The organism is Janthinobacterium sp. P210006 (assembly GCF_036231885.1).
In the GTDB taxonomy this organism is placed as follows: Bacteria; Pseudomonadota; Gammaproteobacteria; order Burkholderiales; family Burkholderiaceae_D; genus Janthinobacterium; species Janthinobacterium violaceinigrum.
The window spans coordinates 567,902-624,152 of record NZ_JAZARD010000002.1; the positions used below are offsets into that span (position 1 = coordinate 567,902).

Annotated in this window: 55 protein-coding genes (2 of these 55 cut by a window edge); 28 read left to right on the forward strand and 27 right to left on the reverse strand. The window is 63.3% G+C overall.

Going from position 1 to position 56,251, the window contains the following annotated elements; translation table 11 throughout:
• Nucleotides 1-1,514, reverse strand: the 5' portion of a protein-coding gene (locus VPH41_RS11005) for an ABC-F family ATPase (RefSeq protein ID WP_034756044.1). It extends 85 nt beyond the left edge of the window; 1,514 of the gene's 1,599 nt are visible here — the first part of the coding sequence; the start codon lies at nt 1,512-1,514; its stop codon lies beyond the left edge, outside the window.
• A gap of 247 nt (nt 1,515-1,761) precedes the next feature.
• Between VPH41_RS11005 and VPH41_RS11010 the strand changes: the two genes are divergently transcribed.
• From VPH41_RS11010 to VPH41_RS11020, 3 genes are all read left to right on the forward strand, one after another.
• Nucleotides 1,762-2,310: a DUF2939 domain-containing protein gene (locus VPH41_RS11010; RefSeq protein WP_328570015.1), complete on the forward strand. Its 549-nt coding sequence runs from the start codon at nt 1,762-1,764 to the stop codon at nt 2,308-2,310.
• A gap of 105 nt (nt 2,311-2,415) precedes the next feature.
• Nucleotides 2,416-3,084, forward strand: a complete 669-nt coding sequence (locus VPH41_RS11015; protein ID WP_328570016.1) for a hypothetical protein — start codon at nt 2,416-2,418, stop codon at nt 3,082-3,084.
• Between the two features lie 48 nt (nt 3,085-3,132).
• On the forward strand, nt 3,133-3,606 hold the full coding sequence (locus VPH41_RS11020) for a GNAT family N-acetyltransferase (RefSeq protein WP_328570017.1): 474 nt from the start codon (nt 3,133-3,135) through the stop codon (nt 3,604-3,606).
• Between the two features lie 59 nt (nt 3,607-3,665).
• On the opposite strand, the gene VPH41_RS11025 is transcribed toward VPH41_RS11020, so the two are convergent.
• On the reverse strand, nt 3,666-4,358 hold the full coding sequence (locus tag VPH41_RS11025) for a DUF3334 family protein (protein ID WP_034784631.1): 693 nt from the start codon (nt 4,356-4,358) through the stop codon (nt 3,666-3,668).
• Between the two features lie 433 nt (nt 4,359-4,791).
• Between VPH41_RS11025 and VPH41_RS11030 the strand changes: the two genes are divergently transcribed.
• The 5 genes from VPH41_RS11030 to VPH41_RS11050 all read left to right on the forward strand — a co-directional run bounded on the left by VPH41_RS11030 (nt 4,792) and on the right by VPH41_RS11050 (nt 9,306).
• Complete coding sequence (locus tag VPH41_RS11030) at nt 4,792-6,462, forward strand: DUF6138 family protein (protein ID WP_328570018.1); 1,671 nt, start codon at nt 4,792-4,794, stop codon at nt 6,460-6,462.
• 97 nt (nt 6,463-6,559) lie between these two features.
• A complete protein-coding gene (locus VPH41_RS11035; protein ID WP_328570019.1) occupies nt 6,560-7,252 on the forward strand; it encodes a hypothetical protein in 693 nt (230 codons plus the stop codon).
• A 25-nt stretch (nt 7,253-7,277) separates the two neighbouring features.
• Nucleotides 7,278-7,604, forward strand: coding sequence for a hypothetical protein (locus VPH41_RS11040; protein WP_328570020.1), 327 nt, complete (start codon nt 7,278-7,280; stop codon nt 7,602-7,604).
• A gap of 94 nt (nt 7,605-7,698) precedes the next feature.
• The gene (locus VPH41_RS11045; RefSeq protein WP_152280842.1) at nt 7,699-8,340 is read left to right on the forward strand and encodes a hypothetical protein; all 642 of its coding nucleotides are present in this window, start codon (nt 7,699-7,701) and stop codon (nt 8,338-8,340) included.
• Between the two features lie 87 nt (nt 8,341-8,427).
• Complete coding sequence (locus VPH41_RS11050; RefSeq protein WP_328570021.1) at nt 8,428-9,306, forward strand: alpha/beta hydrolase; 879 nt, start codon at nt 8,428-8,430, stop codon at nt 9,304-9,306.
• A gap of 9 nt (nt 9,307-9,315) precedes the next feature.
• On the opposite strand, the gene VPH41_RS11055 is transcribed toward VPH41_RS11050, so the two are convergent.
• Nucleotides 9,316-10,218, reverse strand: coding sequence for a LysR substrate-binding domain-containing protein (locus tag VPH41_RS11055; protein ID WP_328570022.1), 903 nt, complete (start codon nt 10,216-10,218; stop codon nt 9,316-9,318).
• A 171-nt stretch (nt 10,219-10,389) separates the two neighbouring features.
• Between VPH41_RS11055 and VPH41_RS11060 the strand changes: the two genes are divergently transcribed.
• From VPH41_RS11060 to VPH41_RS11085, 6 genes are all read left to right on the forward strand, one after another.
• Nucleotides 10,390-11,010, forward strand: coding sequence for a LysE family translocator (locus VPH41_RS11060; protein ID WP_328570023.1), 621 nt, complete (start codon nt 10,390-10,392; stop codon nt 11,008-11,010).
• A 111-nt stretch (nt 11,011-11,121) separates the two neighbouring features.
• Entirely contained in the window at nt 11,122-11,976 is an 855-nt protein-coding gene (locus tag VPH41_RS11065) for an undecaprenyl-diphosphate phosphatase (protein ID WP_152280838.1), read from the forward strand.
• A gap of 206 nt (nt 11,977-12,182) precedes the next feature.
• Nucleotides 12,183-12,752 (forward strand): manganese efflux pump MntP, encoded by a 570-nt coding sequence (gene mntP / locus VPH41_RS11070; protein WP_152255590.1) that lies wholly within the window; start codon nt 12,183-12,185, stop codon nt 12,750-12,752.
• A gap of 104 nt (nt 12,753-12,856) precedes the next feature.
• Complete coding sequence (locus VPH41_RS11075) at nt 12,857-13,063, forward strand: hypothetical protein (RefSeq protein ID WP_152255589.1); 207 nt, start codon at nt 12,857-12,859, stop codon at nt 13,061-13,063.
• 230 nt (nt 13,064-13,293) lie between these two features.
• A complete protein-coding gene (locus tag VPH41_RS11080) occupies nt 13,294-13,611 on the forward strand; it encodes a hypothetical protein (RefSeq protein ID WP_152280836.1) in 318 nt (105 codons plus the stop codon).
• Nucleotides 13,612-13,684: 73 nt separating this feature from the next.
• Nucleotides 13,685-13,930: a hypothetical protein gene (locus tag VPH41_RS11085; protein ID WP_328570024.1), complete on the forward strand. Its 246-nt coding sequence runs from the start codon at nt 13,685-13,687 to the stop codon at nt 13,928-13,930.
• A 13-nt stretch (nt 13,931-13,943) separates the two neighbouring features.
• Here VPH41_RS11085 and VPH41_RS11090 read toward each other — a convergent pair whose 3' ends face one another.
• Nucleotides 13,944-14,165 (reverse strand): hypothetical protein, encoded by a 222-nt coding sequence (locus tag VPH41_RS11090; protein ID WP_152280834.1) that lies wholly within the window; start codon nt 14,163-14,165, stop codon nt 13,944-13,946.
• A gap of 118 nt (nt 14,166-14,283) precedes the next feature.
• Between VPH41_RS11090 and VPH41_RS11095 the strand changes: the two genes are divergently transcribed.
• Complete coding sequence (locus tag VPH41_RS11095) at nt 14,284-15,000, forward strand: SOS response-associated peptidase (RefSeq protein WP_328570025.1); 717 nt, start codon at nt 14,284-14,286, stop codon at nt 14,998-15,000.
• Between the two features lie 3 nt (nt 15,001-15,003).
• Here VPH41_RS11095 and VPH41_RS11100 read toward each other — a convergent pair whose 3' ends face one another.
• From VPH41_RS11100 to queE, 8 genes are all read right to left on the reverse strand, one after another.
• Complete coding sequence (locus VPH41_RS11100; protein WP_328570026.1) at nt 15,004-16,182, reverse strand: DUF418 domain-containing protein; 1,179 nt, start codon at nt 16,180-16,182, stop codon at nt 15,004-15,006.
• 5 nt (nt 16,183-16,187) lie between these two features.
• A complete protein-coding gene (gene ldcA / locus VPH41_RS11105) occupies nt 16,188-17,105 on the reverse strand; it encodes a muramoyltetrapeptide carboxypeptidase (RefSeq protein WP_328570027.1) in 918 nt (305 codons plus the stop codon).
• Between the two features lie 35 nt (nt 17,106-17,140).
• Nucleotides 17,141-18,058 carry an alpha/beta fold hydrolase gene (locus tag VPH41_RS11110; RefSeq protein ID WP_152280829.1) on the reverse strand — a complete coding sequence of 306 codons (918 nt, stop codon included), beginning with the start codon at nt 18,056-18,058 and terminating at the stop codon, nt 17,141-17,143.
• A gap of 152 nt (nt 18,059-18,210) precedes the next feature.
• Entirely contained in the window at nt 18,211-19,365 is a 1,155-nt protein-coding gene (locus VPH41_RS11115; protein WP_328570028.1) for a hemin-degrading factor, read from the reverse strand.
• Nucleotides 19,366-19,426: 61 nt separating this feature from the next.
• Nucleotides 19,427-21,790, reverse strand: coding sequence for a TonB-dependent hemoglobin/transferrin/lactoferrin family receptor (locus VPH41_RS11120; protein ID WP_328570029.1), 2,364 nt, complete (start codon nt 21,788-21,790; stop codon nt 19,427-19,429).
• A gap of 244 nt (nt 21,791-22,034) precedes the next feature.
• The gene (gene tadA / locus VPH41_RS11125) at nt 22,035-22,544 is read right to left on the reverse strand and encodes a tRNA adenosine(34) deaminase TadA (RefSeq protein ID WP_287773368.1); all 510 of its coding nucleotides are present in this window, start codon (nt 22,542-22,544) and stop codon (nt 22,035-22,037) included.
• Nucleotides 22,537-22,983 (reverse strand): 6-carboxytetrahydropterin synthase QueD, encoded by a 447-nt coding sequence (gene queD, locus VPH41_RS11130; RefSeq protein WP_035819191.1) that lies wholly within the window; start codon nt 22,981-22,983, stop codon nt 22,537-22,539. Before queD ends, tadA begins: the two co-directional genes overlap by 8 nt.
• A 10-nt stretch (nt 22,984-22,993) precedes the next feature.
• Complete coding sequence (gene queE, locus VPH41_RS11135) at nt 22,994-23,629, reverse strand: 7-carboxy-7-deazaguanine synthase (RefSeq protein WP_287773372.1); 636 nt, start codon at nt 23,627-23,629, stop codon at nt 22,994-22,996.
• Between the two features lie 290 nt (nt 23,630-23,919).
• Here queE and VPH41_RS11140 point away from each other — a divergent pair, with 290 nt between their 5' ends.
• The 5 genes from VPH41_RS11140 to VPH41_RS11160 all read left to right on the forward strand — a co-directional run bounded on the left by VPH41_RS11140 (nt 23,920) and on the right by VPH41_RS11160 (nt 32,427).
• Nucleotides 23,920-24,819 (forward strand): sensor histidine kinase, encoded by a 900-nt coding sequence (locus VPH41_RS11140; protein WP_328570030.1) that lies wholly within the window; start codon nt 23,920-23,922, stop codon nt 24,817-24,819.
• A 102-nt stretch (nt 24,820-24,921) separates the two neighbouring features.
• On the forward strand, nt 24,922-25,908 hold the full coding sequence (locus tag VPH41_RS11145; RefSeq protein ID WP_152280822.1) for a sensor domain-containing diguanylate cyclase: 987 nt from the start codon (nt 24,922-24,924) through the stop codon (nt 25,906-25,908).
• A gap of 138 nt (nt 25,909-26,046) precedes the next feature.
• Nucleotides 26,047-28,923 carry a M16 family metallopeptidase gene (locus VPH41_RS11150; RefSeq protein WP_328570031.1) on the forward strand — a complete coding sequence of 959 codons (2,877 nt, stop codon included), beginning with the start codon at nt 26,047-26,049 and terminating at the stop codon, nt 28,921-28,923.
• A 28-nt stretch (nt 28,924-28,951) separates the two neighbouring features.
• The gene (locus tag VPH41_RS11155) at nt 28,952-29,170 is read left to right on the forward strand and encodes a hypothetical protein (RefSeq protein ID WP_328570032.1); all 219 of its coding nucleotides are present in this window, start codon (nt 28,952-28,954) and stop codon (nt 29,168-29,170) included.
• 377 nt (nt 29,171-29,547) lie between these two features.
• Nucleotides 29,548-32,427, forward strand: a complete 2,880-nt coding sequence (locus VPH41_RS11160) for a TonB-dependent receptor plug domain-containing protein (protein WP_193317328.1) — start codon at nt 29,548-29,550, stop codon at nt 32,425-32,427.
• Nucleotides 32,428-32,479: 52 nt separating this feature from the next.
• On the opposite strand, the gene VPH41_RS11165 is transcribed toward VPH41_RS11160, so the two are convergent.
• Nucleotides 32,480-32,734, reverse strand: coding sequence for a hypothetical protein (locus VPH41_RS11165; protein WP_328570033.1), 255 nt, complete (start codon nt 32,732-32,734; stop codon nt 32,480-32,482).
• A gap of 20 nt (nt 32,735-32,754) precedes the next feature.
• Nucleotides 32,755-33,540 (reverse strand): DNA/RNA non-specific endonuclease, encoded by a 786-nt coding sequence (locus VPH41_RS11170; RefSeq protein ID WP_328570034.1) that lies wholly within the window; start codon nt 33,538-33,540, stop codon nt 32,755-32,757.
• A gap of 214 nt (nt 33,541-33,754) precedes the next feature.
• Here VPH41_RS11170 and VPH41_RS11175 point away from each other — a divergent pair, with 214 nt between their 5' ends.
• Nucleotides 33,755-34,282, forward strand: a complete 528-nt coding sequence (locus VPH41_RS11175; RefSeq protein ID WP_328570035.1) for an SRPBCC family protein — start codon at nt 33,755-33,757, stop codon at nt 34,280-34,282.
• Between the two features lie 110 nt (nt 34,283-34,392).
• Here VPH41_RS11175 and VPH41_RS11180 read toward each other — a convergent pair whose 3' ends face one another.
• The 6 genes from VPH41_RS11180 to VPH41_RS11205 all read right to left on the reverse strand — a co-directional run bounded on the left by VPH41_RS11180 (nt 34,393) and on the right by VPH41_RS11205 (nt 41,425).
• Nucleotides 34,393-35,406, reverse strand: coding sequence for a response regulator (locus tag VPH41_RS11180; protein WP_328570036.1), 1,014 nt, complete (start codon nt 35,404-35,406; stop codon nt 34,393-34,395).
• On the reverse strand, nt 35,399-36,496 hold the full coding sequence (locus VPH41_RS11185; protein ID WP_328570037.1) for a hybrid sensor histidine kinase/response regulator: 1,098 nt from the start codon (nt 36,494-36,496) through the stop codon (nt 35,399-35,401). The genes VPH41_RS11180 and VPH41_RS11185 overlap by 8 nt, the downstream gene beginning before the upstream one ends.
• A 1-nt stretch (nt 36,497) precedes the next feature.
• On the reverse strand, nt 36,498-37,841 hold the full coding sequence (locus VPH41_RS11190; protein ID WP_152280814.1) for a sensor histidine kinase: 1,344 nt from the start codon (nt 37,839-37,841) through the stop codon (nt 36,498-36,500).
• A complete protein-coding gene (locus VPH41_RS11195) occupies nt 37,841-39,235 on the reverse strand; it encodes a class I SAM-dependent methyltransferase (RefSeq protein WP_328570038.1) in 1,395 nt (464 codons plus the stop codon). Before VPH41_RS11195 ends, VPH41_RS11190 begins: the two co-directional genes overlap by 1 nt.
• Before the next feature lie 262 nt (nt 39,236-39,497).
• Nucleotides 39,498-40,523 (reverse strand): AraC family transcriptional regulator, encoded by a 1,026-nt coding sequence (locus tag VPH41_RS11200; protein WP_328570039.1) that lies wholly within the window; start codon nt 40,521-40,523, stop codon nt 39,498-39,500.
• The gene (locus VPH41_RS11205; RefSeq protein WP_328570040.1) at nt 40,523-41,425 is read right to left on the reverse strand and encodes a GGDEF domain-containing protein; all 903 of its coding nucleotides are present in this window, start codon (nt 41,423-41,425) and stop codon (nt 40,523-40,525) included. Before VPH41_RS11205 ends, VPH41_RS11200 begins: the two co-directional genes overlap by 1 nt.
• A 306-nt stretch (nt 41,426-41,731) precedes the next feature.
• On the opposite strand from VPH41_RS11205, the gene VPH41_RS11210 reads away from it, so the two are divergent.
• Nucleotides 41,732-44,272, forward strand: coding sequence for a TonB-dependent receptor (locus tag VPH41_RS11210; RefSeq protein ID WP_328570041.1), 2,541 nt, complete (start codon nt 41,732-41,734; stop codon nt 44,270-44,272).
• Nucleotides 44,273-44,289: 17 nt separating this feature from the next.
• Nucleotides 44,290-46,149 carry a phytase gene (locus tag VPH41_RS11215; protein WP_328570042.1) on the forward strand — a complete coding sequence of 620 codons (1,860 nt, stop codon included), beginning with the start codon at nt 44,290-44,292 and terminating at the stop codon, nt 46,147-46,149.
• Between the two features lie 54 nt (nt 46,150-46,203).
• Here the strand turns inward: VPH41_RS11215 and VPH41_RS11220 are convergent, their stop codons facing one another.
• Both VPH41_RS11220 and VPH41_RS11225 read right to left on the reverse strand, forming a co-directional pair.
• The gene (locus VPH41_RS11220; protein WP_328570043.1) at nt 46,204-46,584 is read right to left on the reverse strand and encodes a hypothetical protein; all 381 of its coding nucleotides are present in this window, start codon (nt 46,582-46,584) and stop codon (nt 46,204-46,206) included.
• A 367-nt stretch (nt 46,585-46,951) separates the two neighbouring features.
• The gene (locus tag VPH41_RS11225) at nt 46,952-47,437 is read right to left on the reverse strand and encodes a hypothetical protein (protein ID WP_328570044.1); all 486 of its coding nucleotides are present in this window, start codon (nt 47,435-47,437) and stop codon (nt 46,952-46,954) included.
• 214 nt (nt 47,438-47,651) lie between these two features.
• Here VPH41_RS11225 and VPH41_RS11230 point away from each other — a divergent pair, with 214 nt between their 5' ends.
• Together VPH41_RS11230 and VPH41_RS11235 are read left to right on the forward strand one after the other, a co-directional pair.
• Nucleotides 47,652-48,530 (forward strand): EamA family transporter, encoded by an 879-nt coding sequence (locus tag VPH41_RS11230; RefSeq protein WP_328570045.1) that lies wholly within the window; start codon nt 47,652-47,654, stop codon nt 48,528-48,530.
• Nucleotides 48,531-48,731: 201 nt separating this feature from the next.
• Nucleotides 48,732-49,169: a c-type cytochrome gene (locus VPH41_RS11235; protein ID WP_442906258.1), complete on the forward strand. Its 438-nt coding sequence runs from the start codon at nt 48,732-48,734 to the stop codon at nt 49,167-49,169.
• 281 nt (nt 49,170-49,450) lie between these two features.
• Here the strand turns inward: VPH41_RS11235 and VPH41_RS11240 are convergent, their stop codons facing one another.
• Both VPH41_RS11240 and VPH41_RS11245 read right to left on the reverse strand, forming a co-directional pair.
• Nucleotides 49,451-49,693 (reverse strand): hypothetical protein, encoded by a 243-nt coding sequence (locus VPH41_RS11240; protein ID WP_328570046.1) that lies wholly within the window; start codon nt 49,691-49,693, stop codon nt 49,451-49,453.
• A 9-nt stretch (nt 49,694-49,702) separates the two neighbouring features.
• Entirely contained in the window at nt 49,703-49,966 is a 264-nt protein-coding gene (locus tag VPH41_RS11245) for a DUF378 domain-containing protein (RefSeq protein ID WP_226940949.1), read from the reverse strand.
• A gap of 398 nt (nt 49,967-50,364) precedes the next feature.
• Between VPH41_RS11245 and VPH41_RS11250 the strand changes: the two genes are divergently transcribed.
• Entirely contained in the window at nt 50,365-51,801 is a 1,437-nt protein-coding gene (locus VPH41_RS11250) for a methyl-accepting chemotaxis protein (protein WP_328570047.1), read from the forward strand.
• A 41-nt stretch (nt 51,802-51,842) separates the two neighbouring features.
• Here the strand turns inward: VPH41_RS11250 and VPH41_RS11255 are convergent, their stop codons facing one another.
• Both VPH41_RS11255 and VPH41_RS11260 read right to left on the reverse strand, forming a co-directional pair.
• Nucleotides 51,843-52,367 (reverse strand): GNAT family N-acetyltransferase, encoded by a 525-nt coding sequence (locus VPH41_RS11255; protein WP_328570048.1) that lies wholly within the window; start codon nt 52,365-52,367, stop codon nt 51,843-51,845.
• Between the two features lie 7 nt (nt 52,368-52,374).
• Complete coding sequence (locus VPH41_RS11260; protein ID WP_328570049.1) at nt 52,375-52,947, reverse strand: helix-turn-helix domain-containing protein; 573 nt, start codon at nt 52,945-52,947, stop codon at nt 52,375-52,377.
• A gap of 115 nt (nt 52,948-53,062) precedes the next feature.
• Here VPH41_RS11260 and VPH41_RS11265 point away from each other — a divergent pair, with 115 nt between their 5' ends.
• Nucleotides 53,063-54,151: a flavodoxin family protein gene (locus VPH41_RS11265; protein ID WP_328570050.1), complete on the forward strand. Its 1,089-nt coding sequence runs from the start codon at nt 53,063-53,065 to the stop codon at nt 54,149-54,151.
• A 73-nt stretch (nt 54,152-54,224) separates the two neighbouring features.
• On the opposite strand, the gene VPH41_RS11270 is transcribed toward VPH41_RS11265, so the two are convergent.
• Nucleotides 54,225-55,127, reverse strand: a complete 903-nt coding sequence (locus VPH41_RS11270) for a LysR family transcriptional regulator (RefSeq protein ID WP_152280799.1) — start codon at nt 55,125-55,127, stop codon at nt 54,225-54,227.
• A gap of 120 nt (nt 55,128-55,247) precedes the next feature.
• Here VPH41_RS11270 and VPH41_RS11275 point away from each other — a divergent pair, with 120 nt between their 5' ends.
• Nucleotides 55,248-56,251, forward strand: partial view of a YeiH family protein gene (locus VPH41_RS11275; protein ID WP_328570051.1) — the 5' portion only. The gene runs 73 nt beyond the window's last position; the window shows 1,004 of its 1,077 coding nt (coding positions 1-1,004); the start codon lies at nt 55,248-55,250; its stop codon lies beyond the right edge, outside the window.

Here is a 56,251-nt window from a genome sequence, read left to right on the forward strand (position 1 = left end):
TTCGCCAGCGACGAGACGAATTCGCGGTCATGCGACACGAAGATCAGGGTGCCCGCGTATTTTTCCAGCGCGATGTTCAACGATTCGATCGATTCCATGTCCATGTGGTTGGTCGGCTCATCGAGCATCAGCACGTTGTGGCGGCCCAGCATCAGCTTGCCGTACATCATGCGGCCCTTCTCGCCACCGGACAGTACCTTGACGGCCTTTTTCACATCGTCGCCGCCGAACAGCAAACGGCCCAGGATGGAACGCACGGCCTGGTCGTCGTCGCCCTCTTTCGTCCACTGGCCGATCCAGTCGGTCAGGTTCGTGTCCTTGGCGAAATCTTCCGTCGGATCTTGCGGCATGTAGCCCACGTTGGCGTTTTCCGCCCACTTCACGCGGCCCTGGTCAGGCTGCAGGCCGGCGATGTCGCCCGCGATGCAACGCAGCATGGTGGTCTTGCCGGCACCGTTGGCGCCGATGATGGCGATGCGCTCGCCCGCTTCGACCATGATGCTGAAGTTCTTGAACAGCTGGCGGTCGAAGCCTTTCGAGATGTTCTCGACTTCCACGGCCAGGCGGTGCAATTTCTTTTCGCCGTCGAAACGCACGAACGGGTAGGCGCGCGACGATGGCTTGATGTCGTCGACCTTGATCTTTTCGATCTGCTTGGCGCGCGACGTGGCCTGGCGGGCCTTGGATTTGTTCGCGGCAAAGCGGCGCACAAATTCCTGCAGCTCGGCAACCTTGTCTTTCGCTTTCGCGTTGTTGGCCAGCTGCTGGTTGCGCGCCTGGGTCGAGGCGAACATGTATTCGTCGTAGTTGCCCGGATAAATCTTCAGGGTGCCGTAGTCCATGTCGGCCACGTGGGTGCAGACCTGGTTCAGGAAGTGGCGATCATGGGAAATGATGATCATGGTGGAGTTGCGCTCGTTGAGCACGTCTTCCAGCCAGCGAATCGTGTTGATGTCCAGGTTATTCGTCGGCTCGTCGAGCAGCAGGATGTCCGGGTTCGAGAACAGCGCTTGCGCCAGCAGCACGCGCAGCTTCCAGCCTGGCGAGACATTGCTCATCGGGCCTTGGTGCAGGTCGATGGCGACACCGGCGCCCAGCAGCAGTTCGCCCGCGCGCGATTCGGCCGTGTAGCCGTCGTATTCGGACACTTTGCCTTCCAGCTCGGCCGCCTGCATGTAGTCGTCGTCCGTCGCTTCCGGGTTCGCGTAGATCGCGTCGCGCTGCTGGATGGCCGCCCACATTTCCGTGTGGCCCATCATGACGACGTCGAGCACGCGCATGTCTTCAAACGCGAACTGGTCCTGGCGCAGCTTGCCCAGGCGCTCGTTGGTATCGAGCATGACATTGCCGCCCGACGGGTCCAGGTCGCCGCCCAGGATCTTCATGAACGTCGATTTGCCGCAGCCGTTCGCGCCGATCAAACCATAGCGGTTGCCGTCGCCGAACTTGACGGAGATATTCTCAAACAATGGCTTGGCGCCAAACTGCATCGTAATATTTGCGGTTGAAAGCATTAGTGAGGTCTTTATCCAGTGAAAACAGGTAGTTAGGTACTTTTCTCCCATTATACAGCACCCACCCTCTTCCCTCTACAGCGGCAGGGGGAAGCGCATCGGGCGCGGCAACCGGCAGGACGCGGAAGATGGCAAGAAAATATGATTGCCGTATTTCCATTTAGCAGCTACGCTGCGGCTGCACCGCCGGACCTGCCGCGACGACAGGCAACTGGCATCGTTCCCCCTATCACCTGACAGGTTTCACTTGAAAAAAATCACCATCGCCGCCGCCGTGGCCGCCGTTGCCATCGCCGCCACCACCTACGCTTCGCCGTACTACGCCCTGCACCAGATCAAGACCGCCCTGGCCGAGCGCAATGCCGATGCCCTGGCCAGCCACGTGGACTTCCCTGCCCTGCGCGCCAGCGTAAAGACGCAACTGGAAGCGAGCATGGCCCGCAGCATCGAGGCGACGGCCGGCAGCGACAACCCGCTGGCAGCCCTGGGCCAGTCGATTGCCGGCGCCATGCTGGGCAAGATGGTCGACGCCATGGTCTCGCCTGCCGGCGTCGTCGCGCTGGTCAACAAGAGCGCCGTCAGCCCGCAAGCGGGAGCCGATGCCAGTGCGGATGCCCCGGCCGACGGCGCGCAGAACAAGGCCAGCTATTCGGCAGGCTATACAGGCGTCAACACCTTCGTCGTGCGGGCGAAAGATGGCAATGCGCAGGATGGCGCGCTGGTCCTGCAGCGCCATGGCGTGTGGGGCTGGAAACTGAGTTCGATCGAAATTGCGTCGGCGATGGCCGCGCGTTAATCGTGTTCATCGCATGAACATGCGACGCAGCGGCACCGCGTGCGCGCATATGCAGGCAATCCGGGACACAATGCGTGCCTTCTTTACCGGATTGCAGGAGATTTCATGCTGACACACTTATCGCTGGCCATGGCGCTCGGCCTGGCCAGCGTCGCGCCCTTCGCCCATGCCCAGGCGCTCGACGGGGCCACTGCCGCCGAACGCAGCCACTCCATTACCGCGCGCATGCGGGCGGAAACGTCCAAGGCCGCCGATCCCGACGCCCCTGCACCCTTGCCCGTGCCCAGCGATATTTCGCTGGCCGAGCTCGAGCGCCGCTGGGCGCTGGGCCAGGCGCAGGCCGAAGCAAGGCACTTTTCCAGCACACTCGATCCGGCCGCGTTGACGGCCCTGGCGCGGCAGATGGAGTGCCTCGATATCGTGGGCGTGCAACCGTTCGGCTTCCCGCTGGAGCAGGCGCAGCCTACCGTCCTGAGCGGCGCCCAGCTGCTGGCCCGCTGTCCGGAGCGGGCCTATGTGACGATCACGGCCATGTCGATGGCGGGCAAGACGGGCAAGCGCGTCACCATTTCTCCCCAGTCGTTCAATCAGACGGTGGCTGGCAAGCCCGCGCGGCGCCTGTATTACAAGGCGCCCAGCGGCCGCCAGAAGGAAACGCTGACCTTTGTCGACGGCGATTATGTCTATGCGCTCGAATACTGGTCGCTCGATGACAGCCAGCAAGCGGGCATGGTCGGCACTCGCCGGATGGAAACATTGACGTTGCCGCAATAAAATGGACGCAAGCAGTTGAAATACTGTATATTCATACAGTTATTTACTATGCTCTTGCCCGCCATGCCTGCCACGCCGCACTACGACTTACCCTACACCATCTGCATCAGCGACACGATCGATGCGGAGGTCGAGCAAACCATCCTCGAGGGCTTGAATGCCTACAACGATGCCATCACGGGATACCAGGACAGGCAGGTATTGAGCGTGGTCGTGCGCGACCGCGACAGCCAGCGGGTGCTGGGCGGCGCCATGGGCCGGACCTCGCTGGGCCTGCTGTTTCTCGATTTGTTTTATTTGCCCGCGGCCTTGCGGGGGCTGGGCCTGGGCAGCCGGATACTGCAACAGTTCGAGGAAGAAGGACGCCGGCGCGGCTGCGCTTCGGCGGTGCTGTACACCATCAGTTTCCAGGCGCCCGAATTTTACGAACGCCGGGGCTGGCGCCGTTTCGGCGAGATTGCCTGCAGTCCCGAAGGAACGAGCCGCGTATTCATGAACAAGACCTTGCAGGCCGCATCGTAGGCTGTAAACGACAGCGGCCGGCAGCACACATGCCGCCGGCCGCTATCAGCAACAGTTGCTTACATGCCCAGGGACTTGAGCAGGTCGGCGTTGTCGTCGTCTTCCGGTTCCGCGGCAGGCGCCGGGGCGGCATCGCGTTCGCGGTTCGCGAATTCGCCATCCATCAGCGAGTCGGCGTCGACTTCGCGCGAATCGAAATCGTGCAGCTTGATGAACTCGGTACGGTCGATCGCCAGTTCCAGGTAGAAAATATTGTTCTTTTCCGTGTAGAAGGTAACGCGGCGCATTTCCGGGCGGTCCAGCGGCGTGTCGACGCTGAGCATCACCTGCTTGTTCAGCACCAGCATCTTCGGCTGGCTCTGGGTAATATTCGTTTGCAGTTCGCGCCGCACCTTGCCCGTGAAATCGCCCACGATCTGGTTCATCAGCTCGCCCATGATGTTCGACACTTCGTCCGACGTGTAGAAGCTGGCCAGCTCCGACTTCGGCATGCCCATGTGCAGCATGTAGCGCTCGTAGATTTCCATCGCCGTATCGGCGGCAAAATTGAGCACGACCAGGCCCGTGAAACCGCCATCGAACATGACGAAACAGCCGATATCCGGCTTCAAGCCCGTCTTGGTGATGCGCTGCACCATGCCTGAATAATTGACTTTACTTTGCGTTGCAACGTTGAGCACCCGAACCACCGAGTTGCACAAACTCATCAACAAATCTTCTGTACCGTACACAACATCCTTTTCTGCATCCATGAGCAACCTCTCCAACTATTTTAAAGATGACAGCACTGTTCCCTGCCCGCTGCAAGCCCCGACACGATAAATCGCTGAGCAAGCGGACGACTTCACCTTTGCATGCCTGACCTTGCCTGGCGGCGCGCGCCCCGTTGCCGCAGCCGCTCGCCCCCCTCTTACCTTTTTCTGTATAGAAATAAGTATCAGATGCGCAGAATACCGAGATGTAACATTTCCGTCCAGCCATACCTGCATTTACTTGACGATCTGTGCGGAAATACAAAAACGGCGCCGCCATGCGCCGCACAGCGGCCAGGCATGCAACATTGCGCGAAAGATCACGCTCTTCGTCCGCCCCGGACACCGTAGTGCGCGGCGCGCCGTGGCCGCATGTTTTATACTGCCGCGCACTAATAGCGCAAACGCAACATGAATGGAGAGGCAACAGCCGATGAGCACACTGCAAGAGCAGGTAACAGCCGAAATCACCGCGGCGATCCATGCCTGGTTCGATGAGCGCCTGCAGCGCACGGACCTGGAGCAGGCCGTCAAGCGCACGACCTTGCAGGCAGGCATCTTCAATGAGCTCCTGCTCGATTACAAACCGGGCCGCACCACCGCCGACGAGTTCGACCTGGGCCTCGACGACGACGCGTGTCCCAGGACGCCGGCGCGGCTTGACGATGCGCAAGTGCGCGAGCTGATCGCGCCGCAACTGACGGCGCTGGTGCAAGCCCGTCTGGCGCCGCTGGTGGACACGCCGATGATCGACTACCGCTTCACCGTCCGCGGCAAGTTCCAGACGGCGCAGGGCAAGCTGCACCTGAGCTTGCTGGAATACGTCAACGAAAACAAGCGCCTGGCCTTGCTGGAAAACATACACGCGTACATCGGGAAAAAGCTCACGCACGGCAAGCATCCGACGAAGCCGCTGGAAACGTTCTTTCTGACGCGCCACCTGCTCGATCCCCACCTGTTCCCGCTGCCCGATATCGCGTGGACGATCGCCCAGTTCGAACGCATCGAACAGTTGAACAAGTCGCGGCCACAAGCGCTGGCCGAACACCGCGGCGATATCATCCAGGCTGTGTCGGCCTGGGCGGAAAAGCAGTTCCTGCCGCAGTTCTACGACGTACAGCGGTCGAGCTACCGCGGTACCGAATACGCGTTGAAGGCGGGCGCGGCGCACGATGCGCAAGCGCTGGCGCCCATCGACCTGCTGCTGTATGGCGCCGTCATGATATTGCGCCACGAACCGAGCTACGCCAAGTCGACCGGACTCAAATTCCTGGAAATCGCGCGCGAGCTGGGCAGCGAACGGGCCGGGCGCATGCTCAAGGAAGGCAGCGGCACCTTCCCCGCGGCCGACATCCATGTGAAAAATGCGTTGCTGGAATGCCGTGCCAACGATGTGTTTGCCACGATCACCATCGCCATTGCCCGGGAAGAAGCAGACGCGTATGCGCAGGCGCTGGCATTCATCACGCACCTGCTGAACAGCGGTTTCCCGAAAAGCTACCAGATCAAGCTCAAATCCAAGGTCAAGGCCTACCTGCCCGTCAAGGGGCTGGCGAAATCCGATACGCACCGCTTCTTTGCCAACGCCCTCGCCCATGCGTCCCTGCAGCCGCAGCTGGAAGCGTATGCGCGCGCCGCCATCGAGCAATTCGAATTCTATGCCGACACGGAAGGCGAAAAGAATTGCATGCCGGGCAGCTATGCCGTGTTCGGCCTGGGCTTGCTCGACGCCCGCTATTTCCCCCTGGTGCAGCACTACATGGCAAACGTCGACGAGGAACACCAGTCCGTGCAGGACCAGTTCACGACGGCCTTCGTCGCCACCTTCGGCGTCACGACGGCCACCATTCCCGTGCTGACGGCGTGTTTGCGCGTCTGCACGGATAACGTGAAACTGAAAATCCAGGCGGACTTCGAGGATGTGGAAAAACTCGACTGCCTGTACCGGCAGTTGCAGGGGCTGGAAGGCTACATGGTGGAACACATGCTGTATCCCATCTGGGGCAAACTGGAAAAACTCGCGGCCCTGGCGCGCAAGGCGCAAGGCCCCCGCAAGGAGCTACTGCAGGCCTTGCTTGAAGCGGCGAGCAAGAAGGACGCCTAATGTGTGCAACGTTATGACTTTCACCATATATAATGCGCGCGCCAGAATTGCTGCAAAGCATCTTTTGGCGCCTGACATCGAATCGTGGAGAAAATACATGCATCAAGCACAACAAACATCGCGCGCCTCCCTGCTGGCAGCGGCCTTGACGGCTGCCGTGGCGCTGGCCCAGCCCGCCATCGCCGCCGAGGCGCCAGCCGTGGAGCTGCCCCCCATCGACGTGGCCGACCTGTACATCAAGACCATCATCAACCAGGATGAAGCGAGCGTCGCCAAGCTCAACGCCTACCTGCGCCCTACCCGCCTGGCCGGCCACCAGAGCGCCGAATACGCGTCGTACACTGACTTGAAGGCAGCGGACGCCAAGTTCCCAACGGAAACCGGCAAGCTGATCGCCGACCTGTTCCCCGCCGCCATGCGCGCCGCCGTGACGCCGGCCGCCGAGCTGCTGGCCGCCAATGTCATCGCCGCCAAGAATGGCGCCGCCTGCAAGGCCACCAAGGCGGACCCCGTGACGGTGGAAAACGGCATGCAGACGGCCGCCGTCAGCTTCGAATGCCAGGTCGTCAAGGTGCCCGTGGCATGGGCGACGGCCTCCCAGCAACTGGCCAAGAGCGGCTGCAAGGTCGAGCAATGCAAGGCGGGCCTGCAAAAGATCGCCGCAACCTATACCAGCGCGCCAAAACAGACGTGGCGCGCCGTGTTTGCCGTCAGCCGCGAAAAGAACGCGGAAGCCTGGCGCAACGATTTCGCCCGCGAAACCTTCGATGAAATCTGGGATTACCTGTAATCCACGCCTCGTTTAGAATGGCTGGATGAACACAATGACCCCGGTACCGCAGCCCGCAGGCCTGGCCTTGCTGCGCCTGCTCGACCCCGACCATGCAGAAGGCGCGGTGGTCCAGCAAGCGCTGTCGCAAGACTTGCCTGCCCTGCACGGCAGGCAATTGCTGGCGCTGCTGCGCCGGCTGCGTGCCGCCCAGTCCAACCAGCTGCACTATGCGGGCGCCAGCGTCTGGCAAGCCGAACAGCTGTTCGGCGCCGCCATCGCCGCCGTCAAGGCCGAGCTGGCCACGCGCCCGCACTTGCCCAACAAGCAGGAAGCCAAGGCCTTGCGCCAGGCGGCCGCAAAAAAGCGTTAATCGGGGCGCAAGCTGGCCAGCCGTGCGCGCAGGTGCGCGGACGCCCTCCTATAATCGGAGGCTCTCCCGTTTCCGCTCTTGAAAGGCGTCATCCATGTCCACACGATTTTCCCGCCGCTTGTTCGGCTGCGCCGTATTGGCTCTTTCCGGTTTGGCCGCCATGCAGGCAGCCCATGCCGAAGAGACGGGGCCCATCGATGCGCGTGCCGTCTGGCAGGAACGCTCGCTGTCGGCCTGCCGCAGCGGGCAATCGCACTCCGCGCCCGACGTCTGCCTGCTGCGCACCATGAAGCGTACCGGTGCGCCCCCGCAAGCCATCGCCGCCGCCAGGATGCTGGTCGGGGCAAACATGCCAGGCTATATCTCTGCCTGGCGCCCGCTGGGCAAGGTGGCGCTGGCCACCGTCACCTATCCATTTCGCGCCAACACGAATGAAAGCACCTTGCTGATCGGCAGCGATGGCGCGGCCATCGATGTCGACGAGCACTCCGTGCGCGAGGAAGACCGCGCCACGCCTGCCTGGCAAGCGTTTACCGCCGCCCACCCGGACGCCATGCCGTTTGCGCCCGCCGAGTTCGTCGGCAGCACGGCCACCAGCGATGGCGGCCAGAGCGTGCTGTTTTCCACGCCCATGATCACTTGCCACGCCTGCGCGGAAGATGGCGCGCTGCTGGTCGCCTACACGATCGACAAGGATGGTATCGTGCTCGAGCGAAAACTCTTGACGATCAAGTAAGGCTGCATCAAAGATAAGATAAAATTGCTAGACGGCATGTCTATACAAATCGCACGCCGTCCATCCCTTTATTTTTGACAGGACACCATGCACCGTTTCAGCCCTACCCGCCTTAGCCTGCACCTCGCCACCGCCTTGCTGCTGTCCGGCAGCGCCGCCTTCCAGCTTGCCAGCGCAGCAACCCCGGCGCCAGCCGCCGCCAGCGCGGCCACCCCGCTGGTCATCGGCGAAAGCTTTGTCATCGATTCGAAGGCGCTGAAGGAAAAGCGCCACATCAATGTGTATATGGCGCGCGCCTGGGATACCCCGCCCGACGCGCCGCTGCCCGTGCTGTACATGCCGGACGGTGGCGTGGCGGAAGATTTCCTGCACGTGGCCGGCTTGCTGCAAGTATCGGTAGCCAATGGCACGATGCGTCCCTTCATGCTGGTCGGCATGCAAAACACGCAGCGCCGGCGCGATCTGACGGGGCCGACGGAGAATGCGGAAGACCGCAAGATCGCCCCCGTGGTGGGCGGCGCATCCGCCTACCGCGATTTCATCCGCGATGAACTGATGCCGGAAGTCAAACGACGTTACCGCACGACGGGCGAGACGGCCATCGTCGGCGAATCGCTGGCGGGCCTGTTCGTGGTGGAAACGTATCTGCTGGAGCCGCAGCTGTTCGACCATTACCTGGCGTTCGACCCCAGCCTGTGGTGGAACCATGGCGCCCTGCCGCGCCAGGCGGCGGCCCTGCTGGCCAAGGGCAAGCCGGGCAAGCGCAGCCTGTACCTGGCGTCCAGCAGCGAAACGGGCATTGCCGTCGAAGTGCAGCGCCTGTCCGAGGTGCTGGAAAAACAGGCGCCGCCCGGCCTGCAGTGGCACCAGGAAAAGATGCCGGCCGAAACCCATGGCACCATCTATCACCCGGCCGCCCTGAAGGCGTTCCGCGACGTCTTCAAGCCGGCCACGCCGGCCCAGTAAGCGGGACGGCTACGGCACCGGCAGCGCCGGCAGCGCCTGCGCCATCTGCTCACGCAGCCAGTGCAGCAGTGCGGTCCGGCGCGCGTCGCCGTCAAATGGCAGCGGCGACAGCAGAAAGTAGCCGGTGCCATCGCGCCGGAATCCCAGCGGCGCCGCCAGGCGCCCGCTGCCGATGTCTTCCGCCGTCATGAACACGGAACCGATGGCCACGCCCAGGCCGGCGCAGGCCGCTTGCAGGCTCAGGTAGAAATGCTCGTAGGTCTGGCTGTCGCCGTGGCCCCGCCCATCCTCGCCGTCGTCCGCGCCGGCGGCACGCCAGTGCGCCCAGGCGGACGGGCGCGACGCCGTGTGCAGCAGTGTTTGCGCGGACAGGTCCAGCCGGCCATGCCGCAGCAAGGCCGGTGCGCACACGGGCGCGATCCATTCGTCGCACACCTTTTCCGCATGCAAGCCCGCATCCCATAGAAAATCGTTGCGGCGCAGCGCGACGTCCACCGCGTCGCGCTGGAACGCCACCGGTCCGCCCGATGCAAACAGGTGCAGCGGCACGTCGGGATGCCGCTGGTAAAAGTCGCCCAGGCGCGGTATCAGCCACTTCATGGCGATCGTCGGCTCGCACGACACCACAAGTGGCGCCTGCGGTGCCGGCTGGCGCACGGCCTCGATGGCGGCATCGAGCCGTTCGAACGCTTGCTGGACGGCATCGCGCAGCTGCACGCCCGCGGGCAAGAGGAACACGCCGCGGTTGCGCCGTTCGAACAGGGCCGTGCCCAGCGACGTTTCCAGCAGCCGGATTTGCCGGCTCACCGCCCCGTGCGTGACATGCAATTCATCAGCCGCCTGGACAAAGCTGCCCAGCCTGGCCGCCGCCTCGAAGAAACGCAAGCTTCCGAGCGCCACCTGTCTAGTCATGATCTGTCATTTTTTGTCACACATATTCGCAAGATATCATCGTTTTTCACCGTTCGCCATTATAGGGATAATTGCGTTTCCGGTCGCCGCCGTGGGCACACAACGCCAGTCACACAGGCGATGAATACTCACTGGTCGCCATGCGGCGCCACCATTACCCAAGGAAAACGCATGATCGAATTGCTTGCCGTTGCACTCATTACCCTGCTGGCCTCCATCGTGCCCGGCCCCGATTTCGCGATGGTCACGCGCAACAGCTATCTGTATGGCCGCCGGGCCGGCCTGCTGGCCGCGCTCGGCATCGCCATGGGTGTGCAAGTCCACGTGTTCTATACCATGTTCGGTATCGGGCTGATCATCGCAAATTCACCGCTCCTATTTACTGCAATCAAGTTTGCAGGCGCCGTGTACCTGGTCGTGATCGGCTGGAAAACCTTTGCCAACCGCAGCACCGTCGCTCTCGACCTGCAAGATGGCGCAGCCGTGCCCCGCCATACGGTGTTCCTGAACGGCTTCCTGACCAATGCACTGAACCCGAAGACGACCTTGTTTGTCATCAGCACCTATACCCAGGTGGTGCAGCCCGGCACGCCATTGACAGTCCAGTTTGGCTATGGGCTGTGCATGTCCGCCATCCATCTGCTGTGGTTTGCCCTGGTCGCCCTCCTGTTTTCAAAAGCCGCGTTCCGTTCCCGCATGATCCGTCGCCAGCGCACGATAGACCGGCTGATCGGCGCGATGCTGATCGCCCTGGGCGTACTGCTGGCCTGCGCCAACATGGACAAACTGTAATGGTATGCGGGGCTGCCCGCCAGGAGCTCGCCTGTAAAATTGCGCTGCCGGATAGTTTTGTTTCCGACGTGACAATTTTCCCGCCTGCCTACCATCCCGACCATATCGCCCATGAATTTCCTACAACTTTTCATCCTCTCCGTCGTCCAGGGCTTCGCCGAACTGCTGCCCGTGTCCAGCTCCGCCCACGTCATCGTGGCGGAAAAACTGATGGGCCTGGACCCCACGTCGCCGGAACTGACCATGCTGCTCGTGATGCTGCACACGGGCACCATGTTTGCCGTCATCGTGTATTTCTGGAAATCCTGGCGCGCCACGTATTTCAGCTCGGCTACGGCCTTCCGCAGCAATGTGCTGCTGCTCGTGGCAGCCACGGCCCTGACGGGCATCGTCGGCTTCGGCTTGCTGAAGGGCATTACGCACATCATGAGCAAGGATGCGCCCGGCTTTGAAATCGAACACCTGTTCGGCAACGCGAAGCTGATGGCCGCCGCGCTGGCCGCCGCCGGCGTGCTGATCATCGTCTCGTCGCGCCTGCAGGCGCGGGAAAGCGGCACCTTGTCCATCGGCAAGGCGATGGTGATCGGCGCCGTGCAGGGACTGTGCCTGCCCTTCCGGGGTTTTTCCCGCTCGGGCGCCACCATTTCCGCCGGCATCGCCATGGGCGTGCCGCAGCGCCGCGCCGAGGAATTCAGCTTCGCCCTGGCCGTGGTGCTGACGCCAGCCGTGCTGGTCAAGGAAGGCTGGCGCTTTTACCAGGCCGTCGCCAATGGCAGCCTGGACCACCTGGAACACGGCAACAGCCTGCTGCAGCTGATCGGCCCCAGCCTGCTGGGCATGCTGCTGTCCTTCCTGGCCGGCCTGCTGGCCCTGCGCTGGCTGTCGCGCTGGCTGGAACAGGGCCGCTGGCATTTCTTTGGCGCATATTGCCTGCTGGCCTCCCTGGTGGTGCTGTACGTAGGGTAAAATCGGCGGGTTTGCGTTAAACGCCGATAAAACCTGCTGCGCGTCGTGATTGACGGCCTGCGATGCTCACTGCCTCGGCGGCCCCGTACTCCGTACAGTTGCGCTTCCCGGGCCAACGGGGGCGCCGAGCCCCCCCCTTCCGCTCGCTACGGTTTTCTTCGGCGTTGTTGCTTTATTATCCAGCCAGGTTTTACAGGAAGCCAACGATGAATTTCGCCGCCACCGCCGCCCTTTCCCTTGCCATGTCCACCGATGCCTTCGCGGCCGCTGTGGGCAAGGGCGCCGCCCTGCACAAGCCGCAATGGCGCGAGGCGCTGCGCACGGGCCTGATCTTTGGCGTCATCGAGGCGATCACGCCCGTCATCGGCTGGGCCCTGGGCAGCGTGGCCGCGCCCTATGTGGAAGCGTGGGACCACTGGATCGCCTTCAGCCTGCTGGGCATCATCGGCCTGTTAATGATACGCAATGCCTTGTCCGACGCGGACGAGGAAGAAGCGCCGGCCCAGTCGCATTCGTTCTGGGTGCTGGCCGTCACGGGCCTGGCCACCAGCATCGACGCCATGGTGGTGGGCGCGGGCCTGGCCTTGCTAGGCGCCAACATAGTCGTCACGGCCGCCGCCATCGGCTTTTCCACCTTCGTCATGGTCACCCTGGGCGTGATGCTGGGCCGCGTGCTGGGCACGATAGCGGGCCGGCGCGCCGAACTGGCGGGCGGCCTGGTGCTGATCGTCATCGGCTGCGTGATCCTGTACGAGCATATCGGCCATCCGGCCTGAGGACGGGACCGCAGGAGGCGCGCACGGCACGCCAGGCGCCATGGCGGCGGGCCGCTTTGTGCTACATTCGGTACTCTGCATTCATGTCTCGCAAGGTGACCATCATGGAAACTCTGGAGCTGCTTTTTGCCTCGCTGGTGCGCGAAACGGCCGAGTCGATACGCGACCACCACGTCCCTTTCGCCATCAAACACGACGAGCGCGCCTATTTCGAGTGGATGGATGGGCACCCGATCGATGGCTATATCCAGGAAGCGTATCGCGAGATCGAGGAAACGGCCCAGCAACTGCGCGCCATCCGCGCGGGGTGATGACACTTGCCGCAAGCTACTGCGCGGGGCGCTGTGCGGCCTGCGATGCTCACCGCACGCCAGTGCGGTTGCGCTTCTCGGCCACACATCGCCTCCGCTCGCTACGCTTGGGGCACGCGTCGATACATTAGTTGAACCATGGCTGACAGTATTGAGCCAGATCAAACACTCTGCTGTTCCTATCGAATTGATGGCCCAATGCCATGACAATGGAATTGGAGGCGGGAGACATGGATCAGCAACAAAAACACCAGATCAGGGGTTATGAATTTCATGTGGCGGGGGCGCTGGAGAAGGATGGGCGCTATCGGGGCATGATCTTGCTCAGCAAGCGCGGCGACACGCAGCAGGTGTACGCCAAGCCCGTGCTGATTGAAACGCCGAGCAGTTTCAAGTCCGTGCATGCGGCCTTGATCGAAGCGTCGGCGTATGCCCAGGAACTCATCTATAACGGCGCCATCAAGGCGCTGCTGCCGGCCGATGCGCCGCTGGCGGGTGCACAGACGAATACACAGGCGCCGCGACCGCCCGATTTTGTTGGCAATTGAAGGCGGCAAGCGGGGCCGCCCACCCTGGGTGGCGCGTATAATGACGCGCTTTCCCGGATGAAAACTCAGAACCATGGAATATGTGAATTTGCCGCTGGTCTTCCTCGTCGGCTGCGCCCTGATCGCCTTGCTGGGCAAGAAGAATGGCTACTCGTGGTACCTGTTCTTCTTCGCCATCGCCGTGCCGGCGCCCCTGTTGCTGCTGGCCTTGCCCCATGTGGTGGGCGTAGAGGCAGCTTCGCTGACTTCCGTACGGCTGGGCACCGCCCTGTTCTTCCCCGTGGCCGGCCTGCTGCTGGCCCTGCGGCGCAAAAACTGAGCAGCGGGCAGTTTCAGCGGGCCGGCACGCCGTCCGCCAGGCGCCAGCCCACGGACAAGGCCACTTGCTGCGCTTCTTTTTCATTGCTGCAGTCGTCGTAATCGCAGGTGTCCGCATACGCGCCGCACGTTTGGTTCTGGCTGATGTACGAGCCGACCCAGCGGCCATCGCGGCGCTGGCTGGCCGTGGCGCTGATGGTGAAGCCTTTGTGGATGGTGGGATTTTCAAAAGGCATAATTCCTCCGATGCAAGAAGCGTCAGGGACCTGACTGGCTTCCACTATGCGCTTGGCGCAACGCAACGTCTGTACGCTGGCCCACACCCGTGCCATGGCGTTCGGGTATGATTTCGCCATGTGTGGACGATTCGATCAAAATGACACGGCGCGCGTGCTGGCGTCATCCTTCGGCTGGACCGACGCGGTGTTCGACAGCGAGGCCGAGCCGCACCTGAACGTGTCGCCCGGCACCTACCGGCCCGTGCTGCACATACAGGACGGCGTGCGGCGGGTCGTCGATGTGTTCTGGGGCTACCGCCCCGCCTGGGCGGCGCAGGCCACGCCCGCGCCCGGCAAGAAGAAAATTCCCATCGCCATCAACGCACGGCTGGAAAAACTGGCCGGCGCCTACTGGAAACCGCTGCTGCGGGCGGGGCGCGGCATCGTCTGCGTCGATGGCTGGTATGAATGGACGGGAGAGAAAGGCAGCAAGCAGCCGTGGCACATCCACCGCAAGGACCGCGCGCGCCTGTTCCTGCTGGTGCTGGCCCAGTTCGGCCCCTGGAAACACAGCCGCGAGGAAGCGGGCTTCGTGCTGGTGACGGCCGACAGCATGGGCGGCATGGTCGATATCCACGACCGCCGCCCCGTGGCCATCAGCCTGGAAGACGCCCACCGCTGGCTGGACCCCGCATTGACGCCGGAGCAGGCGCTGCACCTGGCGCGCACCTGCATGCTGGATGTAGAACTGTTCGAATGGCATGCCGTCGATAATCCGCTGGTGCCGTCTGCCAAACCCAAGGCCTCACCGCCGGCTGCGGCGCAGAGCGCCTTCGACTGGGGCAGCGATTAAGGTTCACGGCAGCCGCGCCAGCCGGCGCCACAGCGTTTCCATCGGCCCCTGGCGAAAATGCCGCAGCCAGTAACGGCTCAGCAGCACCTGCCCCGCCATCATCACTACCGCCAGGCCCAGCATCTCGGCCGGACGCAGCTTGGCGCCCCAGCCCAGGCCCGGCCCCTGCAGCAGCCAGGTGCCGATCAAGGATTGCAGCAGATAGTTGCTCAGCGCCATGCGTCCCACGGGTGCCAGCCATGAGCCGAGCCAGCGCAGCATGAAGGGACCGGCCAGCATCAGCGCAGCCACATAACCGGCCGCCAGCACGGGGCCGCCGGCGAACAGGCCCACTTCGAACAGGGCCGCGTCAAACACGGTTTGATACGGATCCGCCACCTGCCAGGCGATGGCGCCCGCCGCCAGCAGGTTGAACGGCAAGCCCACGCCCAGTCCCACGGCACGCACGCGGCGCCACAGGCGCTGGTGGCGCTGGGGCTGCGTCAGCCAGCCGAAACGCACGGACAAGATGCCCAGCAGGAACAGCACGATGATATGCGGCAGCATGACGGCAGCGTACAGCAGCGAGACGAGGAAATCGTTGGCGCGCAGCCGGGCCACGGCCCAGGCGCCGCCTTGCGTGTAGATGGCGTAGCGGTCCGCAAAACTGTGCAGGTCGCGCGCCGTGTCCGGCGCGCCGCCCTGCTGGCCCACGGGAATCAACAGGCACATGAATAATAGAAAACCGGCCGCCACCAACCAGGCGCGGTTGCGCACACGGCTGAGCCTGGCGGCTGCCAGGGGTAGCACCAGCATGCCGGCGACGGCATACGAAGTGAGCACGTCGCCGCTCCAGATCAGGAAACCGTGCAGCAGGCCAAACGCCAGCAGCCAGCGCAAGCGGCGCCGGTACGCTGTTTGCGCCTGCTCCCAGCTGCCCAGCTGGCGTTGCAGCGAGCGTGTCTGCAGGGCAAAGCCGGCGCCAAACAGGAACGCGAAGACGGGATAGAACTTGAACTGCGCCAGCGCCGCCACGCCGAAAATGACGAGCTGGTCCAGCACAGGCGGCTGCGCGGGCAAGGTGCCATAGCGCAGGGACAGCGTGCCCCAGGCAAAGCCCCAGATATTCACCAGCAAGATGCCAAACACGGCGATGCCGCGCAGCACATCGAGCTGCAGCAACCTGCCGGGCTTGGCGTGCATGGCGTTCAGGGGCGCGCCAGGGTCGGGTAATCGCCCACCTGCAGGCTGAAGCCGGAAGCGTCCGAGCGCAGCTGCGCGTGGCCGCCGAACGGCAAGGTGACCCGGCGGCGGATGTGGCCGAACTCCAGCCCCGTCAGCACGGGCACGGGCAGGCGCTCGCGCACATAGGCCAGCATGGCGTCGAAATCGTAGCCGTTATCCATGGGGCTCAGTTTATACGCGGAAAAATCGCCGAGCACCACGGCTTGCTGGCGCTGAAGCACGCCCGCGTGCAGCAGTTGCAGCAGCATGCGCTCGACCCGGTACGGGTGTTCGTTGACGTCTTCTAGGAACAGGATGCCGCCATCGATTGCCGGGAAATATGACGTCCCCAGCAAATGCACGAGCATGGCCAGGTTGCCGCCCCACAGCTTGCCTTGCAGCTCGACGTGCGGATTGCCAACGGACGCGCCCGTGACCGTGTGCGAGGGACCGGCCAGGCACGACCACAGCTGGTCGAGCGTAAATTGCTCGGGCTCGTCGCGGATGAAATCGTCGCAGATCATGGGGCCGGCAAAGCTGGCGCGTCCCGTCTTTGCCATCAAGCCCATGTGGAAGGCCGTGAAGTCGCTGTAGCCGACAAACAGTTTGCCGCTATCGGCCATGGCGGAAAAATCGATGTCGGGCAGGATGCGGCTGATGCCGTAGCTGCCGCGCAAGGCGATCACCACCTGCACGGCCGGGTCGGCAGCGGCCGCATGGAGCTGCGCCAAACGGCCCGCATCCGTGCCGCCGAAGCGCTGGAATCTGTGTGCGTGGTCGTAGTAATTGTGGACGGTGGCGCCTTGCGCCTGCAAGCGGGCGATGCCGCGCGCCAGGGCCGCCTCGTCGGGTGCATAACCGCCCGGCGCGACGATGGCGATGCCAATCTCAGGTGTCTTCAAAATATGCCCAAGCCTTCAAAAAATGGTGGGCGCGCCTAGGCTGGCTGGGAGCGCATCTGGGGCGCCATCTTACCTTGCAGATGCACATCGATCAAGGCGAGCAGGCGCTCGATCAGCTGGGGCGGCATGTCATGCCCCATGCCCTCGATCACCTCGATGCGGGCGCCCGGAATCAGCGCCGCCGTATCGATGCCGCAGGCGACGGGGATCAGGGGATCGGCCGCGCCATGGATCACCAGTGCCGGACAGCTAATGCTCGGCAGCAAGGCCGTGCGCTCGCCCGAGGCCGCGATGGCCACCATTTGCCGCGCCACGCCTTCGGGGCAACTGCCCCGCTGCAGCGCCGCTTCGATGCGCTGGTACAGCAGTTTTTCCGACACGGGATAGGCGGGACTGCCGATGACGCGCACGGTGGCGGCCATGTGCGCCATCAGTTCGGCGCGGCTGGCATTGCGTTTCGGACGTTGCAATAGCGCATTGCGCGCGGCCCGCGTGGGGCCGGGCAAGCCGCGCCGGCCGCTGCTCGACATGATGGACGTCAGGCTGAGCACCTGCTGCGGCGCGCGCGCCGCCATCACTTGCGCAATCATGCCGCCCATCGACACACCGATCACGTGCGCCTGCGCAATACGCAAGGCCGCCAGCAAACCCAGCGCATCGGCTGCCATGTCATCGAGGGTGTAGGAAGTTTTCAGGGGCCAGCCGACGAGGTTTTTCAAGTAGGCCAGCGGCAGATACGGCTTGCCCGCCAGCGCCATCTTGCTTGACAGGCCGCTGTCGCGGTTGTCGAAACGCACTACCCGAAAGCCTTGCTCGACGATGCCTTCGACAAAGTCCGCCGGCCAGGCGATCAGTTGCATGCCCAGGCCCATGACCAGCAGCACGCAAGGATCGTCGGGGTCGCCGTGGCTTTCATAAGCTATATTGAGGCCGTTCGCCATGATGGTTGCCATGATTGCCTCTCTTCCAGGAACCAGCACGCAGGCACGATCGCTGCGGCCTTGGAGTCAGCATACCACTATTGTGATCTTGCCATCATGACTCATGCAGAAGTCGAACTGAAGTGTTGCCGCGCCGGTACGCCGGGCGGCAACGGTACGGCTATTTACTTGGCTTTTGGCAAGGAATCAGCCAGGTCCACCCACGCTTGCAGCTGCGGCTTGCCCCGCTCGCGCACGCCGAAGAAGGAGACCACTTGCGTGCCCTCGTTATCGAAGAACTCGACCGAGGTGACGCCGCCGCGCTTGACGACCCAGCCGCTGCGCAGGGCCGTGTCGCGGATGTGCAGGTTGAAGTCCGGGTCCAGCACATTGAAGAAGCCGCCGGCAGCCATGGTTTTCTCGATCTTGCCGCTGTAGATCTGCGTCAAGCCTTCATTGCCCAGGAACACCATGATGGCGACCTTGTCCTTCGCCGCATTTTCCAGCAGGGTGCGCAGCGCCGCTGGCGTCACGCGCTCGACCACGCCGGCCGGCGCCAGGCGCAGCGCCTGTTCGCGCGACAAATGGAATTCGCGCATGATTTGCGCAAACTGGTGCACGTCCGTCATGTCTTTCCAGGCCAGCTGGAATTCCTTGACGTCGATCTCGGCATCGGGCTTTTCCGCCGCTTTCGGCGCCACGGCCAGCACGTTCAATTCCGCGCTTTGCTGGGGCAGGCGGAAGGTTGCCACCAATTTGTCGTAGACGGCCACGCCCGGCTCGTTGCGCAGGTAGATCTTGTGCACGGCCGTGCCGTTGGCATCGAAAAATTGCAGGCTGCGCGTGGGCTTGCCATCGCGGCCTGCTTGTTCCACGGCAAATGCATATTTCCAGTTTTCAAAATGGAAACGCAGGTCGATCTGGCCGCCCAGGTAGCCGCCCGCGATATTGCGCTGGCGCGCTTCCGTTTCCGGGTCCTTGGCGTCGGCCTGCTCGGACTTGTCGCCTGCCTGCTTGAACTTGCTGGCGACGCCCGTCGTTTCGATCACGCCGTTTTCATTGCGCGTGATCGCTTGCACCATGCCCAGGTCCAGCGCGGCGCGCATGATTTCGCGCGGCTGGTTGCCATCGGCCTGCAGGCGCGTGACGCCCTTGCCGATGTTGGTTGCCAGCAATTGCGCTTCAGATACACCCAGCGCGCGCGCCGCGTCGCGGATCTGCAGCTTCGGCTGCTCCGTGCGCAAGGTGGACCAGCGTTCCGCCAAAGTGGCTGGGGCCGCGTATGCGTTTGCGATCAGCAGGCTGCCTAGCAGGGATAGAACGAGTTTGGATAACTTCATAGAGAGACCATTCAATCAAACATGGAAAAAAAGAGGGGCAGGCACCCCTCCCCGGTAAAAATCAGTAGTTGATGCTGAGGCTGGCGGCGACGTTGCGGCCCGGCTTGGCATAGCGCTCGATCTCGGCGCGGTTGGCCGCCGTGGTGCCGGCCGCCAGGCTGCGCGCAGCGGCGTAATCCCAGTACTTGCGGTCCGTCAAGTTGTACACGCCGACGATGATCTTGGCGTTCTTGTGCACGTTCCAGTAGGTCGACAGGTCGAAGATGGTGTACGACGGCACCTTGTAGCGCGGCGCCGTCGTGCCCATCAACAGATCGTTCGGCGCCTGTTTCTCGCCTGCATGCAGGGCGGTCAGTTCCAGGCCGAACAGCTGGTTCGCATGGTCGTAGCCGAAGGTCAGCGCCGTCTTGGGCGGCGCCACCGAAGCCAGGCCGCCGCTCTGGCCCGTCTGGGTATTGAAGGAGCGGCCCTTGGCCACGCCCGTGGCCAGGTCGACCCGGTAGCCCTGCATGGCGGGCGACCAGGCGCCCAGCTCCGCGCGCAGGCTCAGCTCGCCGCCCCAGGTGCGGGCATCGCCGATGTTTTCCGGGCGGAACAGGCCCTGCACGATGGTGGGATAGTTGACCGGATCGTCTTCCTGCGCCACATACTCGATCATATTCTTGTATTCCGTCTGGTAGACGGAGGCGTGCATGCTCAAGCCCTTGACGATGTCGCCCTTCAAGCCCAACTCGTAGGCCTGGCTGGTTTCCTTGCGCAGATTCGCATTGCCCAGCACGGCATACCCCGTGCCCGTGCCCGTGTAGCTGAACGAATCATAGGTGCCCGTGCGCTCGGCCGCCGTCGGCAGGCGCGTGCCGCGCGTGACGGTGGCATAGGCATTCATTTGCGGCAGCACTTCCACGGACAGGCTCAGGCTCGGCGTGAAATAGGTATCGCTTTCCTTGCGCACTTCCTTGGCGGCATTGGGCACGGCGATGACATAGTTTTGCAGGTTTTTCGGTTCCAACTTGCGGTAGTCGGCGCGCAGGCCCGGCGTCAGCACGGCTTTCTTGCCGCCCACATTAAAACTGTAGTCATCGCGCACGTACACGGCTACCTTGGTGCTGTCCATGTCGGCCATGCGGTTCTTGCGCGTGATCTGGTGCACGCCCGTGGCGATGATGGTGCGGTCTTCCATCCATGGCCGGCGCGATTTGCTCTGCTCCAGCTGCACGCCGTACAGCAGCGCGTTGTCGGCGTTGAGCTGCTTGGTCGCTTCCGACGTCAGGCCGATGCTGTCATTCTTGAAGCTGGTGTCGATGGTGCGCTGCGACGGGCTGCCGAAGGTATAGCGGCCTTGCGTCTTGTCATCGATTTTCGCATTCTGCAGATACACCTTCGACGTCAGGCGGTCGAACAGGGCGAAGTCCTTCAGCGCCACGTCGTGGCCCAGGCTGACGCGCGTGCGCCTGGTGGTGGAATCCTGCTGCACGCCGGTCGGATAGTATGTGCTGACCTTGTTGCGCAGATCGCGCTTGTTTTTGCGCTCGAACATGTCGACCGTCAAGTCCAGCTTTTGTTCGCCCGGCAAGGCCCACACCAGCTTGGACAGCAAGGCGTTCGAATGCCAGTCGTCCGGATTGACGGGGGCGCTGCCGCGGCTGTCCGTCTGCTCGCCATCGCGGTGCACGTACACGGCCAGGCCTTGCAGATTGGCGCCGATCTTGGCGGCGCCCGTCAGGGTGTGCGCATTGCTGCGGTCCGCCGTGGCGCGGCCGTATTTATACGCCACATAATGGTCCACCCCTTCGCCCAGGTAATCCTCGGGCGACTTGGTGATGAAGGCCACGCTGCCGCCCAGGCCGGGATTGGCGCCGCTGGCGGCCGTCGTGCCCGAATCGATGCGCACTTCGCGGAAGGTTTCAGGATCAAAATAGTCGCGGCCCGTGCCGAAAGCGTTCAAGGTGGTGCCATCCGGTTTCGGCGCCGCATCGGGCAGGGAAATGCCATCCACGTCCAGGCTGACCCGGTTGCCTTCCATGCCGCGGATGTTGTAGCCCGTGTTGCCCGAACCATCCCACACGCTGCCGGCGCCCGAGGCCGCCATTGGCGTGCTGATCAGTGGCTGATAGCGCACGATGCCGCCCATGTCCGTCACGCCGCGGCGTTCCAGGTCTTCGCTCGTGATGACTGTCTTGGTGCCAGCGCGGCGCTCGTAATCCTGCTTGGCGTTCACGACGATTTCCGGGAAGACGGGCAGCTTGGCCGGTTCCTGCGCGGCCGTGCCCGCATTGATGGCGGCGTTTTGTGCGGCCACGGGCAGCATGGGGGCCGCAAACAGGCCCAGCAAGGCGGCGCGCAGCACCAGGTTATGGCGGCGGACAGGCAGGTGGGCTGGGGATACGACGGGTGCAGCGGTGCGCTGCAAAAGCACAGTAGTCATGATGATCCGGTGGAAGAGTGAAGGCTGGCTCTTGAACCCGGATCGATGACGATGCGTAAGGGGAAAGTTTGCTGGCGAAAACAATACTGTAACACGAATCATTCTCATTTGAGAATGGCAAAGTGGCCTAGACAGATGTTATTTCGCAACAGTTATAAAAAATGCCAGCATGAATGGCTGGCAAGGGTGGCAAGGGTGGCAATGGGGGCAAGGCCGTGGCGGCCCTGCCCTGTCCGGGCTGACGTCAGCCCTGGGGAGCAGCCAGCTTGCGCGCTTCCGCCTGCGCGCGGCGGCGCTCGGCAAAGAAACGCCGGAGGAAGGCGCCGCACTCGTCGGCCAGCACGCCGCCTTCGATGGCCGTCTGGTGGTTGAGCGCAGGCTGCTCGAACAGGTTCAGCACGGAACCGCAAGCGCCCGTCTTCGGGTCGCCCGCCCCATACACGACGCGCGCCAGGCGCGCATGCAGCATGGCGCCCGAGCACATCACGCACGGTTCCAGGGTCACATACAGTTCGCAGCCGGGCAAGCGGTAGTTGCCCAGCTTTTCGGCGGCCGCGCGCAAGGCCATCACTTCCGCGTGCGCCGTGGGGTCGTGGCGGCCGATGGGCTGATTGTAGCCCACGGCGATGACTTCTCCATCCTTGACGACGACGGCGCCCACGGGCACTTCACCCAGGTCCCACGCGTGCTGGGCCTGCTCCAGGGCCAGCTGCATGTAGCGCGCGTCCTGCGCGCTAGCGTGCGTTTCAGTCATCGGTCACTTCTGCCCAGCAATTCGGCGTTTCATGCAGCACCAGTTTATGCAGGTGCAAGCCCGTGCCGAAATGGTCGGTAAACGCCGCTTTCAGGATCTCGAAGGCGATGCGCGCCAGGTTTTCCACCGTGGGGATGCGGTCGATGACAACGGTTTTATGGTCGGGCAGGCTGGCCAGGAAGTCGCGCACGGCCGTGTCCTTTTCATAGACGAGGAAGGCGTGGTCCCACACGTCGACCAGATGCTGCTTGGCCAGGGTTTTCACGTCGGAAAAGTCCATGATCATGCCATTGTCGGAATTGCCTTCCGCTTCGATGACCTTGCCGACCAGGGTGATTTCCACCGTGTAGCGGTGGCCGTGCAGATTGCGGCACTGGCTCTTGTGGTCGGGAATGCGGTGGCCCGCGTCGAATTCGAGCTTGCGTGTGATAGTCAGCATATTATTTGTTTTAAGGTATTTGCAGGAGTTTATGGGTTTGCAGGCTCAGCTTCCATTTCGGATTGCTTTTGCACGTTTCGATCGCCAGCTTCATGTTGTGCGCAGCCAGGGGGCCATCCATCGCCTGCACGAAGAAGTTCTCGAAATCGAGGCCTTCGTAGGCGGCCAGGTCTTGCTGGAACTGGGGAATGACGACCTTGATTTCGTTACCCTTGTGCACGACCAGGGTGGAACCCATCTTCGGGCTGACACAGATCCAGTCCACGCCGGCCGGCACGGGCAAGGTGCCGTTGGTTTCGATGGCGATGGTAAAGCCCACCGCGTGCATGGCGTCGATCAGGGCCGTGTCGAGCTGCAGCAGCGGCTCGCCGCCCGTAAACACCACGTATTTGCTGGCGGCATAGCTGGCCGGCCACAGGCTGTCGATCAGCGCGGCCAGTTCGGCCGGCGTCTTGAACTTGCCGCCCAGTTCGCCGTCCGTGCCGACGAAGTCCGTGTCGCAGAACTGGCACACGGCCGTGGCGCGGTCGCTTTCGCGGCCCGTCCACAGGTTGCAGCCGGAAAAGCGGCAAAACACGGCCGGACGGCCCGCGTGCGCACCTTCGCCCTGCAGGGTGTAAAAAATCTCTTTGATGCTATAAGTCACTGTATTTCCTAAGAGCTGGCTGGCGTCCTCGCGCAAGGGCGTACGCAGCGATGCCAGCGCATGCCGCCGGAACCGCAAAAGCCGATTGACAACCCTCTATTATATGCCGCCACGACACTTCCCGTGCAAATGCCGTGGCCGCCGCCTGATGCTGGCGCATCAGCGGGCGAGAAAGCCACAGCGGCAGGCTTAACTGCGCAGCTTTTGCGTTTAGACAATATAAATAACCCAAAGTTAATATATTTTCTGTAAGAACATTGCCTGATGGAAAACATTTAGGGAGCAAGCACATGCTGCACCGCTGGCTACGCCTGCCGTACCGCCTGAGCATTCTGGCCTGCCTGGCGGCCAGCGCACTCGCGTCCCTGCACGCGGGCCACGCCGCCGGGCCCCTGGTGCAAGCCGATCCGTCCTGGTCCCTGATGACGGTTTGCGCCCTCCTGCTGGGCGCGCTGGCGCTGCTGCTGTGGCGCCAGCACCGGCTGGCACTGCGCCTGCAGGCACTGGAACAGCAGCGCGCCGATGCCGAGCAGGCCCGCCTGGCCTGCGAACAGCGCAAGGCGCGCGAGCAGGAACGCCTGCGCATCGGGCGCGATATCCACGACGACCTGGGCCAGCATTTGCTGACTCTGAAAATCGACCTGTCCATGCTGCAGACCAGCACGCATGGCGCCACGCCCTTGCTGGCGCGGCAACTGGCCATGATGGCGCACAATGTCGACCTCAGCATCGCCGCGCTGCGCCGCGTCATCCACGACCTGCGCCCGCCCGCCCTCGATGCGGGCTTGCAAGCGGCGTGCGACGGCTTGCTGGCGGACTTCCAGCGCAGCACCGGCATCGATTGCAGCTGCGAATACCTGCTCGACGCCGCCGCCGGCAGCGCACACGGCCCCCTGCTGTACCACGCGCTGCAGGAAGGGCTGGCCAATATTGCCCGCCATGCGCGCGCCACGCATGTCCAGCTGTGCCTGCAACAAGTGGGCGACACCCTGGCATGCCGCATCAGCGACGACGGCGTCGGCCTGTCGGGCTCGCCGCCACGCCTCGGTTGCGGCCTGTCCGGCATGCATGAACGCGTGGCTGCAGCCGGCGGCAGCCTGCACATCGAAAGCCTCAGCGGCGCCGGCACCACCTTGCGCCTGTCGCTGCCGCTGGCCGCCTGCCCGGACGAGTCGCCGGTTCAGGGCTGATAGTCGTGCACAATAAATATTGCTCAAGATCAACACCTTCCACCCCGCCACGCTGCATCATGGCCAACGAGCCCGCCCCATTCACCCATGAAGGATGCTTACATGCCGGATAGCCATGCCTACGCCAGCGCATCGCCCCACGATGAAGCCCAGGGTTTCGCCGTCAAGATGATGGAATTGCTGGTGGTGCCCACCTTTGTCCTCGATGTGCATGGCCGGGTGATGATCTGGAACCGTGCCTGCGAGCAGCTGACGGGCGTGCCGGCCAGCGAAGTGCTGGGCATGACCGAGCCGGGCCGCTGCTTTTACAACGACGAGCGCCCCACCCTGGCCGACCTGCTGCTGGCCGGACGGGGCGGCGACATGCGCGCGCTGCATGCACAGCAGCAATACCGCAGCAGCACGGGCACCAATCTGTGCGCGGAAAACTGGTGCGACATGCCGCGCACGGGGCGGCGCCGCTACCTGGCCGTCGATGCCAGCCCCATCCACGGCAATGTGGGCGAACTGGTGGCCGTGGTGGAAACCCTGCGCGACATGACGGACGAGAAGCGCGCGCAGGTGGAACTGGAACGCCTGGCCACGCGCGACGGCCTGACGGGGCTGGCGAACCGGCGCTGCTTCGACGACACCGTCCTCGCCGAATGGCAGCGCGCCCAGCGCCAAAGCCAGCCCCTGTCGCTGCTGATGGTCGACGTCGACAATTTCAAGGAGTACAACGACAGCCACGGCCATCAGGGCGGCGACCTGTGCCTGCGCAAGGTCGCCGGTGCCGTGGCCAGCGAAATGCGCACGAACGACCTGGTGGCCCGCTATGGCGGCGAAGAATTTGCCGTCATCCTGCCGAACCAGTCGCTGAAAGGCGCGGCCATCGTGGCCGAGCGCATCCGCCAGCGCGTGGAGCGGCTGCAACTGCCGCGCAAGCGCGCGGACGGCGCCTGCGTCACCGTCAGCATCGGCGCCGCCACGGCCCTGCCCGGCCCCGGCACGGAACTGGGCCAGCTGATCCACACGGCCGACTGCGCGCTGTACCGCGCCAAGCACCTGGGCCGCAACCGCATCAGCCTGCCGGAGACGACACTCACCTAGGCCCCGGGGCCAGCGCATCCCGCTGCCGCCCCTCCCTGGGTTTTTCCGCGCAGCAGTTCCCTCCCCTATGCATGACGGCGTGAATATTCTATGCTGCGGTGTTGCACTTTCATAACATCCCAAATAGAAGGAGCCCCCGTGTCAAGAGCCATGCCCCTGTTTATCCCCGCTTTCGCCCTGGCCCTGTCGGCCATGGTCTCGTCGAACCTGGCCGCCGCGCCCGTCAAACCGGCCGCCGCCCACAGCGCCGCCGCCAGCAAGGCCGACCTGCTGCCATTCAAGGCGACGGAAAAAACCTTGCCCAACGGCTTGAAAATCATCATCGTGCCGACCGGCTTCCCCAACCTCGTCTCGCTGCAGATTCCCGTGCAGACGGGGTCGCGCAATGAAGTCGAGCCGGGCAAGTCCGGCTTTGCCCACTTTTTCGAACACATGATGTTCCGCGGCACCAAGGCCTATCCGCCCGAAAAATACCAGGAAGTGATCACCCGGGCCGGCGCGCGCCAGAACGCCTACACGAGCGACGACCTGACCAATTACCACACGACGTTTGCCAAGCAGGACCTGGAAACCGTGCTGAAGGTGGAAGCGGACCGCTTCCAGCACCTCGATTACGCGGAAGACGCGTTCAAGACGGAATCGCGGGCCGTGCTGGGCGAGTACAACAAGAACAGCGCCAATCCCATGTCGAAGCTGTTCGAAGTGATGCGCGACAGCGCCTACACCACGCATACCTACAAGCACACGACGATGGGCTTCATCCAGGACATCGAGGACATGCCGAATCAGTACGCGTATTCGAAGATCTTCTTCGACCGCTGGTACCGTCCCGAGCGCACCACCATCATCATCGCGGGCGACGTGGAGCCGCAGCAAGCGATCGCGCTGGTGGAAAAATACTGGAGCAGCTGGCAGCGCGGCAAGCAGCAGGCGGCCGTGCCCGTGGAGCCAAAACCGCACGGTCCCGTCTACAAGCACGTGGCCTGGCCCACGCCGACCCTGCCGTGGGTGGCCGTGGGCTTCCATGCGCCCGCGTTTTCCGTGAAGGACAAGGACCAGGCGGCGCTGGCCACCCTGCTGTCGCTGTCGTTCGGCCGCACCTCGCCGCTGTACAAGCGCCTGGTGCAGAACGAACAGAAGGTCGACCAGCTGTTCGACATGACGCCGGACCGGGTCGACCCCACCCTGGCCGTGATCGGCGCACGCGTGAAAAACATCGACGACGCTGTCTACGTGCGCAACGCCATCCTGGCCACCGTGGCGCAGCTGCGCGACACGCCAGTGAGCGACAAGGACCTGGCGGACGCCAAGTCGGCGGAAAAATACGGCCTGATCCGCTCGCTCGACAACACGGAACAGATCGCCGGCACCCTGGCGTCCTTCGTGCATTTCGACCGCTCGTACGCCACCATCAATCAGTACTACCGCCTGATCGACACGCTCACGCCGGCCGACCTGCAAGCGGCCGCGCGCAAATACCTGACGGGCGAAGGCCTGGTGGTGACCACCCTGTCGAACCAGCCGATGGCAGCGGCCATCGCCGCCACGCCGACACTGGCCAGCCTGCTGCCGGCTGTCTCGACCGCGAAGTTCGACGTGCTGGTGCAAAAATCCGCGCTGCCGCAAATCCGCTACAAGCTGCTGTTCATGGCTGGTTCCGCGCAAGACCCGCAGGGCAAGGAAGGCCTGGCCGCGCTGACGGCCGCCATGGTGGCGTCGGGCGGTTCGTCCGAGCGCAAGATCGACGAAGTCAACCAGGCCCTGTTCCCGCTGGCCGGCAGTTTTTCCCAGCAGACGGACAAGGAAATGACGACGTTTACGGGCTCCATCCACAGGGATAACTGGACCCAGTTCAACGCCATCGCCCTGCCCCTGCTGCTCTCGCCCGGCTTCCGCGAGGACGACTTCCGCCGCCTGAAGGATGCGCAGCGCAACGCACTGCTGCTGGACCTGAAGGACAATAACGAAGAGGAGTTCGCCAAGGAGCGCCTGCAGACGAACGTCTACGCGGGCACGCCGTACGGCCATCCCGTGCTGGGCACGGTGGCCGGCATCGACGCCATCACCCTGGACGACGTGAAGCAGTTCTGGAAGAGCGCGTATGCGCAGGGCGCCGTCAAGGTGGGCATTTCCGGCGACGTATCGGACGCCATGACGGCCTCGCTGACGCAGGCGCTGGCAAGCTTGCCGGCCGGTCCCGGCTTGCCTGCCACGGTAAAACCCGCGGGCCGCAAGGCGCAGGGCCTGGAAGTGGAAATCATCGAGAAGAACACGCGCGCCACGGCGATTTCCTTCGGCCTGCCGCTGGACGTGACACGCACGCACCCAGACTTCCCCGCCCTGTGGCTGGCAAAAACGTGGCTGGGCGAGCACCGCGCCTCGAATTCCTACCTGTACCAGCGCATCCGTGAAATCCGCGGCATGAACTACGGCGATTACGCGTACATTGAAGCCTTCCCGCGCGGCATGTACCAGTTCTTCCCGAATCCGAACCTGGGTCGCAAGGCGCAGCTGTTCGAGATCTGGATCCGTCCCGTGGCGCCGGACAACGCCCACTTCGCCCTGCGCGTGGCCCTGACGGAATTGGGCAAGCTCATCGACAACGGCCTGACGCAGGACGATTTCGCCACCACGCGCGACTACCTGATGAAGAACGTGTTTGTCATGACCTCGACGCAGGACCAGCAGCTCGGTTATGCGCTCGACTCGCAATGGTATGGCACGCCCGAGTTCACCAAGCTGATGCGTGACGGCTTGTCGAAACTGACGCTGGCCGACGTCAACCGCGCCATCAAACAGCACCTGTCGGCGAAAAACCTGTCCGTGGTGATCGTCGCCAAGGATGCGGCAGGCTTGAAGGATAAGCTCGTCAGCGACGTGTTTTCGCCCATCAAGTACGACGGCAACAAGCCGCAGGCCCTGCTCGATGAAGACAAGGTCATCGGCGCGATGAAGCTGGACATCAAGCCAGCCGCCGTCACCGTCACGCCGGCGGCGCAGGCGTTCGCCAAATAGCGCGGCAACGCACCAGATAAAGGCAGCCATGGCCGCCAGCATAATGCTGGCGGCTTTTTTTATGCACGAAAATGATGCATCGCAGCACCAGGCTCTAATTATGTTCCGACATTATCTGATTATCTCCCGGCATTATCTCGCCTTCCCCAGCAAGGCCAGCGATAATCGCCGACGCACCAAAATTGTGCATCTGCAAAATATTACAAATGTAAAAATTTGCAACATTCATGGACATTTGAAAAAATGACAATTTATTAAATCGCAGATGAAATTTAAAATAAACACATATAAAACAAGTACTTACACAATGCACGGCGAATATTTTCATTGCATATAATGCAATTTCTTGATATTTATTAGCACAGTTTCTTTTTCCCACCATCAATTTTTTACCAAATATGTAAGCACAAAAATATTCTAGATTAACTGTTGTGTCAACGTGACAATATTAAAAAAAAACATAGCGCGACGTTTCCGAAGATGTTTTGATAAAGGTCTAGGCAAAACTGTTTATACGGTTCTGCAACAAAAATCGCTCAAGCGATCCACTAGACCGGGAAAGCTGGCCATCGCATAACGATGGTCGGCCATGTGTTCAGCAGTTGAAAATTGATGGAGAATATTTTGTTCAAAAGAATAGTCTTAAAACAAAGCGTCATCGCTGTCGCCCTCACCTTATCTTCCTCGCAACTGGTATATGCGCAGCTGGCTCCGCAAGAGCCGGCGCTGCAAAAAATCCTGATCACCGGCTCCAACCTGAAACGGGCCGACAAGGAAGGCACCTCGCCTGTCGATGTGATTACCGCCAAGGACATCAAGGACAGCGGCGTGTCGACCGTTGCCGAACTGATGAAGCTGGTACCGTCCATGGGCACCGACACCAATCAGGATCAGGCCAGCGGCAGCGGTTTTGCCAAGGGCGTCGCCACCGCCTCGCTGCGCGGGCTGGGCTCGAGCTCCACGCTGATCCTGCTGAACGGACGGCGCATGACGCCATCGGCCTACGCCGACCCGAACAACGGCAACTCCACCCTGTATGACTTGAACAGCATTCCCCTGTCCGCGCTGGACCGCGTCGAAATCCTGAAAGACGGCGCATCGGCCGTCTACGGCTCGGACGCCATCGGCGGCGTCATCAACTTCATCACCAAATCGAACTACCGCGGTGCGCAAATCGCCGGCAATGCGGGCGCGAATGACGACGGTCTGTTCCGCCGCAAGAACGTCAATGGCTTCTTCGGCACGGGCGACCTTGAAACCGACGGCTACAACGTCTTTGCCGCCGTCGACTTCTCGCAACGCGACCGCGTTGCCCGCCGCGACGTCAAGGACATTGCCTACTCGACCTACCAGGACTTGAACGGCCGCTTCCGCTCCAACTACTCGAGTTCCATCTCGAAGTATGCGGCGGTGTACCGCGAATCGGCGCCAGGTTCGCGCAACTTCGGCGTCACCCAGGCAAACGCCCCGCAGCGCCTGACGTTCAACCTCGGCTGCGATGCGTCGCAACAGATCACGGGCGGCGTCAAGGATGGCCTGCTGCCGACGAGTGTGCTGATCGGCCGCACCTTCTGTAACTATGACGCCGACCAATTTCTCGAAGGCCAGGGCGACGGCCGCGATGCGAGCGTACTGAGCCGCGGCACCTTGAAGCTCAGCAACTCCATCACGGGCTACGCCGAAGCGGCATACACGCGCTCCTCGCGTTCGTACACGGGCGCGCCGATCACGCTCGGCACCACCTCCGTCACCAACTACATGGCGACGGGCCTGGCCGATCCATTCCAGGTCATCCTGCCGATTGGCCATCCGGACAACCCGCTGACGAATGCCCGTGCTTCCGTCGCCTACCGCTTTGAAAACCTGCGTGGCGGCTCGGAAACGGTCAACCAGAACATGCGCCTGCTGACGGGCCTGCAAGGCGACCATTTCGGCTGGAGCTGGGACACGGGCCTGCTGTGGAACCGCTCGGAACGCGATGAAACGCAATATGGCCGCCTGTACCTGCCAACTTTGCGCAAGCTCAACACCGGCACGTCGCTGGCACAACTGGCGGCCGATCCGACCATCAGCTACGATCCGAAAAGCGAAGGCGTAGCGGAAATCGTCCAGCTGGACGGCAAGGCCAGCACGGAATTCGGCAAGCTGGGCGGCGGTGCCATGGGTCTGGCCGTCGGCTTCGAACTGCGCCAGGAGAAAATCCGCATCGATCCGGACAGCAAGGTTGCCAACGGCGAGATCTACGGCCAGTCCAATACCATCATCGACGGCCAGCGCAACGTCAAGTCGGCCTTCGTCGAGCTGCGCACGCCATTCACCAAGAGCTTCGAGATGGACTTTGCCGGCCGGGTAGACAAATATCCTGGCATCAAAACCAACTTCGTGCCAAAAGTGGGCGCCAAGTGGACCGCCACCGATACGCTGGCCTTCCGCGGCACGTATGCCGAAGGTTTCCGCGCTCCGGCGCTGTCGCAAGTGACGCCAGGCGGCGCGCAATTCTTCCTGTCCGGCGTGTGGGATCCGAAACGCTGCCAGGAAGATGAAAGCACACCGCGTCCCGGCGGCGTGACGGCCGACTGCAGCAAATCGATTTCCGGCGTCGGTGGCGCCAATCCGGACCTGAAGCCGGAAACGTCGAAAAGCTACTCGCTGGGCCTGATCTACTCGCCGACCTCCAACATCGACGTGGTCGTCGACGTGTACCGCGTACGCAAGGAAAAAGAAGTGGCGCTGGGTACGGCCAGCGAAGCGCTGAAAAACGAAGACCGCTCGCCGGAAAACGTCTTGCGCGACCAGAACCCGGCCAACTTCATCACCGATGCGAACGGCAATCCGATTCCCGGCACGGGTACCCTGCTGTCGGTCAAGACGCCTTGGTCCAACCAGGGTTCGACCGAACTGCGCGGTGTCGACTTCGAAGGCCGTCTGCGTAACAAGCTCGGTGAATGGGGTTCGCTCAGCACCGCCTTGCGCGGCACCTACGTCTACAGCTACAAGCTGGAGCAGCATGAAGGCGACACGGTCAGCAATGTGACCGGCACGCGTCCCGGTCTGTACGACTGGCAATTGTCTACCGGCACCGACATGCCGAAAGTCAAGGCTTCGCTGACCACCAACTGGACGCTTGGCGACCATAGCGTCAACGCCTCGCTGAACTTCGTTGGCAGCGTATCGCTCAAGCGTAACCGCGACGGCGCCCAGATCTACGACCAGCCTTTCTGCTACTACGGCACGAAGAAGCCTACCGATGCGGCGCCGGATCGCAATACCACGATCCCTGGCTACGAAGCGGCCTTCCCGGACTGCAAAGTGGCCAGCTGGACCACGGTGGGCCTGGGCTATACGTACACCGGCTTCAAGAACCTGAGCCTGGGCATCAACATCCAGAATCTGTTTGACCGCGCCGCACCGTATGATCCAGGCTACCCAGCCGTCGGCTACAACGAAGGCTTGCATAATGCCTATGGCCGTTACTTCACCTTCAATGCGCGCTACACGTTTTAATTAACGGTACGCACAAGCAAACGCCTCCTTCGGGAGGCGTTTTTTTTGACCGCTACTCGAAGGGATTGGCCACCGACGTCACCTCGGGCGGCGGCAGCTGGTCGGGCAGTTCCTGCTTTTCCAGCTGGGCCACCACGTCGCCCAGCAGTTTTTGCAGCTGTTTCGCCAGCACCAGGCCCGGCTTGTCCAGGGTCAGGTCGATGTCGCCGCTGATGCTGATGCGGTCGACACGGTTTTCGATGCTCAGGCCGCCGATTTCCAGCACATCGCTTTCATTGGCGTAGGGGACGAATTTCTTTGCGCACATATGACTTCCTCTCAAGCGGATTATTTTCTGGACTTGCTATTGACCTTGGGCAAACTCAGCATGCGCAGCTTTTGCTGCCGCGACAGCGACGGTAACAGATCGATGCCGATCCTGTCTTCCAGTTGCGCAATGCTCAGCACTTCATACGCCTTGGTATCGACGTTCTCGATGAAATAGGCGGCGCCGGCGCGCTGGCGCGGGCTGTACACGGCCTTGTACAGATGGCTGGGCACAATCACTCTTCCCACCTTGCGCAGGTTGCCGCCGATAAAAGCCGGTCCCGTGATCACATATAAGTCGCCCTCTTTCTTCGCCATCTTGCGCACGGCGCCCTCGATGCCGGCCCACACATAGCGGTTGTTGCGCGAGTCTTGCGGCACCATGTTGGCCAAGGTAAAGCTGTCGCGCTGACTCTTGCGGTCCGGCATGTCGCCGTTCGGCGCCATGTGGCCACGGTCGAAGCCGCTGCGCGCATAGTCGGCCAGTTCCGCGCGCTGGGCGGCGGGCAGCTGGCGTTCGGCATGGAAGGAGTTTTCGCGCGACAAGTCCTGCGCCGCGTCGAGGTTGTTCGCCGTCAAGTGCTCGGCCGACCACAGGGGTGTGCGCGTGATACCCGAGTGCATCACGCCAAACACCGTGTAGCACAGTTCTTTGGTCGCCACGTCCAGCTTGGGATTGGTGATTTCCGGCTTGCGGCCATCGACATAATGGGCGGGACAGGCGTCGGCATGCGCCAGGTTCGCGGCAAAGGCGGAAGCCAGCACGCCGCACGCCAGGGTCAGCCTGGCGATCGATCGATGAATCATATTTCCCTTTGAAATCTTTGCAGGCCAGCATTCTAGCGGACGGCGGCCCCCGCCACAAACCTGTACAGCCTGGCGTGCGCGGCGGAGAATGGGCGTGCAGGCGGCCCTGCACAGAACTGGCGCAAATAAAGCCCAACAAGCAGCGCACAGCCATTCATATCTGCTAAGATTGCCTTGATTCGTTCGCATCGACCATTCAAGATTTGGAGAGCATATGATCAAAAAAACCCTGCTGTTGATCGTTGTCGTCGTCGCCGCCATCCTCGGCTATGCCACCACCAAACCCGACACCTTCAGTGTCCAGCGTGAAATCACCATCAAGGCCCCGCCCGAGAAAATCGCCGGCCTGATCACGGATTTCCACTACTGGGCCGCCTGGTCGCCGTGGGAAAAGCTCGATCCGGCCATGCGCCGTACGTTTACGGGACCGGCCAACGGCCTGGGCGCGCAATATGCGTGGCAAGGCAATGACAAGGTGGGCGCCGGCCGCATGGAAATCACGGAAGCGGCCCAGCCCGAACGCACCGTCATCAAGCTGGACTTCCTCAAGCCGTTTGAAAGCCACAACACCACCACCTTCAGCATGACGCCCGAGGGCGAGGGCACCAAGGTGAACTGGACCATGACGGGCCCCAGCCCTTACGTCAGCAAGGTCATGACGGTCTTCGTCAGCATGGACAGGATGATCGGCAAGGATTTCGAAAAGGGCCTGGCCAACCTGAAAGCGGCTGCGGAGCGCTAAGCCCGCGCCATGCAAACCAAAACAGGGCCCGCGCGGCCCTGTTTTTCATCGTGCCCGCCCCCCCCCCCCCCCCCCTTGCAGCGCGATCTGCGGCAAGGGAGCGCGCGCCGTCAGAATTGCTCGATCCAGGCCGCCAGGTGGTCTGGCGTGAGCGCTGGTTCAGCCTGCACCACCTTGCCCTGCAAGCCTTGCTCCGTCTTGCTCAGCTGCAAAGACCAGCCGCGCCGCGCCAGCCACAGCAGGCTGGCCAGCCAGAACGCGTGGGTGGGCGAAACGGGCGTGGTGGTGGGCGTTTCCAGGAATTCCGTCAGCAGCCGGCCATCGAGGAACAGCGCCGTGCCGCCCTGGTTTTGCAGCGATGTGCCAAACGCGGGCAGCAGCATGTCGACCGCCTGCTCCACGCCCCGCCCCGGATGCTCGCGCTCGAGCGCGTCGAGCTGCTGGCGCACGGCGGCGGCAAACGCCGTGCCGCGGAACGCTTCCGAACTGACCAGGTCGGCATAATCCATCAGCAGCCAGTCCGGCTCGGGCGGCGTGACGCCGGCCGTCAGGGCGGCCGACAGATACGCTTCCACGGGCAGCTGCTGTTCCGGACCGGCCAGGCTGGCGCACAGCGCGTACAGGGTGCCGATGCGGTTGGCGACGGCTTGCCGCTGGCGCACCATCAGCTTTTCGCGCAGCAGCTGGGCGTGCTCATTGCGCAGCCGCGCCAGTTCCAGCGCCTGCTTCAATTCCATGCGCAGGGCCGCGATATCCCACGGTTTCTGGATGTAGCGGTGGATCTGCCCCTGGTTGACGGCTTCCACCGTGTGCTCCAGCTCGGAATACGCGGTGGTCAGGATGCGCACGATATGCGGATGGCGGTCCCAGGCATAGGACAGCAGCTCGTTGCCGTAGGCGCCCGGCATGCGCTGGTCCGACACCAGCACGGCGATGCGGTCGGCCTGCTCGTCGAGGATGCGCTTGCCCTCCTCGACCGAGGTGGCCGTCAGCACGTTGGCCAGCGGCGCGATAGCGCGCTGGAAATATTTGAGGGCGTTGGCCTCGTCATCGACATAGAGTATCGTCGGCAAGCCTTGCGCCGGCTCAAGCTGAGCCGGTAAACGCAGATTGGCGTCAATCATGCTCGTTCCTTATATGTACTGGAAAATTCAGGGTTACCGTGGTGGAATTGCCAAACTCGGTGGCGATATCGAGGTTGCCGCCAAACGACTGCATCATGCGGTGGCAGAACACCATGCCCCAGCCCTTGCTCTCGTCGCCGCTGGCACTGACGGGGTCGATCAACAGCTGCTCGACAATGTCGGGCGCGATGCCGGCGCCATTGTCGCGCACCTGGATGCGGCCGGCATCGATGCGGATGCCGATGGCCGGGTGGGCTTGCTCGCCGGCCGAGCGCAAGGCATTGGCCAGCACCGATGAGAGTATCAGCGCGACGCAATTGGGCGACTCGGCAATGGCGAAATCCTCGCCCTGCTCGACCGTGATGGCGGCGCGCTGGGCCGTGCTCAAGGGATAGCTGTCGAGCAAGGCGGCCAGCAGCTGGCGCGCGCTGCCGGCGCTGCGTCCGCCCTGCATGCCCGGTCCCGCGCTGGCCAGGCGTACCGTGTCGACAAAGCTGCCCAGCACGGACAGGCAATAACGCGCATTGTCGTGCATCAAGGCAGCGGCCTCGCCGATCTCGGCCTGCGGCGCGGCATCCGCCTGCGCGCGCCGCGCGATGCCGCGGGCAAAATTGGCGATGGCCGCCAGCGGCGTGTTCAATTCATGCGCGAGGAAGGCCAGCGATTCCTCCATCGCCACCAGACCCTGCCGGCGCGCGGCCCGCTCGCGGCCCGTCTGCACGGCCAGCTGCAGCGCCGTCTGCATGGCGTTCAGATCGAGCGGCTTTTCCAGCAGGCGGAACAGCGAGCCGCCATTGATCAGCTCCAGCAGCACGTCCTTGTCCGCGTACGCCGTCACCAGCATGCAGACTATGTGCGGATAACGCTGCGCCACTTCCTGCAGCAGCTCGCTGCCCAGGCGGTCCGGCATGCGGTAATCGGTCACGAGCACATCGACCTGGGCAGCCTCGTCTTCCAGCAAGGCCAGCGCCGCATCGACGCTCTGCGCCGTCAGCACGCGGTAGCGCGAGGCGGCGGCACGCTCGAAATACTTGCAGGCGAGCGCCTCGTCGTCCACATACAGCACGCTGGCGCGGCTATCGTTGTCCATGCTAACGGCCCTCCCAATCGGAGCGCTGCAAGTCGAAATTCATGCTGGCCCATTCGCCCAGCTCGCTTTCGGCGCTCAAGGTGCCGCCGTGGCGTTCGATCACGCCATAGCTGATGCTCAAGCCCAATCCCAGGCCCTGCCCCACTTCGCGCGTGGTAAAGAACGGTTCGAACACGCGCGCCAGGTTTTCCGGGGCGATGCCGGGACCGTTGTCGCGCACGCTGATGCGCAGGCGGTTTTCTTCCCAGTGGGCCGTGATGCGGATCTCGAACGGCGGCGCATTGCCCTTGCGCATGGACAGCACGGCATTGCCCAGCAAGTTGATCAGCACGCCCACGATGGCGGCCTCGTCGCCGCGCACCAGGGTGTCGACGGGCAAGTCGTGGCTGATGCTGACATTTTTCGTTTCATGGCCCACCAGGCGGATGGCCGCGTCGAGCGCGCTGCGGAACTGGAAGTGTCCCGTTTCCAGCTGGTTGCCGCTCTTGCGGTAGGCAAAGGTCTTCAAGTCGGAAACGATGTGCTGCACGCGCAGCATGCCCTGCTTGGCGTCGGCCAGGCATTCGCTGACGAGCGCGCTTTGCTTGGCGGCCGGATCTTCGATCGCCACCTCGATGGCCATCATGCAGAAATTCACGGGATTGTTCACTTCATGCAGCATGCCTGCCGCCAGGGTGCCGATGGCGGCCATTTTCTCCTGCTGCAGCATCTGTCCCTTGATATCGGCCAGGCTTTTATTCGTTTCTTCCAGCTGCGTGTTCTTTTGCGCCACTTCCGCCTTCAGCTGGAACAGCATGAAACGGGCGCGCTCATTGAAATAGGTAAATACGGCACTGATGCTGGCCGACATGATGAGGAACAAGCAATTGACGACAAACGTGCCCGCCAGGTCGAAACCGCCCGCATGCCAGGCACAGGCGGCCACGTACAGCAGGCAGGAGATGGCGCCGAAAACCATATTCTGCCACAAGCCGAAGGCCAGCACGATGCCCGACGAATAGATGGCCAGGGTCATGCCCACGTAATAGATCGAGGTGGCGCCTTCCGTGACGGCAATCATCCAGGCGATCATGATTTGCGGCAGGATCAGCCAGACAAAGGTCAGGCCCTGGATGCGGTCCTGCGCCCAGCGCGTGCGCATGGCCAGCACGACGCAAAAGATCAGCACCGACACGAGGATGCGCGCACCGGTGAACGCCGACTGCTTGTCCGGATACAGGGCCGAATCGAGGCCCATGCCCAGCAGGATCAGCACGATGCCCGTGTAGGCCCCGCCGCGGCTGAATTCCAGGCGAAAGTCGCGCAGAACGGCCGTGTAGCCGGCGTGCAGGCCTGGAGTGTCCATCAAGGAATGCTCACTTCCGCGAACACATTCACGCCCGTCGCGTCGACATAGATTTTCGGCTCGATCGCATGTTCGGGCAGCAAGGCCGACAAGCTCGCTTCATTGCGATAGATCAAATGCCACTCGAGCAAATGCTCCATGCCGAACTTGCCCGGATTGTCGGCGTGCACATTGGTCACCAGCAGGCGGCCGCCCGGCCCCACGCGCGAGGCAAAGTGCAGCAGCAGGCGCGCGCAGACCTTGTCCGACAGATAGTCGAACAGGCCGGCGCAATACACGGCGTCAAAAACGCCGGGCAAGCCCGTGGCGCCCGAACCATGGCGGCGCTTGAGCAGGTTGTGCACGGAGTCGTGCACGTAGTCGATTTCCACCACGCGCCCCGTGCGCTGCATGATGGTGGTCAGGCGCGCGCGCGTCCAGTCCAGGGTCTCGCTGCTGAAATCGACCAGCTCGAAAGCCAGCCACTGCGCATCGGGGCACGTTTCCAGGAAACGCTGCACCTCGATGGCGGGGCCGCAGCCCACGTTGAGCACTTTGTAGACGCGTCCCGCCGCGCGGGCCGCGGCGGCCTTCTGCGCCAAAAATTCCGTCAGGATATCGATGCGGTTGCGGTGCGCCGTGGCCACGGCCGCCTGCAGGAAGGCGGCATTGACGATCTGAAAGTAGGTGCTCGGTCCCTGGCGCGGATCGTCCAGCAGCTGGTTGACCATCTGGTAGTCGCCCGCATAGCCGAGCGGCTTGGTAAACGTGCGGAAGACGAACGGCGCGCGCAGGATCAGCGGATGCAGGGCCGCCTGGGCAAACGCGCGGTGGGCCGGCGCCCGCTCTTCCTCGACGAGCGAGGCTTCCACCTCGAGCTGGCGCAGGTACAGCTGGGTCTGCTCCATCAGCGGCAGGGCCAGCTCGTCGAAGATATCGGGGCGCAGCCTGCCGTTTTCCTTGGGCAGCGAGTCGGACAAGTCGACCTGCTCGACCCAGCGCGCCACTTCCGACAGGAAGGCGCGCATTTCGTTGACGACGATCTGGTAGTCGCGGCGGATGCGGAAGCGCTCGCCCCAGCCCGCGACAAAGGCGCTGGACTCTTTCAGCACGGCGCCCTTGACCACCACCACGTCGCTCAGTTCGCGCCACTCGTCGATCAGGGTCACGGAAACGATGGCGGTCAGGCCCGTGTTGACGCTGCTGATGACGACGGCCTTGCCCACGTAGGCATTCTTCGCCCCCATGCGCACCGTCACGTCATTGAGCACCTCGCTGACCTGCACAATCGAGTATGGATTGTAGATTTCCATGACCAGCGAATTGCGCTGCAAGTTGAAAATCGTGCCGCGCACCGCCTCACCCTGGGTGTTGCGGAAACTGACGACTGGATCGATCTGCGATTGTGAATACACGATTGAGCATTATCAAGTTGCCCGGTTTCCGGCGCGCCACACTGGGGACGCCAGTTTCCAGGCTGGGTTAAGGCACGGCACACCGGTCATCGCCGCCGGCCCGCCATCGGTATGGCGGCGTTACGGCGTCACCTGACGCCTTGCCGGATCGCCTCAAAGCGCGTCTGTTCGCTCTCTGATCGAGTGTACTATGGATGTAGCAGAACGGGCAATTGTTCCCTCCGGAACGACTACCTGTGGCGCTGGCGCGCAACGCCCCCGTTCATCCGGCCACGAACAGGGCCAGCGCGTGACGCAGCAGCTGCGGCGTTTGCCCCGTCCAGCGCTTGAACGAGCGGCGGAAGTTGGTGGCATCATGAAAGCCGAGGTAGGCGGCCACGGCATCGTTGTCGTAGCCATGCGCCTGGAACAGGTAGATGGCCTTGTGCGCGCGCACCTGGTCCAGCTCGGCCTGGAAATGCGTGCCATGGCGCGCCAGGTGGCGCTTGAAGGTGGCGGGACTGACGCCAAACTCCTGCGCCGTGCGCTCCAGGGTGGGCGCGCAGCGGATGTTAGCCAGCAGATAGTCGTACAGCGCGCCCAGCAGGCTGGCGGCAGGCACGGGCGCCAGGGCCGCCGCCCGCAAGGCCAGCGCGGCCGCCGTGGCATTGCCGCGCGGCCAGGGCTTGTCGAGCCAGCTGGAATCGATGAGCATGGCGTCGACCTGGCAATCGAAGCGCAGCGCCTGGCCCAGGTGCACCTCATGCTGCTCCACGTGACGGGGCCGCGCCCGGTTGAAGCAAAAGCGCCAGGGCAAGGATTCGCCCGCCAGCCAGCGGCACATGGCCGCCAGCGCCGTCATGTGCATTTCCACCAGAAACGGCAGCTGGCTCGGTGCGCCGAACGCATCGACCCAGTACAGCACATGCATGTCGCCCGCCTCGCGCATGCGCGGCTGCAGCAGTGGACACAGCAAGGTATGGAATCCGCACAGGATGCCCAGCGCCTGGCGCAGATTCTGCGCCTGCAGCAAGGCATGGCTGGCCGCGCCGTAATGGCCGGGCAGCATTTGCTGGCCCAGCATGAAGCTGGTATCGGCACTGTCCAGGCCGCGCGCCACATTGGCCAGCAATTGCAGGTATTGCGCGGCGCTGACCTGGCTTTCCGCGGACGGCAGCGGCCCCCCATCGAGGCCCGTACCCTTGAGCAGGGGCGCCGTGGCCAGCTCGCGGCTGCGCGCATAATCGAGCACCAGCGCGGGCTGGTGGTGGGCCGCGATGCTGGGGTCGCCTTGCTGGTTCAGGAGCATCAGGCAGGCGCGGCGGCATTGACCGCGGAACCGGGCCGCGGCGTTTCCACTGCACGGCTCAGTTCGGCGAGCACCACTTCCGGCACGCCATCGGTCAGCGCGCAGGCATGGCGCAGGCTCAGGCGGATTTCGCGGTTGTCGTTCGTGTGGTGGCGCATCTGCCCCACCATCGCGCACAGGTGGCGCGCCTTCGCGGCCGCATCTTCGCGCGACACGCCCGGCATCAGCACGGCAAAGCGGTCGCCCGCATAGCGGCACAGCAAGTCGTCATTGCGCAAGTTCAGCAACAGCATATGGCCCACGGCTTGCAGCACGCGGTCGCCTTCGCGGTGGCCGTATTCGCGGTTAATCAGGTGAAAGCTGTCGATGTCGAGCAAGACCAGAGCGCAGTCGAGGCCGGGCCGGCGCTCCTGCTCCAGCCGCATCTGCGTGCGCAGGTAGCTGGCGTCGGCCAGCTGCGTGATGCGGTCGAAGGCGCGGTGGTCGCGGAACAGGCGTTCGCGCTTTTGCAGGTGTTCGTTCAGGCGAAACTGTTCCTGGCGCCAGTAATACATGCCGATCGTCAGCACCAGCATGCCGAACGGAATCAAGGCTTCCAGCCAGTTATCCCACACGGCACTCTTATCGACGGCAAAGAATTCATCGAGGCAATCAGCCCAGGAGCCCAGCATGATGGCGCACAGGCCGCCTGCGATCAGGCTCGTCACGCGGCCGCGGGGACGGCTGCTGAGAGTGAACAAGAACCAGATGCCCGCCATGACGGCCGTGCCGCCTTCGCAGACGATATCCATCCACTTCCAGATGGCAAACGGTTTAGCGTGCCCAAGTGTGGCGTACAGGAAAAAGAACAGGGGCAACGCCAGCGCGGCGGCAATCAGGCTGTTACGGTGCAACGGCAGCATGTGGGGAACCTTTAAAAGTGGTGCTGTCGCCACGATAGCGCCCGCCCATGACGGCACGATGACATGCCCCACGCCCGTGCGGCAGGTGCAAACGGCTCATCATTCGCAGCCCAGCCGATGCAAATCCGGCAAGCCATTGCCCATGCGCCCTGCGCTGGCAGGTCATTTCAGCTCACCATGGTTCATTTCCGTTCGGAAAGCGGCCCCATGCCGTGGTTTTCACGGCGGCCCACCCTTGCCTGTCACGCAACCGTCATATTTGCTGCCTAGAATCCGCCCGGTTCCTTCCCCCTAACCGAGCCCACCATGAAAACCATGCACACTTCGACTCCCTCCCCGCTGCGCCTGACGGCCCTGACCCTGGCCATCATGGCCGTGTTCAGCGGCGCCAGCCAGGCCCAGGCGCAAGCACAGGACGATGGCCAGCCAGCCGCCACCGTGGTCGTCAGCGGCCAGCGTGCCAGCCTGCGCAACGCCATTGCCGCGCAAGAGAAAGCCGACAACATCATCAGCGTCATCAGCAGCGACGATATCGGCGGCTTGCCCGATAAAAATGCGGCCGAGGCGCTGGCCCGCTTGCCGGGCGTCTCCGTGCAGCGCGACCAGGGCGAAGGCCGCTACATCACGGTACGCGGCCTGGGGCCGGACCTCAATGCCGTGACCATCAACGGCGCGCTGGTGCCGTCGCCGGAAGCGGGCCGCCGCGCCGTGGCGCTGGACATCCTGCCTGCCGGCCTGATCCGCACGCTGGAAGTCTCGAAAACCTTGCTGCCGGAAATGGACGCCAACTCGCTGGGCGCCACCATCGAAGTCAAATCGCTGTCCGCCTTCGACTTGCCGGGCAAGCTGCTGTCGGCCAACGTGGGCGCCAGCCATGATGAAAAGACGGGCAAGACCAGCCCCAGCGGCGGCGCCCTGTGGGCCCAGCGCTTCCTCGATGGCAAGCTGGGCGTGGCCGCCGGCCTGAGCGCGGAAAAGCGTTCGTTCGGCTCGGATGACGTGGAAACGGGCGGCGCCTGGAGCAAGGGTAAATTGTCGGGCCTGGAATTGCGCGACTACCTGCCCGTGCGCAAGCGCGGCGCCCTGGCCGTCAATCTCGATTACCGCCCGGAAGCGGGCAACAGCTGGTTCTTGCGCTCGTTCGTCAGCGAATTTTCCGATAATGAAGTGCGCGACCGTTTGACCATCAGCAATATCGCGGGCGGCAGCCTGGCCGAAGACCAGACGGCCAGCGCGCGCGCCGAGCGCCGCATCCGCCAGCGCAAGTACACGCAGCAAGTGCGCTCCCTGGTGCTGGGCACGCAGCAGAAGTCGGGCGACTGGACCCTGGATGTAAAAGGCGGCCTGAGCCGCGCCACGGAAGACACGCCGGAATCCTTGAACGATGGCCGTTTCCGCGGCATCAGCAATTTCGCCGGCATCAGTTTCGATGGCACCGAGCAACCATTGCTGAGCGGCCCCGCCTCGCTGTACGACCCGGCCAGCTACGCGCTCAACGCCATCACCCTGCAAAAGCGCTACTCGAAAGATAACGAACACCACGCGCGCATCGACCTGACACGCAAGTTCGACATCGCCACGCTGAAATTCGGCGCGAAAGTCAGCCGCCGTGAAAAGACCAATGACACGGATCAATGGGCGTATAACAGCAGCAAGGCCACGAGCGGCAATTACTGGGGCGCCGGTTCCACCTCGATGAGCAATTTCGTGCAAGGCCACAAGCTTGACTACGACCTGGGCAACATCGGCGTGGCGCTGGACCCGGCCCTGATCCGCGCCCGCGTGGCGGGCCTGGACCGCGACAAGGCACGCCTGGCCACGGAATCCATCATCAACGACTACCGCATGCATGAAGACATCAACGCCATGTATGTGCAGAACAGCTACGACTTCGACGCCTGGCACATCCTGGGCGGCGTGCGCGCCGAACGCACCAGTTTCGAGGCGGCAGGTTCGCAAGTGGACAGCGCTGGCGTGGCCACGGCCTTGACGCGCGAACGTTCGTACACCAACTGGCTACCGAACCTGCAAGCCCGTTATGACCTGGATCACAAGACCAGCGTGCGGGCCGCCTGGACGCAAGCCGTGGTGCGCGCCAACTTCAGCCAGCTGGCGCCCGGCATCAGCCTGGCCAGCAATACGGAAGCCGTGATCGGCAACCCGGACTTGAAACCCTTGAAGGCGAACAACCTGGACCTGGGCATCGAGCGGGTGCTGGGCAACGACGGCGTGATGTCGGCCTACGGTTTCTACAAGGACATCAAGAATTTCACCTACACGACGAACCTGGCCGGCACGGGCCAGTGGGCAGGCTACACGACAGCCACCTCGTATGCGAATGGCGACGCGGCCAAGGTCAAAGGCATCGAACTGGCCTACATGCAGCCGCTGCGCATGCTGCCGGCGCCGTTCAACAAGTTGCTCGTCGGCGTCAACGGCACCCTGAGCACCTCGAGCGCGCAAATCGGCCGCTTCGACAAGGCCAGCAACAAGCAGATGAACCGCGACATCCGCCTGCCGGGCCAGTCGAACCAGGTGATGAACTTGATGCTGGGCTATGAAACAGGACCCGTAAGCGCCCGCCTGGCCCTCAACTACAAGTCGCCGTATCTGCTGGAAATGGGTGGCGACATCCTCGACCAAAGCCAGGACCATATCGTCGACAGCCAGAAGCAGCTCGATTTCTCGCTGTCCTACCAGATCAGCAAGCAATTCCAGGTCGTGTTCGAGGCGGCCAACCTGAACAACGAAAAATACTATGTCTACCAGGGCACGAAGCAATACAACGTGCAGAACGAACAATATGGCCGCACCTTTAAAGTGAGCCTGAAAGCCAGCGCCTTCTGATGATGATTGCCAATACCATGAAAAAAACCGTACTCTGCAGCGCTTTGCTGGCTGCCTTCTGCCTCGGCGGCACGGCGCAAGCGGCCTCTGCCCAAGCCGTCCCTTCGTTCACGCAGGAAGCGGAAGAACTGGCGCGCCTGCCCGGCGGCGGCTGGCTGCTGCTCGACAAGCATGGCTTGCGCCTGTTCAACGCTGCGGGCCAGGAACAGGACCGCATCGCCGTGCGCGCCAAGCAGCTCGACACGCGCAGCGATGGCGGCAAGGTGCTGGCCGTCTTCCTGGAAGCGGACACGCAGCGCCCCCTGCCCGTCTCCGTGGACGTGCAGGCTGGCAAACTGGTCAAGCTGGCGCCGTTTCCCGTGCCCACGTTCTCCGTGGAAGCGTCGTGCCTGTACCGCGACGCCCAGCAGCTAGCCCATCTGTTCTTGATCGGCAAGGATGGGCAAGCGGAACAGTGGGTGATACAGGGCGAGCAGCGCCAGCTGGTGCGCAAACTGGCTTTGCCGCCGCACGCCAAGCATTGCCGGGCCGACGATGGCGCCCAGCGCCTGCTGGTGAGCGAGTCGAACATGGGCGTGTGGGCGTATGACGCCGAGTCCGAAGGCATGGGCAAGCGCGAAGTGGTGGCCCTGCGCAAGCCGTATGGCCAGCTGGACGGCGGCGCCGGCGCGCTGGCCGTGTTGCCCGGCGGCGTGGCTGTGCTCGACGGCAAGGCGGACAAGCTGCACCTGTTCGCCCGCCAGGGAAGTCAATGGACGGCGCAGCCAGCCCAAGCCGTGGCCTTGAACGTGCGCAAGGGTGAAAGCCAGCTGGCGCTGGACAAGGACTCCTTGCTACTGCGCGGCAAGAACGGTTGGCAAGCGCGGCCCTTGAAATGGACGGGCAAGGCGGAAACGCAGCCTGCGGCCGCCATCATCGCCCCGCAAGCGCAGACGGAACCGATGGCGCGCCAGGGCGACGCGGCCGACGACCCGGCCATCTGGCTGTCCAGCAACCCCGCCGACGCACGCATCCTTGGCACCAACAAGAAGCAAGGACTGCTCGTCTACGACCTGCAAGGCAAGCAGACACAGCTGCTGGAAGTGGGCCGCCTGAACAACGTCGACGTGCGCCAGAATATCCAGTTGGGCGGCAGCAAGGTCGACCTGGCCGTGGCCACCCAACGCGACGACAACAGCATGATGCTGTTCACCATCAATGCCGATGGCGTGGTGGCGGAAGCGGGCCGCTTCCCTACTGGCCTGAAAAGCATCTACGGCATGTGCTTGTACCAGCCGGCCAGCGGCGGCGTGGAAGCGTTTATCAACGACAAGGACGGCACGTTCCAGCAGTACAGCATCGGCCTGGAAGGCAACAAGTTCAGCTCCACCCTCTTGCGCAGCTTCAAGGTGGCCACGCAACCGGAAGGCTGCGTGGCCGACGACGCCAACGCCCGCTTGTTCCTGGGCGAGGAAACGCGCGGCGTGTGGACCACCTCGGCCGACGCCGCCAAGCCGGACGCGCTCGCCATGGTCTTGCCCGTGGGCGCGCACCTGACGGCCGACGTGGAAGGCATGGCCATCTACCGCCAGTCTGGCGCCAAGGCCAACACGGGCTACCTGATCGTTTCCAGCCAGGGCGACAGCAGCTACGTGGTGCTTGACGCGCAAGCGCCGTACAAGGTGCGCGGCCGCTTCAAGGTGGGCTTCAATTTACCCGCCGGCATCGACGGCACCTCGGAAACGGACGGCCTCGACGTCACCTCCGCCAACCTGGGCGGCGCGTACGCGCAAGGCATGCTGGTGATCCAGGACGGCTACAAGCGCTTGCCCGACGGGCCGCAGAACTTCAAGTATGTGGCGTGGGGGGATGTGGCGAAGGCCTTGAAGCTGGACTAGTGACACGGGGGCGGCCCGCACAGGCCGCCCCTGCCGCCGCGCGACAGACAGGTGCTAGGCCGCGCGCGGCAGATCGATGGCGAAGGGCATGCTGTCGCCAAAAAAATCCACCTTGCCCGTCAGCGCCAGCCGCTGCGCCGACAGTTCCACCAGGCACAGGTCCGCCACATCGCGGTATTCCATCATGTAGAGACTGCATTCACAGTCCGTACTGCTGGCATCGACGGCCAGCCCGTGCACGGGCGCGGCATCCATTCCCGCAACGAGCAAACCGTGCAAAGAGAATGACGGCGGATACAGCGCCCACGACCACGGTGCGTCGTCGTCTTCCGTCAGCCGCATGAACTCATCGTCGTCGGCCTCGATCGTGATATTAATTTCCCGCATGCCATTGGCAAGTGTCGCCACGCTGATCCGCGATTTCGCGGCATCCACGGCAAAATTGGTGTCGCCGATACTAAATACATACATTCAACACTACTCCATCGTAATAAGTCAGGGCACAGCGGCACGCACGGAAAGCGTTCCCGTCGCGCCCGGCTGGGTCAAGGACATGCGCAGCACCCAACTGCGCATGCTCTTCGAAATAATCGCCTATGACCGTGCGAAACGCCATGTTGGCATCGTCGAAATTGGCCCATGCCTGCCATTCCAGGCAAACGCAATTTTCGCTTCGGATGAGGGGGTATAGGATGCAACGAAATCCACTGCCAGTGCTGTCATATTCTCAATTCATGCCGATTCAGGCTCTGCCTATTCCCGTGGACTGCTTGCCAGCCAGCGAACAGACGCGGGCACTCCATCAATCGCCCTGCTGTTGCCAAAACGCCTTGCCGCCCTTGATATAGATCAAGGCACTGGCAGAACCCTCTTTCGCCACCACGATTCCATCCGTTTTCAGCTTGAGGGATTTTTCATGATAGCTGTGCTGCAACGATCCCTTGTCTTCCACCTGCCACACTTCCAGCCAGGCGAAATCGTCGCCGCCGTTGGACAAGGCATGTCCGGCACCGACGACGAGGGGCGCCGTCTTTTGCCTGAACAGGAAGACGATGCCCTCCTTCTTGCTATCCTTGTTCTTGACGAGCACGGCCAGATCACCCTTGCCATCGCCATCGAAATCGCCGCGCAGGACAAACGGGTTCATGCGCGCACTCACTTCGACCGCTTCGCGTTTGGCCAGACTATCGAGCTGTTGCGTTGCCCAGACCGGCAATTGCGCCTGCGGCGGCAAGGCCTGTGCTCCAGCCATGCCGGCAGCAAACACCAAGGCGATGGTCACTGCCATGCTTTTGCAATTCATAGAGCGGCTCCATAGAGACAAAGAATCGTTGGCGGCACCCCACTGATCAGTGGTGTACCGGCAGAATAGCATTATCAGAAAATACTTGCACTATTACAACAGTGTCCGCTCCGCATTGCCGCCAGTACGGGCGGATAAATGCCGTCCGTTGCTGATCTGCCAGCGACTAGCGGCCTGTTGCGTATTAAAATGGCGCCCCATGACCTCCCCCGCCTCGACCTCCCCCCTCTCCGACAGCATCCTGCTCCCTTCCCTGGCCGTATTGGGAGGGCAGATTTCCGTCAATCTGGGGGCCGCGATTGCGAAGAATCTGTTTCCCGTCATCGGCGTGGAAGGGATTACGGCATACCGCGTGGGGTTTTCGGCGCTGATACTGCTGGCCATCTTCAGGCCCTGGCGCTACCGGCTGACGCGCAAGGATGTGCTGAATCTGCTCGTCTACGGTTCCGTGCTGGGACTGATGAATTTATTGATCTACCGGGCGTTTGCGCTGATACCGATCGGCATCGCGGTCGCGATCGAGGTGACGGGGCCGCTGGCCGTAGCCATGCTGTCGTCGCGCCGGCCGCGCGATTTGCTGGCCGTGGCGTGCGCCGTGTTCGGCCTGTATCTGCTGCTGCCCCTGCAGGGCAGCCCGGGCAGCCTGGACCCTGTCGGCGTGGCGTATGCGCTGGGAGCGGCCCTGTGCTGGGCGCTGTACATCATCTTCGGCAAGCGCGCCTCGACCTTGCAGGGCGGGCAAGCCGTGGCCTGGGGCATGACGGTAGCGGCCATGGTGACGGTGCCCATCGGCATCACCTATTCGGGCACGGCCCTGCTGGCGCCATCGATTGCCTTGATGGGGCTGGCCATTGCCATGCTGTCCAGCGCCCTGCCGTACTCTCTGGAAATCTTTGCCCTGCGCCGCTTGCCGCAAGGGGTATTCGGCATGTTCAGCGCCGCGGCGCCAGCCGTCAGCGCGCTGGCCGCCATGGCCGTGCTGGGAGAACTGCTGAGCCTGACCCAATGGCTGGCCATCGCCTGCATCGTGTTTGCGTCGGCCATGGCAGCGCTGGGCGCCCAGGGCGGCAAGCGGTAGCGGTAGCGGTAGCGGTAGCGGGTAACGAATAAGCGATAACGGCATTCAGTCCGTCCGGCACCGGCGCCGCTTCATGCAGCGCGGCCTGGCATCGCCGCGCAGCGGGCGGGCGGGCGGGCGGGCAGTATTTGATGTCCGCCTGTAAAATAAGGCATTGCTTGCCCTATCGAACATTCAGTACCGTACCTTCCCGCCTTAGCGATGACATCTATCTTCACAGCGACCTTTACAGCCACCTTTCGCCTGCTCTCCCCGCTTGCCGCTGCCGCCCTGCTGCTGGCGCCAGGTACCACCGCGCAGGCAGCAGCCGCTCCGGCGCCCGCGCCTCCTCTCAAGGGCAATGCCGAGGCGGGCAAGGCCGCGTTTCGCAAGTGCGCTTCCTGCCACCAGGTGGGACCATCGGCGCGCGGCGGCTTCGGTCCCAAGCTGACGGGCGTGATCGGCCGCAAAGCGGGATCCACCACCGATTACAAATATTCAGCAGCCATGAAGAACGCGAATATTGTCTGGACCGAGCAAAACCTGGCCGGATTCCTGAAAGCACCGAGCGATTTCATTCCGGGAAACAACATGCGTTTCTGGGGCATCGGCAATACGCAACAAGTGGCCGACTTGCTGGCCTACCTGCGCACCCAGTAAGCCCACCCGCAACGCATGCACAGTGCATGCGGCGCACCCCATCTGCGCATGCGCCAACGAAGCTGCCGGCCATCAAGCAGGCCGTACTCAAGCAAACCGGACCCTGGCCTGCCAACCCGCACGTCGGCAGGCAGGCGCCGCGCAGCACACTGCATCCAACCCAGGACGCCAGGTCAAGCCTCCAGCGCTTGCAGCACGCCCTTGCGCTTTTTGTGCGCAGCTTCATAGGCACGCAGATGCTGGCGCTGGGCAGCGGACAGGCCGGCCAGCTTGTCGCGGATTTACGCCACCGTCAAATGCGGGCAGCCGGCGATGGGCAGGTCTGACGCCGGTGCATCCGAGGCAGGGCTGCGGGCCTTTCTCCGCTTCGGCATCTCCCTCGTTTCCCCTGCCTGCGCCCTTTGCTTGTTCACGATGCGCGCCGCGACTTCTTCCTCGCGGCCCCGATAGCGCCCGTCCTGCCTGAACTGCTGTTCCAGCTTCCTGAATTCGCGTTCGCGTCTGGGATTTGCACCGGTGGGCATGGGCTTTCCCTAGGGCTTGCCTGGCAGCTTGCGCACGCACAGGTAGATGGAATACAGCGCCGCCAGCCCCACCAGCACATACACGCCGCGCGACGCCGTCGTCATGGCGCCCAGGATACGGGCCACGATGTCGATATCGAACAGCCCCACCAGCGCCCAGTTCAAGCCGCCCACGATCAGCAGGATCATGGAGATCCAGTCGACCACATTCAGGCGCTTTTCCGTCATTTCCTCGTTTGCCGCACCGTCCGAACCTGCCTGGATATTCGCCATATCAACCTCCTGAGATTGGAAGAAAGGACCCGCCGCCGGGTCCGTGCAAGGAACAGTGTAGGCGCGGCTCCGGCAGGCACCAGTCGGACGATGCCGGGGATAGTGGTAGGACGAGTCTGTAATCGGACCGGTGATTTTATCTGGCAACAGATCCGGCACACACGACAGACACTGCACCCCATCACGGGCGCTGGCGAATCGCGCAACGGTGCCGCATGCGCCGCGCCATCGCCGCCTGTTGCTAAACAAGCAGTGACCAATTCCAATATGGAAATATTTATAGATTACTTAGTACTGCACTGCTACACTCATTTCACCCCAGCAACGTCAGGGGCAATAGCGCCGCATCATGCGCCTGGCATGGCAAGCGGCCACCATGGGACAACAGCTGAGGGGACATGAATATTTCAAACATACGCATCGGGGTACGCCTGACAACGGGATTCTTGCTGGCATCGCTGTTACTGGCGGTGGTCGTCACCATCAGCACGTGGCAACTGGCCACGGTGAGCGGGGAAATCGACAGCAGCGTGAACCAGCGGTATGCGCGCATCGAGCAATTGCAGGCACAACGCAATACGCTGCAAGCCCAGGCGGCGCCGGACGCTGTCTCGCCGCCAGCGGGCCAGGCCCCGGCCATGCAGGCGCTCGACCAGCAGATCGCCGCGCAATCGGCGCAGATGCGGGCGGCAGGCGATGCCGCCATGGCCCGCGCGCACAATACCAGCGTGCTGATCATTGCACTGGGCCTGGCAGGCGGCGTGTTGAGCCTGCTCACGGCATGGTTCATCAGCAGCGGCATCGTGCGGCCCCTGCGGCACGCCGTCAAGGTGGCGCGCAAGGTGGCCGGCGGCGACCTGAGCGGCAATATCCGCGTCGAATCGGGCGACGAGGTAGGCCAGCTGCTGCAGGCACTGAAAGACATGAATGCCAGCTTGATCCATATCGTGGGCGACGTGCGCGGCGGCACGCACGATATCGCGGGCGCCTCCGGTGAAATCGCCGCCGGCAACCTGGACTTGTCGCAGCGCACGCAGGCACAAGCCAGTTCGCTGGAGCAGACGGCCGCCTCGATGGAAGAACTGACGGGTACCGTCAAGCAAAATGCGGATAATGCGCGGCAAGCCAACCAGCTGGCCCAGTCGGCCGCCGACGTGGCCGGCAAAGGGGGCAAGGTGGTGGCCGAAGTGGTCGATACCATGAGCTCGATCAATGCCTCGTCGAAAAAGATCGTCGACATTATCGGCGTCATCGACGCCATCGCCTTCCAGACGAATATCCTGGCCCTGAATGCGGCCGTGGAAGCAGCGCGGGCAGGCGAACAGGGACGGGGTTTTGCCGTCGTGGCCGCCGAGGTGCGCACCCTGGCACAGCGCTCGGCCGGCGCAGCGCGGGAAATCAAGCAACTGATCGGCGACTCCGTGGAACGGGTCGATGCAGGCGCGCGCCTGGTCGATGCGGCGGGCGCCACCATGCGCGAAATCGTGGCCAGCGTACACCGCGTGACAGACATCATGGGCGAGATCAGCGTGGCCAGCGGCGAGCAATTGTCCGGCATCGAGCAAGTCAATGCCGCCATCGTGCAGATGGAACATGTGACGCAACAAAACGCCGCGCTGGTAGAACAGGCGTCGACGGCCGCGGCCAGCATGCAGCAGCGCGCCCAGCAACTATCGGGAACGGTGGGCATCTTCACCTTGGGCAATGAAGTGGCGCCCATGCACGCGGCACCGGCCATCAGCCTCGTTGCCGCGCAAGGTGCGACGCAGGACAGGGCGGCACCTGCGCCGGCACGCTTGCGCCCTCCTGTCGTTAGAGCGCGCCTGAAAGCCTGAGTTCCTGACCTACCTTGTTTGAAGCTGCTTGTGACACTGCCTTACAGCTGCTTGTACAGGATGGTGGTGGCGTCCAGCCGGTCGCCGACCGGCGCCAGCGCATAGCCGGGGATGCTGCCCGCCACCACATAGCCCAGCGACAAGTACAGCGCTTCCGCGTGGTCGCTGCTGCGCGTGTCCAGGGTCAGCAGGCTGCGCGGCAGCTGGCGCGCCCGCCCTTCCACTGCCTGCATCAGCAAGCGGGCGATGCCGCGCCGGCGGAACGCGGGCGCGACCAGCAGCTTGCGCACCTCGGCCCGGTGCGCCTGGTTGGGATTGGTATCCCAGTCCAGCTGCACGGCGCCCGCCACCTTCCCTTCCACTTCCGCCACCAGCAGCAGGCGCACGCCCCGCGTCACGGCAGGCAGCACATTGTCCGTCCAGAATGCCTGGCTAGCCGCCCCGTCGAACGGCAGGATGAAGCCGATGCTGGCGCCGTCGAGCACGCAGTCTTGCAGCAAGGCGCCCAGTTCCGGCAGCCGCGCGCGGATATCGGCGGGTGTAAAAAAACTGAACGATGGGGGCATGGCAACGTCAGACAATGAACAGAAAATAACGGGCGCCGCTGTCGGGCGGCGTGACAAACGTGCTGGCGCCCTGCAGCTGGTAGCGCAGGCAATCGCCGGCTTGCAAGGCGTGGGAGCGGCCGTCGGCCGTCACGGTCAGCTGGCCTTCCTGCAGCAACAGATGGTGTTCCATGCCGGGCCGGGGCGAAGCGGCATAGGCGATCGTCACGCCCGCGCCCAGCTCGCATTCGAGCGCTTCGCCGGCCAGCGCTCGGGCGGGCGGCGAGACGGAACGGCGGATGAAGCCCGTGTCCGGGTCCGTCCACACGCTTTGCTGTGCCCGCCGCACGAGGGGCGCGAAATCGTCTTCCACCATGCGCATCAGGCGCGACATGGCCAGGCCATACGCGGCGCACAGCTTGCCCAGCACATTGGTGGTGGGGCTGACCTCGCCATTTTCCAGGCGGGATAATGTGGCGCGGCTGACCTGGCTGGCACTGGCCAGCTGGTCCAGCGACCAGCCCCGCTCCACGCGCAACTGTTTCAGACGCGCCGCCAGCCGCTGCTCCGTATCGTTCTCGGTAACCATAGCATTTTCCATATATGGGAATTTATCCCATAAAAGAAAATATGGCAAGCAGCCAGCACAGTTGCTCAACGCACAGACCTGCACGCGGATGCCAGGCAACATGGCGCCACCACTACAAGGAGAAGCCATGTCCGCCACCCCCCCCACTCCCCAGCCGCGCCAGGGCCAGGCGCCCGCGCCGCTGGGCAGGGTTGAATTTCACCTGCAATTCATCCGCTCGTTTGCCGACCCCACGTTCGACGCCGTGCGCGGCGCCCTGGTGCAGGTGGAAGAAGTGGCGTGGAAGAATTACCAGGGTGGCCGCAAGGCGCCCCTCACGCAAAAGGCGGGGCCGGGTTTTGCCGACCCGGACTATGAGCTGTCCGTGGAATGGGTGGCCACGCGCGAGCGCCTGCTGGCCGCCGAAGCGCGCCAGAAAGACCCTGCCACGCCGTCGCGCGTGCTGCTGATCTGCGGCGCGGCGCGCAATGACGGTTCGTGTCCCGGAGAAATCTCGAAAACGTGGCGCATGACGCAGTGGGCCAAGGAAGTGCTGCAGGCCGAGCACATCGAAGCGGACGTGCTGGACCTGAGCTTGCTGACCTCCTCGTATGATCTGCACATTCACCCGTGCAAGGGCTGCGTCTCGACGGCCATGCCCCTGTGCCACTGGCCGTGCAGCTGCTACCCGAACCATGGCGAACGGCAGACCAACGACTGGATGGCGGAGATTTACGAGCGCTGGACGGCCGCGCACGCCGTCATCATCCTCACGCCCGTGTACTGGTACCAGACGCCCGGCGTGCTCAAGCTGATGATAGACCGGCTCGTGTGCGCCGATGGCGGCAATCCCGATCCCACGTCCACGCACGGCAAGAAAGCCGTGGAAGCGAAGGCGCTGGAATTACAGGGCTGGAATTACCCGAAACACCTGGCCGGACGCGCATACGGCCTCGTCGTGCATGGCGACGTGGCCGGCATCGAAGGCGTGCGGCGAGGCCTGTCAGACTGGCTGGACTGGATGGGCCTGGTCGACGCGGGCGCCAAGTCGCGGCTGGACCGCTACATCGGCTATTACGACAGCTACGCGCAAAGCCATGAAACCCTGGACCGCGACACCAATATGCAGGAAGAAGTGCGCAACGTGGCGCGCGCCGTGGCGCAAGCCGTCAAGCGGCTGCGCGCTGGCGCGCTGACGCCACCCGATGCGGGCCTGTCGCCGCCGCGCCCCAAGTAGGGATGCGCCCGGCTCAGGCGCACAGCGGCAAGGCAGCAGCGCAGCAGCGCAGCAGCAGCAGCAGCCTTGCCCGCTAGCCCGCCATGCGCGACGCGTGGCGGCACAGCTCCAGGAAACCCGTCAAGCGGGGCGAGAGTATCTTCTTGGACTGGCGGATCAGGTAAAAGTTGCGCTCCAATGGCGGCAGCATGGTTTCCAGCTCCACCAGTTGCCCGCTGGCAAGCAGATCGGCCACGACGACCCGCGACAGGCAGGCGATGCCCAGGCCCGCCGCCGCGCCATACTTGATCGCTTCCGAGTTGCTGAACTCGCCTGCGGCGCGCAGGTAGTGCAAATACGGCACCAGCGCCTGCTCCACGGCTTCACGCGTGCCCGAGCCCGCTTCGCGCAGCAGCCAGCCCGCCTGGTTCAGCTCTGTAAAACTGAGCAGATGGCGCAGCTGCGCCAGCGGGTGCGTGGGCGCGGCCACGATCAGCATCTGGTCCGTCAGCCACGGCTCCACCAGCAAGCCCGCTTCGTGGCACGGCCCTTCGATCAGGCCGATATCGACCTGGAAGGCGGCCACGGCGGCCGCGATGTCGGCCGTGTTGGCAATCGTCACCTGCGGAATGCTGCGTCCGTATTGCTGCGCCGCCTGCGCCAGGATGTGCGGCAGCAGATAGATGCCGATGGTGGTGCTGGCGCCGATCTGCAGGCTGACGGGCACGGACGGGTCGGCGCCCGCGAACTGGCGCTCGATGCTGGCGGCCCCGTCGCGCATCTGCCGCGCCTGCGGCAACAATAGACGGCCATTGTCGTTGAGCAGCAATCGCTTGCCCACCCGGTCGAACAGTTGCGCACCGAGCAAGGCTTCCAGTTCGTTCAAGGCCGCGCTGGTGGCCGATTGCGACAGCGCAATGCGCTCGCCCGCCGCACTGGTGCTGCCCGTGTCCGCTACAGCCAGGAAAATCTGCAATTGCCGCAAGGTCAATGCCATGGTGCCACGCCCCCTCATTTACCTATTTAATCGGTTAAACATACAAAAACAATCCGTTTTACCATTTAATGAGCGAACTGTACAGTCATGCCATACGAACCAAGAACCATGGAGTACGGCATGTCTTCCCTCTCAACGACGAATACAACAAGTTTCAGCGACCGCTACGGCCGTTTGCTGCCGGGCCTGCTACTGAGCGGCGTGATCGCCTATGGCGCCATCGCGCTGGGCAAGCTGGAATGGATGCAAAGCCACGGCATGAGCGCGCTGACCCTGGCCATCATGCTGGGCATTGTGCTGGGCAACAGCGTGTATGCGCGCCTGGCGCCCACGTGCGGCGCAGGCGTGGCGTTTTCCAAGCAGACATTATTGCGCCTTGGCATCATCCTGTACGGCTTCCGCCTGACCTTCCAGGATATCGGCCAGGTGGGCCTGGCGGGCATCGCCATCGACGCGCTGGTGCTGACGTCCACGTTTGGCCTGGCGATGTTCCTCGGCACCAAGGTGTTCAAGCTGGAACGCAACAGCGCCATCCTGATCGGCGCGGGCAGCTCGATCTGCGGCGCGGCCGCCGTGATGGCAACCGAACCTGTCGTCAAGGGGCGCAGCGAAGATGTCACCGTGGCCGTCTCCACCGTCGTGGTATTCGGCACGATCGCGATCTTTTTGTATCCGCTGCTGTACCAGCTGAACCAGGGCTGGCATGTGCTGGCAGCCACGCCCACCGCGTTTGGCGTGTACATCGGCTCGACCGTGCATGAGGTGGCGCAAGTGGTGGCGGCCGGCAAATCGGTGGGGCAGGAAGCGGCAAATGCGGCCGTGATCGCCAAGATGGTGCGCGTGATGATGCTGGCGCCGTTTCTCGTCATCCTGTCGGCCGTGTTGGCGCGCGGCAAGGCCAAGGCTGGCGGCCACGACAAGGCGGCCAAGCTGGCCATCCCGTGGTTTGCCTTCATCTTCATCGGCGTGGTGGCCTTCAATTCGCTGGGCTGGCTGTCGGCGCCCGTGGTGGCCACCATCACCGATATCGACACGGCCCTGCTGGCCATGGCCATGGCGGCCCTGGGCTTGACGACGCACATGTCGGCCATCCGCCGCGCCGGCATCAAGCCCCTGCTGCTGGC

Excerpts from the sequence above, each read along its gene's own strand:
- VPH41_RS11015 (WP_328570016.1), top strand. The coding sequence starts at position 2,416 with ATGCTGACACACTTATCGCTGGCCATGGCGCTCGGCCTGGCCAGCGTC.
- VPH41_RS11020 (WP_328570017.1), top strand. The coding sequence starts at position 3,133 with ATGCTCTTGCCCGCCATGCCTGCCACGCCGCACTACGACTTACCCTAC.
- VPH41_RS11025 (WP_034784631.1), bottom strand. The coding sequence starts at position 4,358 with ATGGATGCAGAAAAGGATGTTGTGTACGGTACAGAAGATTTGTTGATG.
- VPH41_RS11030 (WP_328570018.1), top strand. The coding sequence starts at position 4,792 with ATGAGCACACTGCAAGAGCAGGTAACAGCCGAAATCACCGCGGCGATC.
- VPH41_RS11035 (WP_328570019.1), top strand. The coding sequence starts at position 6,560 with ATGCATCAAGCACAACAAACATCGCGCGCCTCCCTGCTGGCAGCGGCC.
- VPH41_RS11040 (WP_328570020.1), top strand. The coding sequence starts at position 7,278 with ATGAACACAATGACCCCGGTACCGCAGCCCGCAGGCCTGGCCTTGCTG.
- VPH41_RS11045 (WP_152280842.1), top strand. The coding sequence starts at position 7,699 with ATGTCCACACGATTTTCCCGCCGCTTGTTCGGCTGCGCCGTATTGGCT.
- VPH41_RS11050 (WP_328570021.1), top strand. The coding sequence starts at position 8,428 with ATGCACCGTTTCAGCCCTACCCGCCTTAGCCTGCACCTCGCCACCGCC.
- VPH41_RS11055 (WP_328570022.1), bottom strand. The coding sequence starts at position 10,218 with ATGACTAGACAGGTGGCGCTCGGAAGCTTGCGTTTCTTCGAGGCGGCG.
- VPH41_RS11060 (WP_328570023.1), top strand. The coding sequence starts at position 10,390 with ATGATCGAATTGCTTGCCGTTGCACTCATTACCCTGCTGGCCTCCATC.
- VPH41_RS11065 (WP_152280838.1), top strand. The coding sequence starts at position 11,122 with ATGAATTTCCTACAACTTTTCATCCTCTCCGTCGTCCAGGGCTTCGCC.
- mntP (WP_152255590.1), top strand. The coding sequence starts at position 12,183 with ATGAATTTCGCCGCCACCGCCGCCCTTTCCCTTGCCATGTCCACCGAT.
- VPH41_RS11075 (WP_152255589.1), top strand. The coding sequence starts at position 12,857 with ATGGAAACTCTGGAGCTGCTTTTTGCCTCGCTGGTGCGCGAAACGGCC.
- VPH41_RS11080 (WP_152280836.1), top strand. The coding sequence starts at position 13,294 with ATGGATCAGCAACAAAAACACCAGATCAGGGGTTATGAATTTCATGTG.
- VPH41_RS11085 (WP_328570024.1), top strand. The coding sequence starts at position 13,685 with ATGGAATATGTGAATTTGCCGCTGGTCTTCCTCGTCGGCTGCGCCCTG.
- VPH41_RS11090 (WP_152280834.1), bottom strand. The coding sequence starts at position 14,165 with ATGCCTTTTGAAAATCCCACCATCCACAAAGGCTTCACCATCAGCGCC.
- VPH41_RS11095 (WP_328570025.1), top strand. The coding sequence starts at position 14,284 with ATGTGTGGACGATTCGATCAAAATGACACGGCGCGCGTGCTGGCGTCA.
- VPH41_RS11100 (WP_328570026.1), bottom strand. The coding sequence starts at position 16,182 with ATGCACGCCAAGCCCGGCAGGTTGCTGCAGCTCGATGTGCTGCGCGGC.
- VPH41_RS11110 (WP_152280829.1), bottom strand. The coding sequence starts at position 18,058 with ATGGCAACCATCATGGCGAACGGCCTCAATATAGCTTATGAAAGCCAC.
- VPH41_RS11115 (WP_328570028.1), bottom strand. The coding sequence starts at position 19,365 with ATGAAGTTATCCAAACTCGTTCTATCCCTGCTAGGCAGCCTGCTGATC.
- VPH41_RS11120 (WP_328570029.1), bottom strand. The coding sequence starts at position 21,790 with ATGACTACTGTGCTTTTGCAGCGCACCGCTGCACCCGTCGTATCCCCA.
- tadA (WP_287773368.1), bottom strand. The coding sequence starts at position 22,544 with ATGACTGAAACGCACGCTAGCGCGCAGGACGCGCGCTACATGCAGCTG.
- queD (WP_035819191.1), bottom strand. The coding sequence starts at position 22,983 with ATGCTGACTATCACACGCAAGCTCGAATTCGACGCGGGCCACCGCATT.
- VPH41_RS11140 (WP_328570030.1), top strand. The coding sequence starts at position 23,920 with ATGCTGCACCGCTGGCTACGCCTGCCGTACCGCCTGAGCATTCTGGCC.
- VPH41_RS11145 (WP_152280822.1), top strand. The coding sequence starts at position 24,922 with ATGCCGGATAGCCATGCCTACGCCAGCGCATCGCCCCACGATGAAGCC.
- VPH41_RS11155 (WP_328570032.1), top strand. The coding sequence starts at position 28,952 with ATGGCCGCCAGCATAATGCTGGCGGCTTTTTTTATGCACGAAAATGAT.
- VPH41_RS11165 (WP_328570033.1), bottom strand. The coding sequence starts at position 32,734 with ATGTGCGCAAAGAAATTCGTCCCCTACGCCAATGAAAGCGATGTGCTG.
- VPH41_RS11170 (WP_328570034.1), bottom strand. The coding sequence starts at position 33,540 with ATGATTCATCGATCGATCGCCAGGCTGACCCTGGCGTGCGGCGTGCTG.
- VPH41_RS11175 (WP_328570035.1), top strand. The coding sequence starts at position 33,755 with ATGATCAAAAAAACCCTGCTGTTGATCGTTGTCGTCGTCGCCGCCATC.
- VPH41_RS11180 (WP_328570036.1), bottom strand. The coding sequence starts at position 35,406 with ATGATTGACGCCAATCTGCGTTTACCGGCTCAGCTTGAGCCGGCGCAA.
- VPH41_RS11185 (WP_328570037.1), bottom strand. The coding sequence starts at position 36,496 with ATGGACAACGATAGCCGCGCCAGCGTGCTGTATGTGGACGACGAGGCG.
- VPH41_RS11190 (WP_152280814.1), bottom strand. The coding sequence starts at position 37,841 with ATGGACACTCCAGGCCTGCACGCCGGCTACACGGCCGTTCTGCGCGAC.
- VPH41_RS11200 (WP_328570039.1), bottom strand. The coding sequence starts at position 40,523 with ATGCTCCTGAACCAGCAAGGCGACCCCAGCATCGCGGCCCACCACCAG.
- VPH41_RS11205 (WP_328570040.1), bottom strand. The coding sequence starts at position 41,425 with ATGCTGCCGTTGCACCGTAACAGCCTGATTGCCGCCGCGCTGGCGTTG.
- VPH41_RS11210 (WP_328570041.1), top strand. The coding sequence starts at position 41,732 with ATGAAAACCATGCACACTTCGACTCCCTCCCCGCTGCGCCTGACGGCC.
- VPH41_RS11215 (WP_328570042.1), top strand. The coding sequence starts at position 44,290 with ATGAAAAAAACCGTACTCTGCAGCGCTTTGCTGGCTGCCTTCTGCCTC.
- VPH41_RS11225 (WP_328570044.1), bottom strand. The coding sequence starts at position 47,437 with ATGGCAGTGACCATCGCCTTGGTGTTTGCTGCCGGCATGGCTGGAGCA.
- VPH41_RS11230 (WP_328570045.1), top strand. The coding sequence starts at position 47,652 with ATGACCTCCCCCGCCTCGACCTCCCCCCTCTCCGACAGCATCCTGCTC.
- VPH41_RS11235 (WP_442906258.1), top strand. The coding sequence starts at position 48,732 with ATGACATCTATCTTCACAGCGACCTTTACAGCCACCTTTCGCCTGCTC.
- VPH41_RS11240 (WP_328570046.1), bottom strand. The coding sequence starts at position 49,693 with ATGCCCACCGGTGCAAATCCCAGACGCGAACGCGAATTCAGGAAGCTG.
- VPH41_RS11245 (WP_226940949.1), bottom strand. The coding sequence starts at position 49,966 with ATGGCGAATATCCAGGCAGGTTCGGACGGTGCGGCAAACGAGGAAATG.
- VPH41_RS11250 (WP_328570047.1), top strand. The coding sequence starts at position 50,365 with ATGAATATTTCAAACATACGCATCGGGGTACGCCTGACAACGGGATTC.
- VPH41_RS11255 (WP_328570048.1), bottom strand. The coding sequence starts at position 52,367 with ATGCCCCCATCGTTCAGTTTTTTTACACCCGCCGATATCCGCGCGCGG.
- VPH41_RS11260 (WP_328570049.1), bottom strand. The coding sequence starts at position 52,947 with ATGGAAAATGCTATGGTTACCGAGAACGATACGGAGCAGCGGCTGGCG.
- VPH41_RS11265 (WP_328570050.1), top strand. The coding sequence starts at position 53,063 with ATGTCCGCCACCCCCCCCACTCCCCAGCCGCGCCAGGGCCAGGCGCCC.
- VPH41_RS11270 (WP_152280799.1), bottom strand. The coding sequence starts at position 55,127 with ATGGCATTGACCTTGCGGCAATTGCAGATTTTCCTGGCTGTAGCGGAC.